Genomic DNA, 57,671 nt, shown 5'->3' on the forward strand with positions numbered 1-57,671 from the left:
GTCGTGATCAGATGAGTGAAGAAAGCTACAACACGCTTCTGGCTTCTGCTCGCATCGTGATGCATGCACAGAACGGTTCTCTTGCCGAACAGCTGCGCCGTAGCGAGGAAATCACGGTTGATCTTGCCGCGCGTAGCGACGCCAAAACACCGGCTACTGCTCAGCAGGGTTTGGGTGCCGCAGGGCTTGCACCTATTGCACTTGAGCGCGGCACGGAAGAGCGTCGTCTGATTGCAAAGCCAAAGCCAGTCACGCGTCCCGCACCAACGGGCGATGATCTCCAGTTCTGGAACGGCTATGGCGGTTTTGCCGAGGATGGCAGCTATGTGGTGCGGATCAATAATCGCACGACCACGCCGCATCCTTGGATCAATGTCATCGCCAATCCGGATTTCGGGTTCCATGTTTCGGCCGAAGGATCGGCCTTCACCTGGGCTGGCAACAGCCGCGATTATCAGCTCACCCCTTGGGCGAATGATCCGGTTACAAACCGTCCGGGCGAGGCTATCTATATCCTTGATCGTGAAACGGGCCGCAGCTTTGCACCGACGGCAAATGTCCTGCGCGATGAAGCTGTCACCTATGAAGCGCGCCATAGCCATGGCTATACGACCTTTGCGGCACAGCATGGTGAACTTGCGCTGGAACTCACCCATATTGTCGATGCCGAAAAGCCGGTTCGACTTTCGCGTCTGACGATTACCAATAAGGGCCGGTCGAAGCGCAAGCTGCGTGTCTATGGTTATGTCGAATGGGTTCTGGGCAATGCCCGCGCCAAGAATGTGCCTTTCATCGTGCCGTCGCAGGATGAAGAACTCGGTGCGCTCTTTGCAGGCAATCCATATCATCCCGACAAGTCCGGTCAGGTGGCATTCTTTGCCGCAACTGAAAAACCGCAATCGGTTACTGCCGACCGTGGCGAGTTCATCGGTTCGACAGGATCGGTCGACAAGCCGGAAGTTGTGCTAGCTGGCAAGGCGCTTTCAGGCACAGTTGAAGCAGGACGCGATCCATGTGCGGCGCTGGCGCTTGATATTGAGGTTGGTCCGGGCGAAAGCCGCGAACTGGTCTTCCTGCTCGGCAATGCTGCCGATCAGGAACAGGCAAAAGCGCTCGTCGCAGAAAGCCGCAAGGTATCTTTCGATGACAAACTCAATGCTGCTCGCAAGCATTGGGAGGGGCTGTTCAGTCGCGTTCAGGTCAAGACACCGGATCCCGCATTCGATCTGCTGATCAATGGCTGGCTGCCATATCAGGCGATCGCCTGCCGTATATGGGCACGTGCTGCCTTCTATCAGGCAAGTGGCGCCTTCGGCTTCCGCGACCAGTTGCAGGATACGCTATCGCTTCTGCTCATTGATCCGTCATTGGCTCGTGCGCAGATCCTCAATGCGGCCTCGCGTCAGTTCCCGGAAGGCGACGTACAGCATTGGTGGTTGCCGGCGACGGGTGCTGGCGTGCGAACACTGATCTCCGACGATGTGGTCTGGCTTGGCTATGGCACATCGCTCTACGTGGAAACGACCGGTGATCGTGCAATTCTTGACGAGAAGCTGCCATTCCTTGAGGGCCGCAAGCTGGAAGAAGGCGAGCATGATGCGTTCTACGAGCCGCAAATCTCGAAGAACACGGAAAGTCTCTATGAGCATTGTGCACTGGCGCTCGATCTTGCGATTGAACGTACTGGCAAACACGGTCTGCCGCTGATCCTGGGTGGCGACTGGAACGATGGTATGAATCTGGTCGGCGTTAAGGGCGAAGGCGAAAGTGTGTGGCTCGGCTGGTTCCTTGCCTACACGCTGCGTCAGTTCATCCCGATAGCGGAATCACGCAAGGATGCGAAACGCGCAAAAGCATGGGAGAAGCATCTCGATAGCCTGACCAAAGCGCTTGATCGCGATGGCTGGGACGGCGAATGGTATCGTCGTGGCTTCTTCGATAACGGTGCGCCGCTCGGCTCGAAAGACAGCGACGAATGTCAGATCGATGCTATCGCGCAGTCATGGAGCGTATTGTCTGGCGTTGCCGATCCAAAGCGTTCGGAGCAGGCAATGGCTTCGCTTGAGAAATATCTGCTCGACGATCAGGGCGAATTGCTGCGTCTGTTCACACCGCCTTTTGACAAGACGGTGCAGGAGCCTGGCTACATCAAGGGCTATCCGCCCGGCGTTCGTGAGAATGGTGGTCAGTACACGCATGGTGCGACATGGGCCATTCTGGCACTGGCTCGCATGGGCAAGGCCGCAGAAGCGTGGCGTCTGTTCTCGCTCATCAGCCCGGTCAACCATGGACGCAATCCGGATGTCTACCGCGTTGAGCCCTATGTGATTGCAGCCGACATCTATTCGGTCGAACCGCGTCGCGGACAAGGTGGCTGGACCTGGTACACAGGTTCTGCTGGCTGGTTCTACCGCGTGGCAACGGAAGGCATTCTGGGGGTCACCAAGCGTGGCGACCGTCTGCATTTTGATCCCGCACTGCCACCTGAATGGGACGGTTATGAAGCTGATCTGCGCTTCGGAGATGCGACCTATCACGTCAAGGTGGTGACAGGGGCCAAGACGAAAGCGATCAAGCTCAATGGGCGTAAAATCACCAAGCCCGATGAAGGGGTTGCGATCAAACCCGATGGTGAACATGAGATCATTGTAGAGCTTCCCAAATCTGAATGAAGCATTTAAAAAGGCGGGTGAAAACCCGCCTTTTTCTTTGCTGTAATTCACCAGGGGTGATTGCAGCATATGCTCATGCAATGGAGGCCGTCATGGCCAAAACCGATATCGCACGGCGCGTCTATAACCACACATGGAAGCTCGATCCGATTGTCCGCAGCCTGCTGGATACGGATTTTTACAAACTTCTGATGTTGCAGATGATCTGGGGTCTCTATCCCAAAGTGGATGCGACCTTCGCCCTTATCAATCGAACAACCTCGGTGCGTCTTGCTGATGAGATCGATGAGGGTGAGCTGCGCGCGCAACTTGATCACGCGCGCACACTGCGTTTCAGCAAAAAGGAAATGATCTGGCTGGCGGGTAACAGCTTTTATGGCCGCAAGCAGATTTTCCAGCCGGAGTTTCTCAACTGGCTGCATGATTTCCAGCTTCCCGAATATGATTTGCGCCGCAAAGACGGTCAGTATGAGCTGCACTTTCATGGGCCATGGTCGCACACGACCATGTGGGAAATTCCAGCGCTTGCGATCATCAACGAGATGCGCTCACGTGCTGCAATGAAGAACCTTGGGCCTTTTTCACTCGATGTTCTTTATGCGCGCGCCAAAGCCAAGATGTGGAGCAAGGTCGAGCGGCTTCGTGAGTTGCCGGACCTCAAGATTTCGGATTTTGGCACCCGCCGCCGTCACTCATTCCTGTGGCAGCGCTGGTGTGTGGAAGCCCTGAAGGAAGGTATCGGCGGAGCATTCACCGGCACCAGCAATGTACTTCTGGCGATGGATAACGATCTTGAAGCGCTCGGCACCAATGCGCATGAATTGCCAATGGTGCTGGCAGCGCTTGCCAATACGGATGATGAGTTGCGCAGCGCCCCTTATCGGGTGCTTCAGGATTGGAACCGCTATTATGGTGGTAATCTTCTGATTGTTCTGCCCGATGCTTTCGGCACGGCAGCGTTTTTGCGCAGTGCACCGGATTGGGTCGCCGACTGGACCGGCTTCCGTCCTGACAGCGCCCCGCCAATCGAAGGCGGCGAACGCATCATCGAATGGTGGAAGTCTCGCGGCAAAGACCCGCGCGAAAAACTGCTGATTTTCTCGGATGCTCTCGACGTTGACACAATCGAGCAAACCTATCGTCACTTCGAGGGTAGGGTCCGCATGAGTTTTGGTTGGGGCACGAACCTTACCAATGATTTTGCCGGTTGCGCGCCAACCACCATTCATGGCCTCAAAGCCATATCACTGGTTTGTAAGGTGATTGATGCCAACGGACGCCCGGCGGTCAAGCTTTCCGACAATCCGCAGAAGGCGACAGGCGATCCCAAGGAAGTTGAACGTTATCTCAATTTCTTTGGCAATGAAGAGCGTGTGGAGCAGCTCGTTCGCGTGTAATGAGCTGCGCGCGCAGAGCATATCCAGCAAAGTTGCGTAGCGGTTTTGCGTTGGATGATGCCATAAACCAAACAGATAAAGCGTTTCCCTTCGGTGCAATTAAAAAAGGGAAACGCTTTGGCTTTACTCCATCAGACGGGCAGTGCCGGACAGGCGAATGGATTCGCCACGCACAAGGCCGATTTCCGCCCGGAGATGTGACGGAACGCCCATATCTTCGCCCTGAAACACTTCAATAGACCCGTCATGGGGCCAGCCTAAATCACGCAGATAGGCAGCAAAGGCCGCTGTGGATGCGCCCGTGGCCGGGTCTTCATAAACCCCGCCTGAGGCAAAGGGATTGCGGCTGTGAAAGCGCTGTGGCGTTTCAGAGTGCACCAGAAGGATCGTGGTCCAGCCCTGCCGTTTCATCAGAACCCGTCCGCGCGGCAGATCATAATGCATGGCCGCCAGTTTCTCGCGGGAGCGCAACGCTAATACGATATGATCTGCACCGGCATGGATCAGTGCAGGCGGAATGCCCGGTGCCAGATCATCTTTCTCATAGTTGAACAGCGCAAGCGCTTGCTCGATCTCGATTTCAGATGCAGCACGATTGCGCGTTCCGGGCGATTGAAGGCTGGCTGAAAACAGATCGCCTTCCTTGCGGCCCTCTACGCTGATGTCGGAATGATTGAGCTTTAATGCAAAACGCCCGTCACCCTCGCGCATGGCAAGTGCCGCACCCAGTGCAATCGTGGCGTGGCCGCAGAACGGCACTTCCATTTCGGGCGCAAAATAGCGCACGCGCCAGCTGTCTCCTTCCGGCATGGCAAAAGCCGTTTCCGAAAAGCCAACATCCTTGGCGATTTTCTGCATTTCCTCGGCTGAGGGGAGTTTTTCAGAAATCAGTACACCGGCGGGATTGCCGCCCTGATTGCCTTGCGAGAAGGCTGCTATGCGCAAGACGTCCAATGATTTGTCCTTCGCCAATTTTCGATTCTCTCCCGCCCGTCCCCTATAGAAAGCGCGAAATGCGTCGGGTCAAGGGCAATACAGGTCGATGTCGTTTTGTGCCCGTCTATCGGCTTGCTGATACGATCAGAAGCATTGGACGCTCCACCTCGTCGCGCAATGCGGGCATGGCTTCGATTTGAGCGGGTGTCGGGCGCCATTCTTCAAGATTTTTGACGGCGAAGCCTGCTTCGATCAATGCATTGACAGTCGTGCTCAGGCGGCGGTGATATTTAATGACACCTTCGGCAAGCCAGTCAGTGCGTCTTTCGCCTTCGACAGAATAATGATCGACAGGCCAGTGTTTGCTCTGGTCTTCATCCACAATCCAACCGGGCTTTAGCGGTGCCATGAAAATCGGATGTTCGATTGTGAAGATAAAATGAGAACCGGGACGAAGCGCCTGATGGATCGTGTTGAGCAATCGGGGAAAGTCACGGATATAGTGAAAGGCCAGCGAGCTATAGACCAGATCGAAACGTGCTTCTGGCAGTTCCAATGTCTCCATATCTGCTTGCACATAGTGGATCGCATGGTCCTGCGTGTCATGCCGCGCGCGTTCGAGCATATTTTCCGACAGATCGTAACCGGTGACGGAGGCTGCACCCTGTTCGCGGGCAAAACGAGAAAACCACCCAAAACCGCAGCCCAGATCAGCAATGTCTTTGCCAGATAGATCAGGTAGCAGCGAGCGGATACAGGGCCACTCCGGTGCACCATCCAATCCGTATACTGAGCGTGGTAACTGGCTATAGGCCGAGAAAAAGTCCGTGCGGTCGTAAATATTCTGGGCCATGTTTATGCTTTCCTGCTTTGGATGACAGCATTGGCCCGGAGGATTGAGAAATCAATCCCGCATTTCTGTCGCCCACGGCGGATTAGCGCTAGCGCGGGAAACAGTGACAGCTGCAGCGCGAACACCCAATGCCACAGCTGCGTGAATCTGATCTTCGTCGAGATTGGCCACCGCATCCTTCGTCAGCAGTCCCTGATTATGCAGGCTTGCGAGAATACCTGCATTGACAGTGTCGCCAGCCCCCACCGTATCCACGACATCCACCTTCACGCCGGGCACGCGAACGGTTGCATTCGCTGTGTAGGCATCGGCACCGTGCGCGCCCTTGGTGATAACGATCAGCTTGGGGCCCAGCTTGAGCCATTCGGCTGCAATCTCGTCGTGACTGCCTTTTTCACCGAACCAGTCGAGGTCCTCGTCTGAAAGCTTCACGATATCCGCAAGCGCGATCATGCGCTTCATGCGGGCGAGATGTTTTTCGCGGTCGGTGATGAAACTCGCGCGAATGTTCGGGTCGAGGAACATCACGCGCTTTGATGCCTCACGCGTCATCAGTGTTTCGTAGACGCTGCCGCATGGCTCGGAAATCAGGCTGATGCAGCCAAAAAGCAGTGCGTTGATTGCATCGTCTATCAGCGGTATGTCGCCTTCGGAAAGCATACGCAGCGCCGTGTTCTCATCATAGAAGGCATAGCGTGCCTGTCCGTCTACGAGGCGCACAAAGGCCAGCGTCGTCGGACGGTCGGAGATCGCTGAATAGGAATAATCGACATTCGAGCGAGCAAGCGTGTCCCTTAGTACCTCACCGAAGAAATCCGATGACAGGCCCGAGAAAAATCCAGTCGGAACACTCAGCCTTCCGAGCGCGATGGCAGTATTGAAAACCGAGCCACCGGCAAAAGGCACAAAGGCTGTTTCGCCTTCGGCTGTCTCGCGTGGCAGCATATCAATCAGGGCTTCACCGCAGCATAGGATCATAGGGACAACTCGGCTGTTAGAGCATTTCCAGCAAAAGCGCGAAGCGACTTTGCGCAGGAGAATGCGTAAAAACAATTTTTAGAGCAGTTTCAATCTTACGTGGAACGGCTCTAAATCGATTGAAGGTGCGAGCATAAACACAAAAGCACGGTGTTGTTCAACACCGTGCTTCTGAAAATAGGTTAGACGTGCTGACCACCATTGATATGGATTTCCGAGCCGGTCACATAGGACGAGGCTTCGGAGCAAAGATAGTAGATGGTTTCAGCGACTTCGGAGGTCTTGCCAAGGCGTCGCATCGGCAATTGTTCCACCAGCTTTTCCGTACCAGGTGACAGGATTGCGGTGTCGATTTCGCCCGGCGCGATTGCATTTACTCGGATGCCATGCGGGCCAAAATCGGAAGCCATTTCGCGGGTAAGGGCCGCCAGTGCTGCCTTGGACGTTGCATAAGCCGTGCCTGCGAAGGGATGAACACGGCTGCCTGCAATGGAAGTTACATTGACCACCGAACCCTGTGCCACTTCCAGTTCCCTGAACAATCCGCGCGCCAGCATAATTGGTGCCATGAAGTTTACCTGAAACACATCGCGCCACACAGCCATAGGCGTTTCAATGGAGTTCAGACGACGACCGCCTTCTGCTTTCGGAGAAATGCCGGCATTATTGACGAGCGCATGCAGTTTGCTGCCATTGGCTTCCAACCTGCGCCGGATTTCAGCAATGGCTTTGCCGATATCTTCCTGATCGGCCAGATCAACCTTGATATGGTCTTCCGGTCCTGCTGGCCACGGGCAGTTTTCGGCGAAGTCCTGACGCGAGCAGGTGATGACGCGCCAGCCAGCACGCGAGAAGCGCTTGACTGTGGCATGACCAATGCCGCGACTTGCCCCTGTCAGCACAAGGGTCTTACGTTCCGCATCCGCGTTGGGAGCATCAGATCGGGACGTATCAGTGTGGGAAACTGTAGACATGAAAACCTCACTCTCAATCCTTGAATAGACTAAGCCGCTCAGGATTTCGAGGAGAATTAGCAGCCGGCAATGCGGGGTGCTTCACTTGATCGCGAGGGCAGGCCGGTCAATGACCGGCCTGGCTCTCTTACTGCGTATTGCCCATGATGATATCGAGCAATGTTGTTGAATCACGCTGCTGTGGCGGCGGTCCGCCCACATTGCCGGGAGGCATGGGCGCACCATTGTCATTTACCGGATAATTGGCTGGTGTTCCGTTCGACTGAGCTGGCTGTTGTCCTGATTGCTGAAGGGTATTGCGGGCAGGAGAATCTGGTGCCGGTGGCCAATAGCCGTCATCCCCATTGCCTGCAATGGGCTGATCTCCATAGCCCCCCTGAGGCATCATGCTCGGATCATATGGAACATTCGGATCGATACCGTCGCTGCCGCCGGGCACAACGTTCTGAATATCGTAATGGCCGGGCAGTTCTGCGACTGGCACACCCTTATGGGCTTCCTTCATGAACGCCTTCCACGCGGCAACAGGAAGTGTGGAGCCGAAGACACGCTTCATGCCCTTTCCATCGTCATTGCCGAACCAAACGCCTGTGGTGAGGTTGGCAGTATAGCCGACAAACCACGCATCGCGGAAATTCTGGCTGGTGCCGGTTTTACCGGCTGCAGGCCAGCCAAAGGCCGCACGCTTTGCTGTTCCGTCTTCAACGGTACGGCGAAGCATGGCATTCATCATGCCGACATTGCGTTCGTCGATCACGCGCGGGCCGACGCCATCTTCTCTCTGGTACAGAACCTTGCCTTCGGAATCCGTGATCTTCGTGATGAAATAGACCGGCGCACGATAACCACCATTGGCAAACGGCACATAGGCGTCTGTCAATTCGAGCAGGGAGACTTCCGAGGTACCAAGCGCCAGCGAGGCATTGGGTTCGAGCTTCGACTGAACGCCAAGGCGGTGGGCGGTGTCGATCACGGTTTGCGGGCCAACTTCCATAACAAGCTGTGCCGAAACGGAATTGAGTGAGTGAGACAGCGCTGTCGCCAGTGTCACCTCTCCCATATATTTGCCGTTGTCGTTGCTCGGCGTCCATTTGCCGATCCGCACAGGCGCGTCGTTGCGCACTGAGTCTGGCGTGCGACCCTGTTCAAGCGCCGTGAGATAGACAAAAGGTTTGAAGGACGAGGCTGGTTGACGGCGTGCGTCGGTTACGCGGTCGAACTGGCTGGCGGCATAATCATAGCCGCCGACCAATGCGCGCACAGCACCCGTACCGTCGATGGAAACCAGAGCCGCCTGACTGACATTCAACTTTTTGCCGTTTGCGGAAATCTGATCCTTGATCGCTTCTTCACCAGCACGCTGCAAATTCAGATCGACAGTGGTTTCAACAGTGATGTCGGTCTTTGTCTCTCCAATCAGCGTTGGGATTTCTGCTACCACCCGGTCAGCAAAATAGTTTTCAGAGCCTTGCCAATACGAGGCCGCGCGTGTCGGCGGCTCACTTTCGGCGATAGCAACCTGACGGTCATCAATCATGCCTTCCTCGCGCATGGCACCGAGCACCAGCTTGGCGCGGGCACTGGCCGCTTCCGGATCACGCGCAGGCGAAAGACGGGATGGAGCTTTCAGAAGACCGGCAAGAGTTGCCGCTTCCATGAGGTTCACGTCTTTGGCGGATTTTCCAAAGTAGCGTCGCGATGCAGCGTCGACGCCATAGGCACCCGAACCGAGATAGACGCGGTTCAGATACATCTCCAATATCTGATCTTTGGTATATTTGTGCTCAAGCCAGAGGGCGAGCATCACTTCCTGTACCTTACGCTCAAGCGTACGGTCGGGCGATAGGAAGAGGTTCTTGGCAAGCTGCTGCGTGAGCGTCGAGCCACCCTGAACAGCACGGCCCGAGGTCACATTTGTTACGATCGCACGGGCAAGACCGATCGGATCGATACCGAAATGCGTTCTGAAGCGGCGGTCTTCAATCGCCATAACAGCTTGCGGAATGAAGGGTGACATTTCATGCAACCCGACTGCTTCACCGCCCGTTGTGCCGCGATTGGCAATGAGGTTGCCCTGCACGTCAACAATACGAACATTCGGCGGACGATCTGGAATGGTCCAATCTGTTGTCGGAGGCATTTTGGCTGCGAAGTAGACGAGCATACCGGCGAAAGCGATCCCGCCCCAAAGACCCAGCACGAGACACCAGTAGAATGCACGGCGAACAAACCCGAAAAAGCCGCCACGCTTTTTAGATGTGCGACGCGAACCGCGAGGCTCGCGATCTTTCGGCTGTTTGCTTTTACGTTCGGGACGGGCCATGCGCTCCTCCTCATCGACGCGAAACACGTCCTCTTCCTTTTCCTGCGGTTTGCCGAAGGAAGGTTCGATACGTCCGTTTCTGCCGTCTCGCGATGCCATGTCGTTTCAGATCCGCCCAGCTGCTCGTTGGTTACTCGTTTGTAACCCGCTTAATTCATCAACCCGTATATATCGAGCGCGTTTATCGCCTGAAGGGTAAATGCGGCAGTTTAAAGGGGGGTAAATTTGACACTAACAAAAAAGAACAGGATTGAGCCCAAAAAAGAAGGCCCCGCATAGCGGGGCCTTTAAAATAGTCCATCTGATCAGCTCAGATTAGAACTTGTATGCAACGCCGAGACGAACTTCGTTGGTCTTGAACTTGTTGCGAACCGAACCGTCGCCAAAGCCAAAGTCGTAATCCTTGTTGCCGTAATCGGTATAACGGTATTCAAGGCGAACGATGACGTTGTCAGTTGCTGCGTAGTCAATACCTGCGCCAGCGGTCCAGCCGGTGAGGGTCTTGCTCTGCGAGGCTTCGAACGAACCATCAGCACCAGTCGACGACAATGTGTTCTTTACGCTTCCGAAAGCAACACCACCAGCGATGTATGGAAGGAAGCGATCAACTGCGTAACCTGCACGGGCACGAACGGCACCCGACCAACGCAGCTTGCTTTCAACGCTGTCTGTTCCGTCAAGGAAAGTTTCAGAGTAGCTGTCCTTGAGGTTGTTGTAGGTTACGTCACCGTCAATACCCAGAACAACGCTGTTGCCGAGATCGAAGTTGTAACCTGCATAAAGACCGCCGAGGAAGCCATCTGGCTTGACGTTGACGCCACCGTCGAAACGCGACTTGCCCCAGCCGTAACCAATCTGGCCACCGAGGTAAGCACCGTTCCAGGTGAAGGTCGGAGCCATAACAACTGGAGCTGGTTCTTCGTAAACAACTGCGTCGGCTGCCTTTGCGCCAGTTGCAGCGAGAAGAGCAACTGTGGATGCGAGAAGAAGAGACTTGAGCTTCATAATAAAATCTCCTTTTGGGGAATGTGGAGTTCTAAACCTGTTGCATCCAATATAAGCGATTGACGAAAAGAGTCTGTAGCAAGAAGGCCACAGTCGCGTAATTGTCGCAAAAGTTGCGCACAGAAACGTGATTAGCTTGATTAGCTGCTGTTCTTGGTTACCAAACAGTTAAAATCCAGGGTTGTATTCCGTAAGGATGTTTTTGCTATCCGGATTGGGGTATAGGGTGCGGGTCTTAGGCACGGAGAAAATAAAATGGGTGGGGCAACTGGCGCTGTGCAGCGTGTCGACTGGGTCGATATTGCCAAGGGTATCTGCATAATCTTTGTTGTCATGATGCATTCCACGTTGGGCGTGGAAAAGGCGGCTGGCTCCGAAGGTTGGATGCATCATGTCGTGGCTTTCGCCAAGCCCTTCCGTATGCCAGACTTTTTCCTGATCTCCGGTCTCTTTCTCAGCCTTGTCATTGATAGACCATGGCGGCGCTATCTTGATCGCAAGGTCATTCACTTTCTGTATTTCTACATCTTATGGCTGACGATCCAGTTTGCATTCAAGGCACCAGCTATTGCAAGCGAGGCCGGTGTTACCGGCATTGCCCAAGCCTACCTTATGGCTTTCATCGAGCCGTTCGGAACACTCTGGTTCATTTACATACTGCCGGTCTTTTTCGTTGCGACGCGCCTGTTGAAGCGCGTACCCGTCGGGCTGACTTTCGCATTGCTGGCCATTCTGGAAATTCTGCCTATCCATACGGGTTGGACAATGATCGACGAGTTCTGCTCGCGCTTTGTCTATTTCTTTGCAGGCTATGCTTTTGCGCCTCTGATTTTCCGCATCGCCGATTGGCTGCGTCAGCGTCCGGTCCTGGGAATAGTTGGGCTGCTTGTCTGGGGGCTCATCGAATATATGCTGGTCTTCATGCCAGTGCCGGAAAGCCTTGCTTCGCTGATAGCGCCTGCGGGTGATCTTTTAAACGGACGAGGGGCTGTAAGCGATCTCCCGATTATTTCGCTTTTGCTGGGGCTTGTCGGTGCATTAGCGATAATTTCGATTTCATCGCTGTTGAGCTTGCTGCCGCATAAAAATGTGCTGCATCGAGGGTTAAGCTGGCTCGGAGCGCATTCGATTGTCGTCTATCTCGCCTTTTTTCTGCCTATGGCAATTGCGCGGACAATTCTTCTCAAGGTTGGTTTTCTCGATGTCGGAACGGTTTCGCTGCTGACAACCGCAAGCGGTGTCATTGGCCCGGTCGTTCTTTATGGGCTCATTCAACTGACGGGTTATGGGCAGTTTTTGTTCCGCCGTCCGGCATGGGCTTATATTGATCGCTCGCCGCAAAAGAAAACGGCGGCTACTGCCGCCGTTTAAAATTGCCATGGCCATTTCAAACATTATGAATGAGCGAATATATCCTGCTCAGGCCAACCCATCAGATCAAGTTCCGCGCGGGTTGGCAGGAATTTGAAGCAGGCGTCGGCCTGTTTTGCCCGGCCATCGCGCTCAAGACGCTTCTCGAATACTGCTTTCAGGCGATGCAGGTAAAGCACGTCTGAGGCGGCATAATCGAGTTGAGCTTGCGAAAGGACTTCCGCTGCCCAATCGGATGATTGCTGCTGTTTGGAAATTGAAACATCGAGAAGCTCGTTGCAGATTTCCTTCAAACCATGACGATCCGTATAGGTGCGGGTCAGCTTGGATGCAATTTTCGTACAGAAGACTGGTTGTGGCATGGTGCCGAAAGCATGTGCCAGTACCGCCAGATCAAAACGGCCGAAGTGAAAGATCTTGGTGATCGAACGATCTTTCAGAAGCTTGACCAGATTAGGCGCCTTCTTCTGCCCTGCTTCGATCTGGATGACGTCGGCCGAACCGTCGCCGGGCGAGATCTGAACGACGCATAGCCTGTCGCGATGCGGGTTCAGGCCCAGCGTTTCGGTGTCGATAGCGACCGCATCAACCTGATAGTGGTCCAGATTGGGCAGATCGTGCTTGTGAAAACGGATACTCATCTGGTCTTCCTTATTTGGCTGCGATAGCAGCCATAATGCGGGCCCAAGAGCGCTGGCCCTTATGGAAGGAGTTCAGCTCGTATTTTTCATTGGGTGAATGGATGCGATCGTCTTCAAGGCCGAAGCCGACCAGCAGGGATTCCATGCCGAGGAACTTGTCGAAATCGCCGACAATCGGAATCGATCCGCCCATAGCGATCAATACGGCAGGTTTCGGCCATTCATCAGAAAGCGCATTCTTTGCTTTGGAAACGAGCGGGGAATCATAAGGCAACTGGATCGCGGGCGATCCGCCATGTGGATGGAACTCGACTGAGCAATCGGCTGGCAGGCGCTCCTGCACAAAGGTGCGGAAAGCTTCGCGAATTTTCACCGGGTCCTGTTTGTGCACGAGGCGGAACGAAACCTTTGCGGAAGCCTGTGCAGCAATGACGGTCTTGAAGCCTTCACCCGTATAGCCGCCGATAATACCGTTCACTTCAGCCGTTGGGCGCGCCCAGGTTAGTTCCAGCACACTGCGGTCTTTTTCACCTGATGGGATAGAGAGGCCTATCGGACCGAGGAAATTTTCTGCGGTGCGACCAAGGTTTTCCCATGACTGCAAAATCTGCGACGGCGTTTCTTCGACACCTTCGTAGAAATCCGGAACGGTGACGCGGCCGGTTTCATCATGCAGGTCGGCGAGAATCTTGCTGAGTACATGAATCGGATTGGCCGCTGCCCCACCGAAGAAACCGGAATGCAGATCACGGTCAGCAGCCTTGATGACGATTTCTTCGCCGACCAGTCCGCGCAGGCCAACACTTATAGCTGGCGTTTCAGCGTCCCACATGGCGGTGTCGCAAACAAGCGCTACATCGGCTTTCAGTTCGTCCTTATGCGCATCAAGGAAAGGCTTGAGTGAAGGGGATCCTGATTCTTCCTCACCTTCAAACAGCAATGTCACTTTGACGGGCAGATTGCCGTTGATCGCCTTATAGGCGCGACAGGCTTCAACAAAGGTCATCAGCTGTCCCTTGTCGTCGGATGTACCACGACCGGTCAGGATCTTGCGACCATTTCCCATGTCCTTGATTGCTGGCTCGAACGGATCGTTCTCCCACAGGTTGAGCGGGTCGACCGGCTGCACATCGTAGTGACCATAGAACAGCACATGCGGAGCATCGGCTGTAGCGCCTTCGTGATGGGCAACGACCATTGGATGGCCGGGTGTGTCACGCACACTTGCATCGAAACCAATTGACTTGAGGTCCTCGACGAGCCATTCGGCCGCCTTACGGCAATCGGCCTTGTAAGCCGGATCGGTCGAAATCGACTTGATACGCAGAAGATCGAACAGATGATCGATGCTCGTATTGAGATTTGTGTCGAGATAATTGAGGACTTTATCGAGTGATTGCGCGGACATGGATACTTCCTGACGAGTCGTAAAACTGCTGCACAGTACAACCGGCCAGTCCAAGAAGAAACCCAATTTGAATGCAAAACTGAGATCAGAAAGTGAATTGGCCGTTGCGGTGAGGGGGTTACCACAACGGCCATATCACTACACTCACAAACGACAGCCCGGAGAGGGGAATGAGGCTGTCGCAACAACCGGTATCCAACGGGGGACGGGTCAGAAAACCGGCGACCGACGTACTGTCGATGGGTGTAATCTGGCCCTCCAAAAGTGGCTATTCAAGGGCACGGAAGATTACAAATTCGTAACATAATCGTTACCTTACCGGGCGTAATCATTCGCTGATAATATTCTGAAAACGAAGGCGGAAGGAGTATTCATGAACAAGGTCACAATGCTCAGTCGGGAAGACTGGGAGAAGAAGCCGGATATGTGGCATGGCAGTTTTGAGGGGAAGCTTTTCGGAACGGGTGCGTCAGTCATTTTTTATGCGACCGAGGAGGTTGGTCGCGGCCCCGGATTACATCGCCACCCCTATGATGAAATCTTCATCGTGCGTAGCGGGCGAGCCTTGTTCACGGTCGGTGATGAGCAATTCGAAGCCGAACAGGGCAGTGTCGTATTTGGTGCAGCCAACATTGCGCACAAATATGTCAATGTCGGTCCTGGTCTTCTCGAGATGATCGATATCCATGTCTCCGGCGAGTTTATACAGGAGGATTTGGAGTAACCCCGTTCACAGAAGACGCTCCTGTGCGATCCAACGGTGGACACATGTTTCTCCTGACATATGGCCGGTTTTCTTTGTGCTTGGTTTCCTCTAATTCTAAGGCATGAAAAAAGGCGATCATCTCTTTCTCGTTGACGGCTCGGGCTATATTTTCCGTGCCTATCATGCCCTGCCACCTTTGACCCGCAAGACAGATGGCTTGCCGGTGGGAGCAGTTTCGGGTTTCTGCAACATGTTGTGGAAGCTGTTGAAAGACGCACGAAACACTGATGTCGGTGTCGTGCCTACGCATTTCGCAGTCATTTTCGATTATTCGTCGCAGACTTTCCGTAAAGAGATTTATCCCGAATATAAGGCGAACCGTACAGCGCCGCCGGAAGACCTCATTCCGCAGTTCGGCCTGATCCGTCAGGCGACGCGCGCGTTCAATCTGCCCTGCATCGAGAAAGAGGGTTTTGAAGCCGACGATCTGATTGCCACATATGCCCGGCTGGCTGAAGCTGCAGGCGGCGATGTAACCATCGTTTCCTCAGACAAGGATCTCATGCAGCTCGTCACATCACAGGTGTCGATGTATGACGGCATGAAAGACAAGCAGATTTCGATCCCGGAAGTGATCGAAAAGTGGGGCGTTCCACCGGAAAAGATGATTGATCTGCAATCACTGACCGGTGACAGCACAGACAATGTGCCAGGCATTCCAGGCATCGGCCCGAAGACGGCGGCACAATTGCTGGAAGAGTTTGGCGATCTCGATACGCTGCTCGCACGTGCGTCCGAGATCAAGCAGAACAAGCGCCGCGAAAACATCATCGCCTTTGCAGATCAGACCAAGATCGCTCGTGAACTGGTGACGCTTAAGACTGATGTGCCGCTGGATGTTGATCTGGGAGGTCTCGTTCTGGAGCCGCAAAATGGCCCCAAGCTGATTGGTTTTCTGAAGGCACTGGATTTCACATCGCTCACGCGTCGTGTGGCGGAAGCGACTGACACAGATGCGTCGGCAATTGAACCTTCGCACATCGAGACGGAATGGGGTGCGGATGCGCATGGCCCGGACGTCGATGTTCCGGTTAAGTCAACAGACACAAATGCATCAGATACTGCCGCAAAATCTTCTGTTGCAGCAGCATCACAAGCGGACGGCTACACACCGAAAGCACTCGCAGCAAAGCGTGCATCCGATGCTTTGGCTCAAAAGATTGATACCAGCGCTTATACCTGCATCCGCGATATCGAAACGCTGAACAAATGGTTGGCCGAAGCCATCGAAACAGGCGTTGTTGCCTTTGATACTGAAACCAATTCGCTTGATCCGATGCAGGCCGAACTTATCGGTTTCTCGCTGGCACTTGCGCCGGGCAAGGCGGCTTATATTCCGCTCCAGCATAAATCTGGCATGGGTGATCTTCTCGGCGGCGGTATGGTTGAGGGGCAGATCCCGCTCGATCAGGCGATTGCTGCTTTGAAAACTGTCCTTGAGAACACATCTGTTCTCAAGATTGCACAGAACATGAAATATGACTGGCTGGTCATGCGCCGTCATGGCGTCAACACAGTGTCTTTCGATGATACGATGCTGATCTCCTATGTGCTCGATGCGGGCACCGGAAGTCATGGTATGGACCCGTTGTCCGAGCGCTGGCTGGGACATACGCCAATCGCCTATAAGGACGTGGCAGGCAGCGGCAAGAATGCCGTTACCTTCGATATGGTCGAGATCGACCGGGCCACGGCCTATGCTGCAGAAGATGCAGATGTGACGCTGCGCCTTTGGCATGTGCTAAAGCCCCGTCTGGCGGCAGAAGGCCTGATGTCGGTGTACGAACGGCTGGAACGTCCGCTGGTGGACGTGCTGGCGCGGATGGAAGAGCGCGGTATTTCTGTCGACAGGCAGGTTCTGTCGCGGCTTTCGGGTGATCTGGCGCAGGCTGCGGCAGGCTTTGAGGACGAGATTTACGAACTGGCAGGCGAGAAGTTCAATATCGGATCGCCAAAGCAGCTTGGTGATATCCTGTTTGGTAAGATGGGCTTGCCGGGCGCGTCAAAGACAAAGACCGGACAATGGTCCACTTCCGCGCAGGTGCTGGAAGACCTGGCTGCCGAGGGCCTCCCACTGCCGCGCAAGATCGTTGACTGGCGTCAGCTGACCAAGCTCAAATCCACCTATACCGATGCGCTGCCCGGCTTCATTCACCCGCAGACCAAGCGCGTGCATACGTCTTACGCGATGGCTTCCACTTCGACGGGGCGTCTGTCTTCGTCTGATCCAAACTTGCAGAATATCCCGGTACGTACCGCCGAAGGACGCAAGATCAGAACGGCCTTTATTGCAGAGCCAGGCAACAAGCTGGTTTCTGCCGATTACAGCCAGATTGAGTTGCGTGTGCTGGCTCATGTTGCGGATATTCCACAACTCAAACAGGCTTTTGCGGATGGTATCGACATTCATGCCATGACTGCATCGGAAATGTTCGGTGTGCCGGTGGAAGGCATGCCGTCTGAAGTGCGGCGCCGTGCCAAGGCGATCAATTTCGGTATCATTTATGGCATTTCAGCGTTTGGTCTTGCCAATCAGCTTTCCATTCCGCGTGAAGAAGCCGGACAATATATCCGCACTTATTTCGAGCGGTTCCCTGGCATCAAGGAATATATGGAAGCGACAAAGGCTTTTGCCCGCGAACATGGCTATGTTGAAACCATCTTCGGTCGTCGCGCGCATTATCCGGATATCAAAGCTTCAAACCCTCAGGTTCGTGCATTTAACGAGCGCGCGGCTATCAATGCCCCGATTCAGGGGGCAGCAGCAGATATTATCCGTCGTGCCATGATCCGCATGGAAGACGCCCTTCAAAAAGACAAGCTCAACGGGCGTATGCTGTTGCAGGTGCACGACGAACTGATCTTCGAAGTACCTGAAAACGAAGTAGAAAATACGATTTCTCTGGTACGCCATGTCATGGAAAATGCGGCCATGCCAGCAGTGTCACTTTCGGTGCCTTTACATGTCGATGCGCGTGCAGCGCATAACTGGGATGAGGCCCATTAGGGTCTCAGCCGGTTGACCTGAGAGGTTTGACGCTATAGGTAAGCGGCAATTCTGTTGCTTCGGTAGTCGCCAGTGGGTTTGTGACCAATGGGTTTGCGGCTTGTGAAGCTTTTTTGAAAGTCATTCATGTCTCTGCCCGAATCCATCGCTCCGGCTCTTTCCGGAGCATTAGCCGCTCGCGGTTACAATACTCTCACCGCTGTTCAGAACGCTGTTCTGGCGCCGGAAACTCTCCACGCTGATCTGCTCGTCTCTGCACAGACAGGCTCCGGTAAAACCGTCGCCTTTGGTCTTGCTATGGCTTCGACCATTCTTGGCGATGAACTGCGTTTCGGTAATCCGGGAGCGCCTCTTGCTATGATCATCGCGCCAACGCGCGAACTGGCTTTGCAGGTTCAGCGCGAACTGGAATGGCTCTATGCCGATACCGGTGCACGCATTGCGTCCTGTGTTGGTGGTATGGATATCCGTTCTGAGCGTCGTGTGCTGGAACGCGGTTCGCATATCGTTGTTGGCACGCCGGGCCGTCTGCGCGATCACATTACACGTAATGCGTTGGATATGTCCGAACTGCGCGTCGTAGTGCTCGATGAAGCCGACGAAATGCTCGATATGGGCTTCCGTGAAGATCTCGAATTCATTCTCGGCGAAGCACCGGCTGATCGCCGTACGCTGATGTTCTCGGCAACCGTACCAAAGCCAATTGCACAGCTTGCCAAGCGCTTCCAGAAAGATGCGCTGCGTATCTCTGCTGCAGGCGAAGCGGGTCAGCATGCCGATATTGATTATTTCGCCATGCCGGTTCCGCCACAGGAACGCGATCATGCGATCATCAATACGCTTCTTTATTATGATGCGCAGAACTCGATTATCTTCTGTTCAACCCGTGAAGCTGTGAAACACATGGCGAGCCGCCTGTCCAATCGCGGTTTCGCAGTTGTGGCGCTGTCGGGTGAATTGAGCCAGGCCGAGCGCAACAATGCGCTACAGTCGATGCGTGATGGCCGTGCCCGCGTTTGCGTGGCAACTGACGTTGCCGCTCGCGGTATCGATTTGCCAAATCTCGATCTGGTTATTCATGCCGATCTGCCGAACAATCCGGATACTATGCTGCACCGTTCGGGACGTACCGGTCGTGCGGGCCGCAAGGGCACTTGTGTTCTGGTGGTTCCATTCTCACGTCGCCGCATTGCCGAGCGTCTTCTGCACATGGCAAAGCTTGATGCGCAGACTGTTCCTGCACCCGGCATCGCTGCTGTTCAGGCCAAGAACAACGAACGTATTCTCAATGGCGAGGCTTTCAATCAGCCCGTTGAAGAAGAACATCAGGAACTCCTGAAGGCACTGACCGAGCGTTATACGCCGGAACAGATCGCAGCTGCATTCCTCAATCGTGAACTTGCAGCATTGCCTGCCGCCGAAGATATTTCTGACGCACCGGTTCATCCGATTGCCAGCAAAAAGCCGCGCGAGCGTACAGAGCGTGGTGATCGCCCAGAACGTGGCGAGCGCTTTGATCGCGGTGATCGTGCAGAGCAAGGCGAACGTTTCGACCGCAATGCGCGTTTTGATGGCGTCTGGTTCTCGGTTTCGGCTGGTCGCAAGCACCGCGCTGATCCAAAGTGGCTGCTGCCGCTTATCTGCAAGGCCGGTGACGTTTCCAAGCGCGAAGTCGGTTCGATCAAGATTTTCGACAACGAAACCCGCTTTGAAATCGTCGCATCCAAGGCTGATGAATTCCGCCGTTCGGTTGAAGAGCGTGGCACGGGCGAAAAGGGTCTCGTGATCCGCCCGGCTGTTGCTGGTGCCGGTGGCGATGCAGCTCCTCGTGAAGCCAAGCGTGATTTCAAGCCACGCAGCGACAAGCCAAGAAGCGATTTCCGTGACGGTCCGCGCGACAATAACCGTGATAACGCGAAGGGTAGCTGGGCCAAGCCTAAGGGCGACTTCAAGAAAGATGGTTTCAAGAAGGACGGCAAAAGCGGCTATCCGAAGAAGAACCGCGGAGAGTAATTTCCGATCATAAAAAAGCCCGCCAATCGGCGGGCTTTTTCTTGTCCATAAATCAGAAGCCCCCCGAAAGCTTGCATGTCTTCGGGGGGCTGTTTTTTTACACGTCGAGATTGGCAACGCTTAGCGCATTTTCCTGAATGAACTCGCGGCGCGGCTCGACTTCGTCGCCCATCAGGCGAGAGAAGAGCGAGTCTGCATCGGTTGCATCGTTGACCCTGACCTGCAACAGCGAACGTACATTCGGATCGAGCGTGGTTTCCCACAGCTGATCGGCGTTCATTTCGCCCAAGCCTTTGTAACGCTGTAGCGTCAGACCTTTGCGTCCTGTTGCGAAAATCGCATCGAGGAGAGACATTGGACCAGACAGCACTTCTGTTTTGTCCTTGCGTCGCAGCAAAGGTGGCTCGGCAAAGACTTCTGACAGGCGTGAAGCCACACGGTCTATCTGGCGTGCATCGGCGGAACCGAGCAGCGCCATATCGAGAATGGCGACGTCCTTGACGCCACGGACCATACGCTCGAAGCGATAGCCGCCATCTTCCGTGACATGTGCAGTCCAGCCACGCTCGGTTTCTTCCGAGATCATGTCGAGGCGCTGTGCGACAATGCCTGCAGAGGTTAGTGCGGCGGCATCGTTCGCTGATGAATTCGGGTTGAGAAGCCCGGCAATTGCAGCCTGTTCAACGACACTGCGATCATAGCGAGTGTGCAGACCGGCGAGCAGCTGGCGCAGTGTGCGTGCATCGTCAACGACAGACCGCAGGTCGGGCCCGGCCCGGACTTCACCGCTTGCCATTTCGAGAGCGGCTTCTTCAAGACCTGTTTCGATGAGGAAGTCTTCGAACGCAGCTTCGTTTTTGATGTATTGCGAGGACTTGCCGCGCGACACCTTATAGAGCGGTGGCTGCGCGATATAGATATGTCCGCGCTCAATCAGTTCCGGCATCTGGCGGAAGAAGAAGGTCAACAGCAACGTACGAATATGCGCACCGTCGACGTCAGCATCCGTCATGATGATGATCTTGTGATAGCGCAGCTTATCCGGGTTGAAGCCGTAGTTTTCATCTTTGCCGATGGAGGTGCCGAGCGCTGTGATCAGCGTGCCAACCTGATCAGATGAGATCATCCGGTCGAAACGCACACGTTCCACATTGAGGATCTTGCCGCGCAGCGGCAGGATTGCCTGGTTCTGACGCGAGCGACCGCTTTTGGCGGAGCCACCGGCGGAGTCACCCTCGACGATGAATATTTCTGATTTCGCAGGATCACGTTCCTGACAATCAGCAAGCTTGCCAGGCAGGGACGTCACACTCAGATTGCTCTTGCGGGTGATGTCACGTGCCTTGCGGGCCGCTTCACGGGCTGCTGCTGCCTGAATGACCTTTTCAACAATGGTCTTTCCGCCAGAAGGATGTTCTTCAAGCCATGTCGAAAGCGCTTCGTTGACGAGGCTTTCAACGACCTGACGTACTTCGGAGGAAACAAGCTTGTCTTTGGTCTGCGACGAGAATTTAGGGTCTGGAACCTTGACGGAAAGAACTGCGGTGAGGCCTTCGCGACAATCATCGCCAGTGAGCTGCACTTTTTCCTTCTTGGTCAAGCCGGAAGAATCCGCATAGCCCGTTACCTGACGCGTCAACGCACCACGGAAACCGGCCAGATGCGTACCGCCATCGCGCTGTGGAATGTTGTTGGTGAAGCAAAGCACCTTCTCGTGGTAGGAATCATTCCACCACATTGCAACTTCAACGGTCATGCCGTCTTTTTCGCTGCGGATGTAGATCGGTTCTTCCAGAAGAGCCTTCTTGCCCTTGTCGATATATTTTACGAATTCGACAACACCGCCGTCATAGTGCAGTACCTGCTCACGAATATCAGCGTGCCGGCGATCGGCCAGGTTGATACGGACGCCTGAATTCAGGAACGCCAGTTCGCGCAGACGGCGTTCCAGCGTGTCGTAATCGAATTCAACCATGGTGAACGTATCGGTTGAAGGAAGAAAGCTCACCTCCGTACCGGTATCGCTGCCAGCTTCACCCGTCACAACCAGCGGAGAGTCCGCAACGCCATGCGTGAAGCTCATTTCGTGAATTTTGCCTGCGCGGCGAATTTTCAGCTTCAGCCAGACCGAAAGCGCGTTCACAACCGAAACACCCACACCGTGCAGACCGCCGGAAACCTTATAGGAGTTCTGGTCGAACTTACCGCCAGCATGAAGCTGGGTCATGATGACTTCAGCGGCCGAAACACCTTCTTCCTTATGGATATCGGTGGGGATGCCACGGCCATTATCGGTCACAGTACAGGAGCCATCAGCGTTCAGCGTTACAGTCACCAATGTGGCATGTCCGGCAAGCGCTTCATCAATGGCGTTGTCCACCACTTCGTAGACCATATGATGCAGGCCGGAGCCATCATCCGTGTCGCCGATATACATGCCCGGACGCTTACGAACAGCATCCAGACCTTTCAGCACACGAATGGAATCCGCGCCATATTCGGCGGGGGCTTCGGAATTCATCTCTGGAGTCTCGCTCATGAAAATCTTTCGAAAATGCGCCGCGAATGCGGCCCTAAAGCCTGCTGCAATTGCAGCAACAAATACACTGTCGAATCACACGACAAACATGGTTTTAATATAGGCGTTAAAGGCGATTTTTCCAAATTTTGGGGCCAAATTTGACGGGGATTCAGCTCTTTTGGCAAGCTATACAGGGCCGGGCTGGCATACCGCGTCTGGAACCGCCACAATTGATGCTTATATCCTATCCAACGGGGGCGTTCTTGACCTGAAATTTATAAGCAAGGAACGCTTGATGGAAGTTGCAGCCAAGATGACCGAAACCGCCAATCCTTTTGTTCCGCCAGCACCGCGCCCGCGCGACAAGCCAGTCGGGCGTTTTGAGATGATGCGGGTGGTTTATAAAAACCCGCTCGAATTATGGGGTGAACCCTCCTACAACGAGCCGTGGGTATCAGTCAGCTGGCTTGGGATCAAAACCGTCATTGCCAATGATCCGGGTCTGATACGGCATGTGCTGGTGGATAACGCCGCTAATTATCCCATGTCCGCTATTCGTCAGCGTGTGCTGCGCCCCATCCTGCGTGATGGTCTTCTGACCGCTGAGGGGCAAACCTGGAAGCGTTCGCGAAAGGCCATGGCGCCGGTCTTCACCCCACGCCATATCGGCGGCTTCGCTGATGCTATGCTTGCGCGCTCAAAGCATTTTGTCGAGCGCTACAAGACAAGTGGCACGATTACTGATGTCGCTCATGACATGACACTTCTCACCTATGACATTCTGGCCGAAACTCTGTTTTCCGGCGAGATTGCCGGTGACCCGAATGATTTCGCCCGTCAGATAGATAAGCTTTTTGAAACAATGGGCCGGGTTGATCCCTTCGATCTGCTTGGCCTGCCAGACTGGTTGCCACGTTTTACGCGTTTGCGCGGACAGCAATCGCTTGGCTTCTTCCGTGAACTGGTTTCCGAAACCATTTCTATGCGCAAGGCACGCATGGACAATGGCGAGGATGTTCCAAACGATTTCCTCACCTTGCTTTTGCGCGCTGAAGGACCGGAGGGACTGACCCGCTCCGAGATTGAAGATAACATCATCACCTTTATCGGTGCGGGCCACGAGACGACCGCGCGCGCACTCGGCTGGACGCTTTATCTGCTTGCAAAAGCACAACATGAGCGTGTCCATGTGGAGGCGGAAATCGATGCATTCTTTGCAGAGGGTGGTGATGAGCTGCCGCCACAGGAGTGGCTGGCAAAATTGCCTTTAACACGCGCAGCTTTTGAGGAGGCCATGCGACTTTACCCACCTGCGCCTTCGATCAATCGTGAGGCGGCAGTCGATGATACCTATGGAGATTTGAAAATTGCCAAAGGTACAGCTGTTCTCGTCATGCCGTGGGTGATCCATCGTCACAGGCTCTATTGGGATGAGCCAGACGCCTTCAAACCCTCGCGTTTCTGGCCGGAAAATCGTGATCAGATAGATCGGTTCCAATATCTGCCGTTCGGTGCAGGCCCGCGCGTCTGTATAGGTGCGAGCTTTGCCTTGCAGGAAGCGGTTATCGCTCTTGCGATATTGCTGCGTGATCATCGATTTGACGTGCTTGAAACGACAAAGCCATGGCCAGTGCAGAAGCTGACCACACAACCACAGGGTGGTCTGCCGATGAAGGTGGTGAAGCGCTAGAGCGGTTCACACGTTCGCTGGAAATTATGCAAGAAAAAAGCCCGGCTTTGGCCGGGCTTTTCTCATTTTGAAAGGCGCTCAGCGTGCCATTTAAGATGGTCATCCATGAAGGTCGAGATAAAGAAATAGGAATGGTCATACCCCTCGCGCATGTTGAGCGTGAGCGGCATGCCTGCCTTCTTGCAAGCCTCTTCCAGTAGCCAGGGACGCAGGCCTTCATCAAGGAAGCCATCAGCTGTGCCTTGGTCGATCAGTAACTCCGGAAAACGATAACCGTCCTCAATCAGAAGAGTTGTGTCATAGGCACGCCATGCGCGTTCCTCAGCCCCAAGATACTTCTCGAGCGCAGGCTTTGACCATCCGGCAGTTGAAGGCTGGACGATAGGCGCAAAAGCAGATGCCGACTTGAAGCGATCCGGGTTTTTGAGCGCAATCGTTAGTGCGCCATGTCCGCCCATTGAATGGCCGGTGATTGCCTGTCGCGACATATCGAGCGGAAACTCGCTTGCCACCAGATCGGTCAGTTCTTTCGTGATGTAGCTATACATCTGATAGTTTTCAGCAAATGGCGCTTGTGTTGCATCGACATAAAAGCCTGCGCCTTTGCCGAACTGCCAGTTATCCGGTTCATCTGGAACATCATCACCACGCGGGCTGGTATCCGGGCAAATGACGGCAATTCCAAGTTCTGAAGCCAGTTGCCGATATTCGCCCTTGTCCATCACGTTCTGATGTGTGCAAGTGAGGCCCGAAAGATACCACAGCACCGGCACAGGGCCGTCGACGGCTTGCGGGGGCAAGAAAACAGCAAAGGTCATATCGCATTGATTTGTCTCACTCTTATGGCGATAGACGCCTTGCGTTCCACCAAAGCATTTGGCCGTTGAGATCGTTTCCATGAGATTTCCTGCTGTTTATCCGTTTCCGAATGCGACGGCGACATTGACTGTCGCGGCGACAAGGACCGTATTGAAGAAGAATGACACGATGCTGTGCAGAAGCGTCACTTTTCGCATCGCAGTGGTCGTGACATTGGTGTCCGAAGTCTGTGCTGTCATACCAATGATGAAGGCATAATAGGCAAAGTCCCAGCCCGATGGCTGGGGCGTTTCCGGAAAATTGAAGCCGCCACGATACCTGCTGGCACGGGCCGCATCGTCGCCCGCTGGCTCACGCGGTTGCCAATACATGTGTGCGTAGTGGATCGCTGTCATCATGTGGATCGTGCACCATCCAAGCGGCACGGACGCCAGCGTCATCATCAGCGAAAACAGATCGGCTTTGGGTTGCTGATTGATCAGGATGAACAGCGAAACCACCGCAACCACAACAGTGGCAAAAGTCACCAGAAAGATGATCCAGATCGGTTCGTCTGCTTTTGCCGCATGTTTTTTGAGGTAGGGAACTGTGAGTTTGGGCAGAACCACAAGTGCCAGAATAAGGTAGAGAACGAAGAAACAGTTTGCCCCTATGACCGGGGCGAGCGGGCTTTTGAGAAGCCAGGCGATAATAAAGGTTGCGACGCCGCCAATGGCTGCGAGATAGAATGACATATGGCGGCGCAGCAGAAACATCAGGCGGTCACTTCCTTCGGGTCTAGTCGCATATCCACATGCGGAATGCCGTCTTCTAAGTATTCTTCCGAAATCGCAACAAAGCCAAACGAGCCGTAGAATTTCTGCAGATGGCTCTGTCCGCCAAGCTCGATAGCGATGCCGGGAAACCGTTGCTGCGTAAACTCTATGGCCTCTTTCATCAGGCGCTGGCCGAGCTTGTACCCGCGATAATCCGGCGCCACGACAACGCGCCCAATCCTGGCCGGTTTGCCTGCAGTTTCCGGTGGAAGAACACGCAAACTGGCCGCAAGTTCCTCTCCATCGAGAACACGCAGATGAAACGCGTCATAGTCGTTGCCGTCGATTTCGGGGTAGGGGCATTTTTGCTCCACCACGAAAACATCTACGCGCAGCTTCAGCATCGCATAAAGCGCGCGTGGCGTCAGGCCGTCGATTTCATCCCAATGGGAGATAAAAAGCTTTTCACTCATCAGTAGACAATCACCGAACGGATGGATTTGCCGTCATGCATAAGATCGAAGGCGGTGTTGATTTCCTCAAGCGGCATCGTGTGGGTGATGAGGCTGTCGATGTCGATCTTGCCTTCCATGTACCAGTCGACAATCTTCGGTACGTCTGTACGACCGCGTGCACCGCCAAATGCCGTTCCCTTCCACACGCGTCCAGTGACGAGCTGGAATGGACGTGTGGCGATTTCCTTGCCTGCTTCGGCCACGCCGATGATGATTGATTCACCCCATCCGCGATGGCAGCACTCCAGCGCCTGACGCATGACATCGGTGTTGCCAGTGGCGTCAAACGAATAGTCTGCACCACCATCTGTGAGGTCCTGAATGGCCTGCACAACCTTGTCATTGCCGATCTCACGCGGGTTGATGAAGTCGGTCATTCCGAACTTCTTCGCCATTTCAACCTTGGATGGGTTGATATCGACGCCGATGATTTTATCGGCTCCGACCATGCGGGCGCCCTGAATGACATTGAGACCGATGCCGCCAAGACCGAACACCACGACATTGGAACCTGGACGAACTTTTGCCGTGTAAATTACCGCGCCAATACCGGTGGTGACGCCGCAGCCGATGTAACAAATCTTGTCGAAAGGCGCGTCTTCGCGAACCTTTGCAACCGCAATTTCCGGCAGAACGGTGAAGTTGGAGAAGGTCGAGCAGCCCATATAATGGAACACGTCGCCACCATCACAGGAGAAGCGGGTGGTACGGTCGGGCATCAGGCCCTGACCCTGTGTGGCGCGGATCGAGGTGCAGAGGTTCGAGCGCTGCGAAAGGCATGTTTTGCACTGGCGGCATTCGGGCGTGTAAAGCGGGATCACATGATCGCCGGGCTTGACCGAGGTAACGCCTGCGCCCACTTCGCGCACGATGCCTGCACCTTCATGGCCGAGAATAGCCGGGAATTTTCCTTCTGAATCAAGGCCGGACAGCGTATAGGCGTCGGTATGACAAACGCCGGTCGCCATGATCTCGACCAGCACTTCGCCTGCGCGTGGACCGCCGATTTCGACGGTTTCGATGGTGAGCGGCTTCTTTGCCTCCCAGGCAACGGCTGCACGTGATTTCATGGCGATATTCCTTCTATAACTATTCGATAAGCGTTTCGCGTTCACTTCAGATAAGTGCGCAAAATCCGCATGATTTCATCAATCTGTATATCGGTTTCTTGCGCTGTGGCGCTTGCCGTCTTTTCCTGCGACTGCCCGAATGTCTCGCGAAAATGGCTTTCAAGCACCTCCGCCATCAAGCCGTTTGTCGCGCCACGCAGAGCCGCAATCTGCTGCAACAGAGCTGCACATTCCGTACCTGCTTCCACCGCGCGTTCCAGCGCTTCGGCCTGCCCCTTAATACGGCGCAGGCGCGTCAGGGCGCGCTTTTTGTCTTCCGGTGAATGCGGCATGAAATCTCCCGATTATCACAAAATCTATATACTATAGGGGAGTATGTCAATTGCTCCAGAAGCCGCCGGGGGCGGTATGATTTTGCGCGCAATGCGATGATATCAGATTTTATGCCTCAAGCCGCATATGCAACAGCGGATATGGGCGCCCCTGATCGTCAGTTTCCGAGCGGCCCGTTTCGACGAAACCCATATGACGATAGAAGCCGGTGCCTTGCACATTCTGTTCATTCACATCGACAGTCAGCGTGCCGACAAGCGCTTTCACGTGCGCGATCATGTGCTTGCCAATGCCTTTTCCGCGCTGGTCTGGCGAAATAAACAGGCTATCAATATTGCTCTCGCTCATACCCATAAAACCGACTGGCTTGCCATCATCCTCAATGACCCACACCTCGACAATAGGCAGATATTGTTCGCCAACCAGTGTCTCAATCTCGTTGAAATCCTCGCGGCTTAAAAAATCATGTGTTGCCAGCACGCTTTCCCGCCAGATAGCGGTGAGGGCGGGGGCATCCACCGGAATAGATTTTCGGATATGGATCATCTTGGTTCCTTGTGTGATAAGCACGAAAGCAACGCACTACCTAATGGGAATTCTTTTGACGAGCCTGCCCGACCTTCCCGTTATCCGCATTTTGCCGCAGCTCGACGCGGCGTTTGCCGCTCACTCTAGCGCCGTCCTCGTCGCTCCTCCCGGTGCGGGCAAGACGACGCTGGTGCCGCTGCATTTCCTGAAGGCAGGCTGGCGCGGCGATGGGGTGGTTGTGCTGCTCGAACCCCGCCGTTTGGCGGCACGTGCAGCGGCACGGCGCATGGCATCGCTCCTCGGTGAAGAACCGGGCGAAACGGTGGGCTATCGCATGCGTCTTGAAAGCAAGGTTTCGGCGAAGACCAAAATCCTTGTTGTAACTGAGGGTGTGTTCGCACGCATGATCCTCGATGATCCGGACCTCAAGGGCGTCGCTGCGGTTCTGTTTGATGAGTTTCATGAACGCAGCCTTGATGCCGATTTTGGTCTGGCGCTTGCGCTTGACGTGCAGGCCGCCTTGCGCGACGATCTTAAAATCCTTGTCATGTCGGCAACGCTGGACGGTGCCCGCGTGGCGCAGCTCTTGGGCGATGCTCCTGTTATTGAGAGCGAAGGTCGCGCCTATCCTGTTGATATTCGATATTGTGACCGCAAGCCCGATGAGCGGATTGAAGACGCGGTCGCGCGTGCCGTGCGCGAGGCGCTGGTCGATGAAACCGGCAGTGTTCTTGCCTTTTTGCCCGGTCAGGGCGAAATCGAACGCACGGCTGGCATTCTCGAAAAATCTCTGCCTGCCAATATTATTCTGGCACCACTTTATGGCGCGATGGAAGGTCGAGATCAGGATGCTGCCATCAAGCCGGCACCCGCTGGCCAACGCAAAGTGGTGCTGGCCACATCGATCGCCGAAACCTCCATTACCATCGATGGGGTGCGCGTGGTGATCGATTCCGGCCTTGCACGCCTGCCAAAATATGAGCCGGCCACCGGCCTGACCCGGCTGGAAACCGTGCGCACTTCGCGCGCATCCGCCGATCAGCGCGCTGGTCGTGCCGGGCGTACTGAGCCGGGTATTGCGATCCGCCTTTGGCATCAGGGGCAGACGGCATCGCTCCCCGCGTTCTCTCCGCCCGAAATTCTCGAAGCAGATTTGTCGGGTCTTGTGCTTGATGCAGCTGCATGGGGCGTTACCGATCCGGCAACGCTTTCTCTGCTTGATAAGCCGCCGCTGCCTGCCTTGAAGGAAGCGAAAGCTCTGCTTATGCGGCTTGGTGCACTGGATGAAACAGGGCGTCTGACTGTGGACGGCGAGGCCATGCGCTCGCTGGCACTACCCGCGCGTCTTGCACATATGGTGGCCGAAGCGGGCAAACGTGGCGAAGCTTTACGGGCCGCAGAACTAGCCATGCTTCTGACCGAGCGTGGTCTCGGCGGCAATGAAACCGATCTCGACACCCGCATGTCGCGTTTTCGCAATGATCGATCGGACCGCGCACAGCGTGCCAAAGGTCTGGCGAAGCGCCTTGCTGCGAATGTGCCTAATAAGGGTGAAGCGGCAGGCTCAGGCGTGGGCCGTATGTTGATTGACGCCTATCCTGATCGTGTTGCCAGGGCACGCGGACAAACCGGGCAATTTCTGCTCGCCAATGGGCGCGGTGGTGAAGTTGACCCCGCGATCAGTCTCAGCCGCGCATCATGGCTGGTGGTGGCCGATATGTCGGGTAAAGCCGGACGTGCTCGCATTCTTTCTGCAGCGGAAACATCGGAAGCGGAAATCCGCGCGGCCCTTGGCAGCAGGATCGAAAGCGGACGACAGGTCGTCTATGATACCGAGAAAAATACCCTTCGTGCCCGCGAGGCCGTGCGCATCGGTGCCATTGCGCTGTCAGAAAAGCCGCTGGCCACGCCTTCAGGTGCAAGCGCTGACGAGGGGGTGATTGCCGCGGTGCGCGAGCATGGGCTGGACATTCTGCCATGGGGCAAAGAGGCTGACATCCTGCGCCGCCGTTTGGGATGGCTCTATCGCGGTCTTGGTGATCCATGGCCGTCAATGGATGACGACAATCTGATCGCCCATCTCGACGATTGGCTGTTACCCTTCCTGACCGGTGAGGCACAACTCGACCGCATCCCTGCGCATGTACTGAAAAACGGTTTGATGAGCCTTGTGCCATTCGACCTCCAGCGGAGTGTCGATCAACTGGCACCAACGCATTTTGCAGTGCCGACTGGCTCTAATATTCCGATCCGCTATGACACTGAGGAGCCGGTTCTCGCCGTCCGCGTGCAGGAGCTTTTCGGCCTTGGCATCCACCCAGCTATTGCCAACGGCAAAGTGCCGCTGCTGCTGGAATTGCTTTCTCCAGCCCATCGCCCGATCCAGATCACGCGGGATTTGCCTAATTTCTGGAAGGGTTCCTGGGCCGATGTACGCTCTGATATGCGCGGCCGCTATCCGCGCCATGTCTGGCCGGAAGATCCAGCCAATGCAGAAGCCACCCGCAGGGCCAAGCCGCGCGGGACTTGATGCGTCTTAGGAATGCAGAACGATGCGAACTTCGTCCTGATCCCGGATGTCAAGATTGTCACGTATGCGCTTATCTGAGATCAGCTCAAGACAGTCGTGCATATGCGATCCGACGCGCCGGAAAACCCAGACATGCATGGAACGGGAATGGGAGTGAAGCGTCGCACGCCAAGCCTGACCGGTGCCGCGGCGTGGTTTGAAAAGCTTGCGACGCAGACTGTTGTTCAGAATTTCATTCTGCGGGATCACCATGGTGGGTGGAACGAGGCCACGATCCAGTGCGGTGAGTTGCTTGCGCCGGCTTTGCAGGACGATTGGATATTCCGTGATCTGCACATTTAGTGAGCCGGATGCAAATCTGTCTGGCCAGTCGGTCGGCGAGTTTTTCAGATCGCGTTTCCCGGGAATTACAAGCTCTGAATGCTTCCCCAGTCCCGACGATATCTTCCCCCTGAAGACAATCATGCGTTCCCCCTACACGTGGCAGTAGAACTGTTATAATTGATTCACAAAAATGACACAATTTCATCGGGCAATAAGTTGGGATGCAGCGAAAGCATGATACTCCCCAAGGGGCTGGTGTTCCGAGCCACTCTGGTTTTAGCCTGCGACTGGATGACACAGTTCTGCTTGCGTGAATATGCGCGTTGCCGCATAAGGGGCCGTCAGAGCGGTTTCGCTTTCTTATGTCTGAGAAACCGCTCTGTTTCTTTGTCTACGCATTTCCAAACACAAGGAAATTCTACACTTTTGCTGGAAATGCTCTGGGGTGGCCATGCACGCAGAATTCGATAACCGAGCTTCTAATCTTTCGCGAAAACCGCGCCTCACTACATTGGTGCGTCTGCGTTGGCTGGCTATTGCCGGGCAGACCGCAGCGGTTATGTTTGTGGCACTCTATCTGCAATTCAATTTTGCGGTGGGTATTTGCTTCGCGCTGATAGCTTGCTCTGCATGGCTCAATCTCTATCTCGCATTTCGCTTTCCGACCAACCATCGTCTGAGCCCGACAGCTGCCAGCATTGTGCTGGCTTTCGATATTTTGCAGCTGGCAGGACTGCTCTATCTGACGGGTGGGGTACAAAACCCCTTCGTTATCCTGATGATAGCTCCGGTCATCATATCTGCCACATCGCTTTCGGTGCGCCATACGCTGGCTCTCGCACTCCTCGTTGTGCTGAGTACCTCCGTGCTGACGCTGCGCTATGAGCCTCTGCCCTGGTATCCCGGCGAAACGCTCAATCTGCCATTTCTTTTTGTGGCCGGCATTTGGTGCGCGATCATTGCCGCACTGGGTTTTACCGGCGTTTATGCCTATCGTATTGCCGAAGAAACACGCCAGCTTGGCGATGCTTTGGCCGCAACAGAACTCATTTTGCAGCGCGAGCAACATCTGACCGCACTGGATGGGCTGGCAGCAGCAGCAGCCCATGAGCTGGGTACGCCACTTGCCACCATCACTCTGGTGGTCAAGGAAATGCAGCGCGCTTATGCCAACAAGCCCGATAGCGATCCGGGACTTGCAGAAGACATTGCACTTTTGCAATCGCAGGCTGCGCGATGCCGCGAAATTCTTCAGCGGTTGACCAGTCTGTCCTCGGAAAATGAGGAACACATGTCGCGTCTGCCTTTCTCATCATTGATCGAGGAAGTGATTGAGCCGCATCGCGATTTTGGGATTCTGCTCGAAGTGACAAAACAGGAAGGCCCCAAGCCGGAGCCGGTTGTGCGTCGTAATCCGGGTCTGCTTTATGGTCTTGGCAATCTGGTGGAGAATGCGGTCGATTTTGCACGCGATGAAGTCAGCGTTACATGGGGTTGGACCGACACGAACGTCACCGTTACCATTCAGGACGATGGCGAGGGGTTCAAACCGGAAATTCTCGACCGAATCGGTGAACCCTATATGACCAGCCGCGATGGGGCTCATAATGGTGGTGGCGGTCTTGGGTTGGGGCTTTTTATCGCAAAAACTCTGCTGGAACGTTCAGGAGCGCAGATTAGCTTTAAAAATCGCAAGAATCCCGGACAAGGTGCCGAAGTAAAAGTAATATGGCCACGCTCGGCTTTCATTGTAAGCTGATGAATATATTGCGGAATTAATCTTGGGTTGAATTGCAGGCACCTTTGCGCGCAGCACTTCGGCAGCATCGATTTTTTGTGCCATCGATTAGAAATCGCATTTAAACACAATGCTTTACGCTTTGTAGCAATTATAATTTTGCTGAGATTGCTTCAATAATTCAATGGCTATTTGACTTTTTGACGCAGGGATATCAATAAGGAAATAAAAATACAGGCAGGAAGCACCCCATGGAAGACTTGAAGCAGGAAGACACCGAAGCCATTGGCAACGATCCCACCCTCCTTCTGGTTGATGATGACAAGCCTTTCTTGCAGCGTCTTGCCCGCGCCATGGAAGGCCGGGGCTTTCAGGTAACGACTGCGGAATCGGTTGAAGAAGGCATCGCCGCTGCAAAGGCTGCTGCACCCGCTTATGCGGTGGTGGATATGCGGCTGGGAGATGGTAACGGGCTTGATGTTATTGAGGCCATTCGTTCACGTCGCACAGACACGCGCGCTATCGTGCTCACCGGTTATGGTAATATCGCGACTGCAGTGAATGCTGTGAAGCTCGGCGCGATTGACTATCTCTCCAAGCCTGCCGATGCGGATGAAGTTTTTGCTGCTCTGACCCGTCGTCCGGGTGAAAAAGTTGCACCACCGGAAAATCCGATGTCGGCTGATCGTGTGCGTTGGGAGCATATCCAGCGCGTTTACGAAATGTGCGAGCGCAATGTTTCCGAGACGGCACGCCGCCTCAATATGCATCGCCGTACTTTGCAGCGGATTCTGGCCAAGCGCGCACCACGTTAGAGCGTGTTTCGATTTGTTCTACCCGTTTCGGAAAGCGCGTTAATCCACATTGGTCTCGGGTACATCGAGACCGGCAAGTTCTGCAATGGTCAGCCTTGCAGCACCTGCTCGAGCAAAGCGCAGCATGAGCGCTTTGCGGGTCGCACCAGGAAGCTTGTGCTCTGGCGCGTCACGAAGAATTTCAGCCCCATAACCATCTGATAATATGAAGCCGCAATCTTCCGGAAAGATTTCGCGTGGCACAGCTGGGTGTGTCGCAAAGAAAAGCCGGTCGCAATAGGCGCGGTATTCAGGCCATTTACGGTCTGCTTTCCAGTCCTCGATTGAGGATTTAATCTCAACGATCCAGATTTCACTTTTGCGGCTGACAGCAATCAGGTCAGCGCGCCTTCCCGATGCCAGTGGCAGTTCGGGTAATGACGCCAATCCCATCTCCAGAAAAAGACGCTGTACGCCCCGCCGCACAAGCAATGCGTTTTCGGACTGTCGTCCATCTGAAAGAGGGTGGGATTTATTGGGAATCACAATTGGCATGGCCAGATTTTGCGCCTGACCGGTGCGCGAAACAACAGCAAAATGGCAGCAGGCGCGGTGATATGAAAGCGCAATCGCGGCAAAAATGGCAAGAAAGTGGCCGAAGTAGGATTTTTCAATTTACGGTTAACGGCTGGTTAACAATACTACCGCATGTTTTCACATGAATGGGCGATTCGCTCCTGTTGACGGTATGAATCAATTGAGGGGAAATTCATGAAATCTCGCGTCTTGCAGCTGAGCGCAGCTCTTCTTCTTGGTGGTGTACTTGCTGGTTGCTCCACGGTTGGTGGCACCTTTTACACCGCGTCTTATTCTGCGGTCAGCGACGCTGGTTACACGATCCCGGCAATTCCCAATGAAAAGATTCCGCAGCAATATCGCCGACAGATCGTGAAATATCAGACCGACGAAGCGCCGGGCACCATCATTGTTGAGACGCGCGAGAAGTTTCTCTATTACGTCATGCCGGACGGCAAGGCGATGCGCTATGGCATCGGCGTGGGCCGTGAGGGTTTTGGCTGGTCAGGAACAGCACGCGTCGCCATGAAGCGCGAATGGCCAACATGGACGCCACCGGCTCCTATGATCAAGCGCCAGCCGGAACTGGCAAAATATCGCAATGGCATGGGTCCAGGCCTGAAAAACCCGCTCGGAGCGCGCGCTCTCTATCTCTATAACAAGGGCGGAGACACAGGTTATCGCATCCACGGCACGCCGGAATGGTGGTCGATTGGTAAAGCCATGTCGTCAGGCTGTGTGCGCATGATGAACCAGGATATCATCGATCTCCATGAACGCGCAGGGCAAGGTTCCAAGGTTATCGTGAGGCAGTAAACCTTACACCAAAATCAAAAAGGCCGCTGAGAAGCGGCCTTTTTTCTGGAAATGCGTACAAACAAATAGCTGGAGCGGTTACACCGATTCAATCTTAACTGGAACCGCTCTCAGAGTGGCTATCAGATCTGTTCGACCTGCTGCACTTCCGGCACAAAGTGACGCAGAAGATTCTGGATGCCATGCTTGAGTGTCGCCGTCGATGACGGGCAGCCAGAGCAGGCGCCCTTCATGTGCAGGAACACTGTGCCATTCTCAAAGCCTCGGAATGTGATGTCGCCGCCGTCCTGTGCAACAGCTGGACGCACGCGGGTTTCGATCAATTCCTTAATGGTTTCGACGATTTCGGTATCGGCTTCATCGAAGAATTCTTCATCTTCATGAGCAGCGGCTGCATCCGCATTGGCATTACCAGCCATTGCGGGCAGGCCCGACATGAAATGTTCCATGATCGTGCCAAGGATGGCAGGCTTCAGATGCTGCCATTCGCCGTCTTCTTTGGTGACTGTGATGAAATCATAGCCAAAGAAAACACCGGTTACGCCGGGTACCGCAAAAAGCTTTGCTGCGAGCTGCGAGGTGTTGCCTGCGCTTGACGCATCACGGAAATCTGCTGTTCCCTCAGGCATGACAACCTTGCCTGGCAGAAACTTCAGGGTCGCCGGGTTTGGCGTCGTTTCAGTCTGGATGAACATGCCCGTTCTCCGCTTTCAACTCTGGATGGGTTCTAGTAAGCGCCAATGAGCGAGGAAGCAAGGCTTGCTTCGGTCAGCTGCATATCTGTTACGATCAATATAGGGTGATTATGTCACCGCATCAATGTCATCATTGGAAAGTCCTGCGGGGACCACGGTAACGGGGATCTGAAACAGTGCTCGTCCTGCAAGCGACTGGACCAGAGGGCCGGGACCTTCCTTGCCAGAACCAGCCGCCAGAACCAGAATGGCTATGTCCTGATCTTCTTCAATCAGGCTTGGCAACTGATCATTGGTGTTGCCTTCGCGGATGATCAGTTCCGGCTCGATACCCTGTTCTTCGCGCACAGTGGCAGCGAATTTTTCCAGCGTTGAACGTGCACGTTCTTCTGCTTCCTGCCGCATGATTTCGCCAACGCCCAGGATTTGCTGGAAATCCGAATTGTCGATGACAAACAGCATGACAAGCGCGCCGCTTGTATTCTTGGCACGGCGCGCGGCATAGGCGACAGCACGCTCGCATTCGGGCGTGTCATCAATAACAGCAAGAAACTTGCGTCGGTGGCCGGCTTCCCGGCTAAGTCGTTTGGATACCATGGCGATAATGTGGCATTGCAAAGAGCCGCCCGCAAGCGGGCAGCTCTTGATTATTTATTAGTTCTGCAACCAGCCGATAATATCGCGGACGTGGCGCATGTTTGCCTCTGCAATCACGCTGGCGCGTTCGCCACCATCTTTCAGAACGTTGTCGATATAGGCAGGATCGGCCACCAGACGACGCATTTCATGGGTGATTGGCGACAGCTTTGCCACTGCCAGATCAGCCAGTGCGGCTTTGAATTCGGAGAACTGACGCCCACCAAATTCGCTCAGGATTTCTTGCTTGGACTTCGACGACAGGGCTGCATAGATGCCAACCAGGTTGTCGGCTTCCGGACGCCCGGTGAGGCCATCGATTTCCGTAGGCAAGCCGTCCGAATCGGTCTTGGCCTTGCGGATTTTCTTGTTGATGGTCTCTTCGTCATCGATCAGGTTGATGCGCGAGAGGTCCGAAGGGTCGGATTTCGACATCTTCTTGGTGCCGTCACGCAGCGACATGATACGCATGGCCGGACCCGAAATCATCGGCTCGGTCAGCGGGAAAAAGCCGGAAACCTGTTCGTCGCCAACCTGCATGTCCACACCAGTGCCCAGCGAGGCAATACGGTCTGAGTAGTCGTTGTTGAACTTCTGGGCGATGTCACGGGTCAGTTCGAGGTGCTGCTTCTGATCTTCGCCGACCGGAACATGGGTCGCGCGATAGAGCAGAATGTCTGCAGCCATGAGGCTTGGATAGGCGAAGAGGCCGAGCGAGGCGTTCTCGCGGTCTTTGCCTGCCTTATCCTTGAACTGCGTCATGCGGCTCATCCAGCCAATACGTGCGATGCAGTTAAAGACCCATGCGAGTTCCGCATGCTGCATAACGCGACTCTGGTTGAAGACGATGCTCCGCTTGGGATCAATGCCTGCGGCGAGAAATGCCGCCGTGACTTCGCGGGTCGACTGAATGAGTTCAGCCGGATCGGGCGACACGGTCAGCGCGTGCATATCGACGACGCAGTAGATGCATTCCTGCGTCTCCTGAACCTCTACCCACCGCTTGATCGCACCCAGATAATTGCCGAGGTGAAGATTTCCGGTCGGTTGGACGCCGGAGAAGACAAGCGGTTTAAACGTGCTCATGACTTTATCCTGATGTTGGCCTCCGCCGGTGGAGAGCGAAGGATTTTTGAATGCTGTTGCATAGTCCTACCCAAGATTGAAATCAACTTAGAGCTTAATCCGACCGGAGTGAAAAGAGGATCGATAAGATTATGCTTGAAGTAGAAGACGTTAGAGCGCCGATCTGATTTTATCAGATCGAAACGCGCTCTAAGGTAAGATTGTGCAACAAATCTAAATTGTTAGAGTGGCCTTTGTACGCTCAATGGGGCGTAGGGCGCTCTAATCTTTTTCGCAGAGCCACAACAGCCTTTCAAGAGCAATTATATTTCGCTCTCCGGCTCCTTCTTGACAGCCCCACGCTTGATGCCGCGGCGGATCATGCCGGTATTGGCACCGCCAAGTCCAAAGGCCAATGCAAAATAAACGACCATCGCTGCGACAACTATAGTCGTAACGGTGCCAGCTCTGACCGCGAACGGTGCAGCAGATGAGAGCTCAAAAGCGAAATGCCCGACGGCAAAATAGATGCCCGTTGCCATCACGCCCGCAGCAATCAGCAGACGCGGAATGCGGGTGAGCAAAGGTATATCGCTCCCCCAATGGCCGCGCTTGACCAATGTTGCAAACAAGAGCGCTGCATTGACCCAACCGGCAGTGATTTCGGCAATCGCTATGCCGCTTGGTCCCATGCGTTGAAACAGCGTAATGGCCAGCGACACGTTCACCGCCACGGAAACCGCCGCGAAGATCATGGGTGTGCGGGTATCTTCACGCGCAAAGAAACCCGGAATGAAGGCCTTGATCAGAACGAAGGCCGGAAGGCCTAAACCATAAATCGCGAGAATGTTGGAAACAACGAGTGTCGATTCAGCACTGAACTGACCGCGTTCAAACAGAAGCCGCACAATCGGCTCTGACATGACAAGCAAAGCAGCAGCAGCGGGAAGGGTAAGAAACAGCGTGAACTCGACCGAACGGTTCTGCAGGTTGGAGGCTTCTTTCATATGACCACCGCGCAATGCACGCGACAGTTCCGGCAAAAGCACGGTCGCAACCGCAATACCAACCACGCCGAGCGGCAACTGATAGATACGATCGGCATAGACGAGCGAGGACACAGCGCCTTGCATGCCCGATGCGATATTGGTGTTGATCAGCAGATTGATCTGCGTAATGCCGCCGGTAATCGCAGCGGGCAGCGCCAGCACCAGAAGTCTTTTGACATTTGTGGTGAGGCGCGGGCGACGGAAACCGATTTTGATACCCGCATTGCGCACGGCAAGCCAGACGATTGCGAGCTGCACCACACCGGCCGCCATGACACCCCATGAAAGCCCATAGCCGACGGCAAGCGCGTCGTAGCCCTTCCACCAGGCGAAGGCCAGAACGCCGATGAGAATGATGTTGAGGAAAACCGGCGCGATGGCTGCCGCAAAATATCGATGCAGCGAATTGAGCATCCCGCCCATCATTGCTGAAAGCGACATACAGGCGAGATAGGGGAACATGATCACTGCAAGCCGCACGGTATTGTCGAACTTTACCGGATCGTCGGTGAAGCCGGGCGCAATGATCGTACGCACGATAAACGGCATCGAGAGCTCCATCACGATTGTGATGAAAAGCAGCACCGTGAAAAGAACGCCAAACACTTCTTCAGAAAAGCGGCGAGCGCCTTCCATGCCGTTCTTTTCGATTTCCTTGGCAAAGAGTGGCACGAAGGCCGCATTGAACGCGCCTTCAGCAAAGAGCCTGCGGAACGTGTTCGGGAAACGAAAGGCAGCATTGAACGCATCCGCCACAGGACCGGTGCCGAGTGCCGCCGCCATGAACATTTCGCGCGTGAAGCCGAAAATGCGGCTCATCAGCGTGCCGGACGCGACCGTTGCGAACTTTTTGACCAAACTCATTTAATCTAAAAACCTATGCTGCTGCGCGACCGTTGGTCTTCGCGCTGTTTTCCCCGCCAAGAACGGCAAGGAGCTTGCGCCTGATATTGCCCTGTCGGGTTGCGTTTGAAATCTTGTGCCCGACGAGATCGGTTACATAGAAACTGTCGATCACCTTTTCGCCGAAAGTGGTGATGTGCGCCGAAGCAATATCCAGCGAAAGGTCAGAAATAAGGCCGGTCAGTTCCGAAAGAAGGCCGGGGCGATCAAGCCCTTCCACTTCGATGACGGTGAACTTGTCGGAGAGCGTGTTGTTGATCTCGACATGCGGCTCTACCTTGAATGCTTTCGCGCCTCTCTTGGGCTTGGTGCGCTTGGCAAGAACATCCGGTAAATGGGATTTGCCGGAAAGCACATCTTCGATCACCTTACCGACGCGTTCTGCACGTCTGCGCTCATCGTCGTCAGTGTCGAACTCGCGGCTGATCAGGATTGTGTCGAGCGCGCGCCCATCACCTGTGGTGAAGATCTGCGCATCGACAATGTTGCCGCCAGCCGCAGCACAAGCGCCGGTAATGATCGACAGCAGACGTGGATGATCGGGTGCAAGCACGGTAATTTCCGTGACGGCCTCAAAAGTATGTGGCTTTGCCATTGTGGCAAGCGCACGACCATTACGGTCCGTTTCTCGTATGAAATGGGCGTGGCGCACCTGATCATCGAGACTGACGGTCAGGAAATAGTTGGTGTAATGCAGGCCAAGATAGGCATCGCGTTCTGCTGCTGGCCACTCGGACAATTTGTCTGCCAATGCTGCGCGCGCCTGCCGGTCACGGTCGGCACGGGGCAATTCAGAGAAGCCACCCGTCAGAACCAGTTCTGTTTCATAGAAGAGAGTGCGCAGAAGCTGGCCCTTCCAGCCATTCCAGACGCCCGGGCCAACGCCTTTGATGTCACAAACGGTCAGGATGAGCAGAAGCTTCAGCCGCTCCATCGTCTGAACCGTATCAGCAAAGTCGACAATCGTTTTACGATCGTTGAGATCGCGAGACTGCGCAACCATGCTCATGGTCAGATGCTCGCGCACCAGCCATTCCACGGTTTCTGTTTCCGACGCAGACAGGCCGAAGCGCGGGCAGAGCCTGCGGGCAATGCGGGCCCCGGCGATGGAATGGTCTTCGGGTCGCCCCTTGGCGATGTCATGCAGGAGAATAGCCACATACAGTAAAACACGGTCACGCTTCATGGTGGTGACGAGATGGTTGGCCAGTGGGTGCTCGTTTTCGAGCTCACCGTGCTCGATTTCAGACATGACCTGAATGCAGCGCAGCAGATGTTCGTCCACCGTATAGTGGTGGTACATGTTGAACTGCATCATCGCGACGATTTTGCCAAAATCCGGGATGAATTTGCCCAGCACGCCCGATTCATTCATACGGCGCAGGATCAATTCCGGATTGCGCGGCGATGTCAGCACGTCAAGAAACAGGCGATTGGCTTCTGCGTTCTCGCGTAGTTCACCATTGATGAGCTTTAACGAACGGGTGAGCTGTTGCATTGCATCGGGATGAAATTCCAGCCCATGCTTGTCTGCAAGATGGAAGATGCGGATGATGTTGACCGGGTCTCGTTTGAAAACGTCAGGATCAGCGATGTTGATGCGGTGATTTTCGGAGACAAAATCTCCACTGGCTGAAAGCTTGCGCTTGCGGCGTGAGAAGGTGAGGAAGATGCGGTTGAAACCCGGCACATGCTTGGCTTGCTCTTCTTCGAGCGCCGCACAAAGAATGCGCGTCAGATCACCAACATCCTTAGCTACCAGGAAGTAGTGCTTCATGAAGCGTTCGACATAGTTCTGGCCCGGATGCGCGGTGTAACCAAGACGCTGTGCAATTTCCGGCTGGATATCGAAGGACAGGCGTTCTTCTGCTTTCAGCGTTGCAAAATGCATGTGGCAACGCACAGCCCAAAGGAAATCTTCGGCCTTGTTGAAAAGGCGCAATTCACTGCGTGACAATACGCCGAGCTTGATTAGCTCTTCCTTGCTTTTCACGCGGTAGAAGTATTTTGAAATCCAGAACAGCGTATGCAGATCGCGCTGACCGCCTTTGCCTTCCTTCACATTAGGCTCGACCAGATAGCGCGTCTCGCCTGCCTTGCGATGGCGGGCATCGCGCTCGGCAAGCTTGGCCTGAATGAATTCAGGCCCGGTATTTTTGACCACTTCCTCGTCAAAGCGGGTGATGAGTGCGGTGAAAAGGTCTTTGTTTCCGATGATGAACCGTGCATCCAGAATGGCTGTGCGGATCGTCATGTCTTCGCGCGAAAGACGAATGCACTCGTCGATATTGCGCGTCGAATGGCCGACTTTCAGCCCCATGTCCCAAAGCATGTAGAGCATATATTCGGCGACCTGTTCGCCCCAAGGGGTTTGCTTGTAGGGCAACAGGAACAAAAGATCGATATCGGAACCCGGAGCAAGCCCGCCGCGTCCATAGCCGCCAACGGCGACGACGGCCATGCTTTCAGCCTTTGATGGGTTCATCATCGGGTAGACTTTGGTGCTGGCAAATTCGAACAACGCGCTGATAAGCGTGTCCATGAGATAAGACAGGCGTCGCACACAAAGTGTGCCTCCGCCATCTTTCATCAGCATGCTTTCCGCATTGGTACGACCGCGTATCAGGGCATCTTTAAGCGCGTGCAGCACGACTTTGCGCACGGACGGGCTTGTGTAGCTCTCGTCTGTGGAGTCAGCCAGTTCGTTCAGCTTGCGACGAATTGTTTCGGGATTGACGATTTCTTCAAGCTTCAGGTCGTGTGCGCTCATGCGGCTTTGATGTCCGGCTTGCAGGGAAGGGCTTGCGGTCATCATCCTATAGCCGGTTTTAGATATGGTGAACATACTTTCGCTTGTCGCGGAAAAGTGTGCCGATGGCTCAAACGAAAAGGCCGGGCATTTGCCCGGCCTCTGTCATGCGTTATTCGTCTTTTCAGTTGGTCGCGTTATAGGCTGCAATGGCTGCCATATTCACGATGTCTGTATCTTTTGCGCCGATATTGACGATCTGCGCGGGTTTGTCGAGACCGACGAGCAGCGGGCCGATGATTGTCGCGCCGCCCAGCTCCTGCAACATATTTGCTGCAATCGAAGCCGAATGATTGTCGGGCGTGACGATAACATTGGCGGGACCCGACAGGCGGATGAACGGATAGCGGTCCATCAGTTTCGGGTTGAGGGCAACGTCTGCACTCATTTCGCCGTCGAATTCAAAATCGACATGACGCGTGTTGAGAATGCGGACTGCTTCCTGAATGCGTGCCGAGCTTTCGCCGACCATATGGCCGAAGGTCGAAAATGCAGTCAGTGCTACGCGCGGCACATAGCCCATGCGGCGTGCCATACCTGCGGCTTCAACAGCGATATCCGCAAGTTCTTCGGCCGTTGGTTGCTCGTGCACGGCAGTGTCTGCGATGAAGACTGTGCGGCCACGGCAAAGCGCAATGGACACCCCCACCAGACGATGGCCGGGCTTTGAATCGATCACACGGCGTACATCTTCAAGTCCGGTTGCGTAGTTACGGGTGATGCCCGTTACCATACCATCGGCATCGCCGAGCGCCACCATGCAGGCCGCAAAATGATTGCGGTCATTGTTGATCAGGCGGTGGCAGTCACGCGTCAGATAGCCTTTGCGCTGCAGTTTCTCATAAAGATAGTCGGCATAGACTGTGTTGCGGCTCGAAAGACGCGCATTGATAATTTCAATGCCCGGACGATCAAGATCAAGACCAGCAGCTTTTGCGGTTTCGGCAACACGCTCTTCACGGCCTACAAGAATGGCAGTGCCAAGGCCTTGATTAACGTAGGAAACAGCGGCGCGCATCACCTGTTCTTCTTCGCCTTCGGCAAAGACGATGCGTTTTGGCTGACGGCGCACGCGCTCATAAATGCCGCGCAATGTTGAAGCAATCGGATCGCGGCGCGCCAGCAATTCACGCTTGTAGCCTTCAAGATCTTCAATCGCGCGACCGGCAACACCGGTTTCCATTGCAGCCTTGGCGACAGCTGCTGAAACGGTTGCGAGCAAGCGAGGATCGAACGGCACCGGGATGATATAACTCGGACCAAAGCGAGGGCGGCTGCCCTGATAAGCGGCTACCACATCGTCCGGTACGTCTTCGCGGGCGAGTTCGGCAATTGCATAGACCGCTGCGATTTTCATCTCGTCATTGATCGTGGTGGCGCGAACATCCAGCGCACCACGGAAAATATACGGGAAGCCCAGAACGTTGTTGACCTGGTTCGGGTAGTCCGAACGCCCCGTTGCAACAATCGCGTCATCCCGCACTTCCGCAACATCTTCAGGCGTGACTTCCGGGTCCGGGTTGGCCATCGCAAAGATAATCGGATTTGGTGCCATTGAACGCACCATCTCCTTGGTCAGTGCGCCCTTGGCGGAAACACCGAAAAAGATGTCAGCGTCCTGCATCGCTTCTTCGAGCGTGCGCTTTGACGTCTTGATGGCGTGGGCCGACTTCCACTGGTTCATGCCTTCTTCGCGGCCCTGATAAACTACACCCTTGGTGTCGCAGAGGGTGACGTTTTCAGCCGGGAAACCGATGGCCTTGATAAGCTCGATACAGGCAATGCCCGCAGAGCCTGCGCCATTGCAGACAAGCTTGGTGTTCCTGATATCGCGGCCTGTCAGATGCAGTGCGTTGATCATGCCGGCTGCAGCAATGATTGCTGTTCCGTGCTGATCGTCGTGAAAGACCGGAATGTCCATCAGCTCGCGCAGGCGGCTTTCAATGATGAAGCAGTCTGGTGCCTTGATGTCTTCGAGATTGATGCCGCCAAAGGAGGGTCCGAGATAACGCACCGCATTGATGAAGGCGTCGATATCGGTCGTGTCGATTTCAAGATCAATGGAATCCACGTCGGCAAAGCGCTTGAACAGCACAGCCTTGCCTTCCATGACGGGCTTGGATGCAAGCGCACCCAGATTGCCGAGGCCGAGGATTGCAGTACCGTTGGAAATGACAGCGACGAGGTTGCCTTTGGCGGTATAATCATAGGCCAGGGCAGGATTTTCCGCGATGGCCTTGACCGGCACGGCAACACCGGGCGAATAGGCAAGCGACAGGTCGCGTTGCGTCATCATGGGCTTGGTCGGATTGATTTCCAGCTTGCCCGGGCGGCCCTGAGCGTGAAAGTCGAGCGCTTCCTTCTCACTGGCTGTGGGTGTGCGTTCTGGCGTGTTGCCCTTCGGCGTCGAGGCTGGCATGTTCCCTCCGGGTTCATCTGCGGGACAAATTCGATAACGCCAGTGATGCACGGTGTAAACAGTGCATATTGGAACAGATGTTGATCCAAAAGTGATGAGTTGCGAAACTTTATGACTTTAAACGATTTAAATGAGCAATAAACGAAGGCTTCAGTATGGAATCGAAAGCAGGCGACAATAACCCACAGGCAGATGAAAGCGCTGTGCAGGAAACCGCTGTTCGCCTCACGCCCATGATGGAGCAATATATCGAGATCAAAGCTGCGAATGTTGATTCGCTGCTCTTTTATCGTATGGGCGATTTCTACGAGCTGTTCTTCGATGATGCGGTTGAGGCATCTCGCGCACTCGGCATCACGCTCACCAAACGTGGCAAGCATCTGGGCGAAGACATCCCGATGTGTGGCGTGCCGTTCCATGCGTCTGACGATTATCTTCAGAGACTGATTGCCAAGGGCTATCGGGTTGCGGTTTGCGAGCAGATTGAAGATCCGGCTGAAGCAAAAAAGCGCGGCTCCAAGTCGGTTGTTCGCCGCGATGTAATCCGTCTTGTAACCCCCGGCACGATCACCGAAGAAAAGCTGCTTGATCCATCCGAGGCAAATTTCCTCATGACGCTCGGCCGCACCAAAGGTGATGGCGCGCTGGCACTCGCCTGGATCGATATTTCAACCGGCACTTTCCGCGTGGCTGAAACTGCCGAAGATCGGCTTTTTGCCGATATCATGCGCGTTGACCCGCGCGAGCTGATCGTGGCCGACACTGCATTTCATGACGCGGAGCTGCGCCCTGTTTTCGATCTGATCGGGAAGGCAGTGTCTCCACAGCCTGCAACACTGTTTGACAGTGGCGCAGCGGAGACGCGCATTCAGCGTTATTTCAATGTCGCAACGCTCGATGGCTTTGGCCAGTTCAGCCGTTCTGAGCTTTCGGCCATTTCCGGTGCAATTGCCTATATCGAAAAGACGCAGATTTCAGAGCGCCCGCCATTGATGCGACCTGAACGCGAGCAGGAAGGCGGCACGATTTTCATCGATCCTGCCACCCGTGCCAGTCTGGAACTCGCTCGCACAATGTCCGGCAATCGCGAAGGCAGTCTGCTGAAAGCGATTGATCGAACTGTGACGGGCGGCGGTGCTCGCCTCCTGGCCGAACGGTTAACCGCGCCACTCACAAACCCTGTCGAAATAGCACTGCGCCATGATTCTGTTTCTTGGTTCCTGCGCGAACAATCGCTCTGCGACGCTATGCGGCTTGAACTTAAAGGCGTGCCGGACATGCCGCGTGCGCTTTCGCGTCTGGCGGTCGGTCGCGGCGGTCCGCGCGATCTCGGCGCTTTGCAGCGGGGTTTTGAAGCAGCTGGCGGCATTGCCTCCTTGCTTGAAGGAGCGCTTCTGCCTGACGAGCTTCGTTTTGCCTGTGATGCGATTGAGAAAATACCGGCAAGCTTTGCAGCCCATCTCGACCGGGCCCTGGCCGATGAGATGCCGCTGTTGAAGCGCGACGGTGGTTTCGTGCGTCAGGATTACAACACTGAACTCGACGAGATGCGTGCGCTGCGCGATCAGTCGCGTCGCGTCATTGCGGGGCTTCAGGCTGATTATATTGAGGAAACCGGCATCAGGTCGCTGAAGATCAAGCACAACAATGTGCTTGGTTATTTCATTGAGGTGACAGCGAATAATTCTGGTGCGATGACCGACACAGATGCGGCCAAAGGTCGTTTCATCCATCGTCAGACAATGGCGAATGCCATGCGCTTCACCACGACTGAACTGGCTGCGCTTGAAAGCAAGATTGCGAATGCTGCTGACCGGGCTTTGTCGATTGAGCTGGCGATTTTCGAGGAACTCACTGCGGAAGCAGTCAGCCACGCGGATAGCATTCGTGCTGCCGCAGCAGCACTGAGCGTGTTCGATGTTTCCGCGTCTCTTGCTGTTCTGGCCGATGAGCAGGGTTATTGTCGTCCGCTGGTCGATGACAGCCTGTCGTTCAATATCGTTGCCGGGCGCCATCCGGTGGTTGAACAGGCGTTGCGCCGTCAGGCAGCCAATCCATTTGTCGCTAATGATTGCGATCTTTCTCCGCAAACGGTGGGTGGAAATGGTGCGATCTGGCTGCTTACCGGTCCCAATATGGGCGGTAAATCGACCTTTCTGCGCCAGAATGCACTGATCGCGATCATGGCGCAGATGGGGTCGTTCGTTCCAGCAGGGTCGGCTCAGATCGGCGTCGTGGATCGGTTGTTTAGCCGGGTCGGGGCATCAGATGATCTGGCGCGCGGGCGTTCGACTTTCATGGTGGAAATGGTTGAAACCGCCGCGATTCTCAATCAGGCCGGCGAACGTTCATTGGTCATCCTTGATGAGATCGGTCGTGGAACGGCAACCTTTGACGGACTTTCCATCGCATGGGCTGCGGTTGAATATCTGCATGAGAAAAACCGCTGCCGCGCACTTTTTGCCACGCATTTCCATGAAATGACGGCGCTGTCGGAAAAGCTCGACCGACTTTCGAATGTCACCATGCGGGTCAAGGAATGGGACAATGACGTTGTCTTCCTGCATGAAGTGGCAAAGGGAGCCGCTGATCGTTCTTATGGCGTGCAGGTCGCGCGTCTCGCCGGTCTGCCGGAAGCGGTGGTCAATCGCGCGCGCGATGTGCTTCATCAGCTTGAGGCGGGTGAAACATCCGGCAAAGCCGATAAGCTGATTGATGATCTGCCGCTGTTTTCCGTTGTACTGCAACAAGAGAAGCCAAAAGCCCAAGCTGCCGCAAAGGACAGCGAGCTGGCCAGGGCTGTTGCAGCCATCAGCCCGGATGAACTGACCCCGCGCGAGGCGCTTGATCTGGTTTACAAACTGAAGGAACTGGCGGGCAGGGCATAAAACTAAAAAGGCGAAGCAGATGCTTCGCCTTTTTGCTTATACAAAGCGGTTCGCTTCTGCACCGTAATAGGTGATGTAGCGGCTGGAAATACGCTCAATCGGCAGAATGATGAATACATCCGTTGTGCCAAAGGCTTCATCAATCACAGCGCCATCGCCAATCATTGCACCAAGGCGCAAGTAACCCTTCACCAATGGCGGCATTGAGAACAGGGCAACCTTGTTGTTGATTGCTTCCTTCGGCATCAGATCCATCGGCTGATAGCGATGTGGCAGCGCACGAACATCCCAGTCTGGTGTTGCGCGGCAGTTCTGATGCAGGAAGGACAGACCCAGCGCATGTGCGGCAGGCACTGCACCGTGGAATGATGCGCAGCCAAACATCACGTCAATGGAATGACGGCGGCAATAGGCCCATGCCCCCTGCCACAAGAGCTCAACCGTTCGCTTGGAGCGATATTCTGCCTTAACGCAGGAGCGACCAAGTTCCAGAAGCTTGAGGTTCGGACGTGAAAGTGTCAGACGCTGAACGTCATATTCATCCGCCGAATAGAAACCGAGCGCCTTTTCGGCCTGATCACTACGCATCAGGCGATAGGTACCAACGATTTGCTGATGTTCGGTAACCGGCAATGAGGTATCATAAACCAGCAGATGATCGCAGATCGCGTCGAAGCGATCGGAATCGCGCAGTTCTACTTCTTCGATGGTTTCCTTGCGTGCGCCCAGTTCTTCAAAGAAGACGCGGAACCGCAATTCCTGCGCCGCATCAATCGCGTCGCGAGAATTTGCAAGTCGTACTTCCAGTGACCCGATACGACCCAGAACAATGGGGTCGCTTTCGGATGTGAAGAGCGTTGGTTGTGCTTCTATGCCCGACATGACCGTATCATCAATGATTTGCTGGCCCATTCCAAGCAGTACTGACATGATGATTCGCTCCTGATCCTGTTGTTCACGCATTCCTGAATGGTTTTCCGACTGATAATTCAGCTGGAGATAACCAATTCCGAATTTCTTACGGTCTGGTTGCGTGGACATGACGTCCAATCTGACCGCAGCAATACAGATTCAGTGCTACGCGAGGATGACAGAAGCGTGTCACCAATGTGTCATTTGGGGTGGGTGAAGCTTATCCCCTTCAAAAATCAGTTAAATTTCATAGGCAAAATAGGGGAAAGCTTGAGTGTGATCAAGCGTTTCGCATTGGGGGCAAAAAAGGGCCCGTAAAACGGCTGCAGCATCGTCCTTTGTGCGCCCAAAATGGCGCACGGCGCTTTAGCATAATCCGACCGGAGTGAAACGAGGATCGATAAGATTATGCCTGAAGCAGACGAAGTCAGAGCGCCGATCTGATTTCGTCAGATCAAAACGCGCTCTAACGCGCCGCCCGTTCGCGTCGCCAACCGAGAAACTCTTCCAGAATAATAAGTGCTGCACCAATGGTGATAAAAGTGTCGGCCAGATTGAAAACGGCGAATGACCATGTCGGCAGATGGAACAGAATGTAATCGACTACATAGCCATGCATGACGCGATCAATGAGGTTGCCAATTGCTCCGCCGACCACAAGCGCAAATCCATAGCGCGCAAAAATACGTTCAGACGGATTTGTCCACCAGAGATAGAGCACAAAAAGGATGACGGCGGCGGTTATAGCGACCAGGCCCCAGTCATGCAGCCATGCCAGCATTGAGAAGGCGATGCCTTCATTATGCGTGCGGAACAGCGCGAGAAATGGCAGCAGATCGATCTGTTGCCCATAGCCCATGCGGGTTTCGACCAGAAACTTGATGCCCTGATCAATCAGGACTGCGATGATGACAACGAGAAACGAGGACAAAACCGCATGACGCTTCATCCGCTGGACCTTTCATCGAGAGTGAGTGCCTCACGGCGGATTTCATAAAGCATGACACCGGTTGCGATCGCCAGATTAAGCGAGTCTGCGCGGCCAGCTTGCGGGATGCGTGCAAGCTTGTCGCAAGTTTCCGCCAGATTATCCGGCAAGCCCTGCTGCTCATTGCCCATCATCAATATGACTGGCTTTTTGGCATAGGGGATCGTGCGATAATCGACAGCACCTTTGAGGTGTGTACCGACGACCAAGCCCGAAAAGCCTTTGCGCCAGTTGAGAAATTCGGTTTCCGTCACCTTATAGAGCGGAACGGAGAAGACCGATCCCATGGTGGCGCGTACCGTTTCCAGCGAATAGGGGTCGGTGGTGTCGCCAATCAGGATCACGCCTTTGGCGCCGACGGCATCAGCCGTGCGGATTACTGTGCCGAGATTACCGGGGTCACGCACGCGGTCGAGTGCGATATAGACATCGTTGCTCTTCGGCTTAAGGCTTGCAAGCGACTGATATTGCTGCTCGAAAACGCCAACCACGACTTGCGGATTGTCACGGCGGGTAATCGCGGAAATAACCTTTTCAGTAACTTCCAGTACCAGGCCACCCTTGGCAAAAGTACGGGCAGCAACCTGCTCGACCATCTTGTTGCCTTTGCCAGACTTGGCAAACACCAGTGTCTTGATGCGCCAGTCCTGCTCAAACGCGTCAATGACGAGCTTGAGCCCTTCGGCCAGAAACACACCCTGCTGATCGCGAAACTTTTTCAGCGCAAGCGAGCGGAGATCTTTAACGATGGGGTTGGTGAGGCTGGTGACTTCCTTCACCTGACCCACGCGCGGGCTCGAATGCTGCTGATTGCCGCTTTTGGAAAATTCGTCGTTTCGGCTCATTTTGCTACCCAGCGGCTGAACATGGATGTGGAAAGCGCACGCTTGGCTGAGCGTTCGCGCAGAATAAGTTCACCTGATTCGACCGTGCCGCCAAGACCAGTAAAACGGTCACGCATCAACTCATGGATGGCGAAGAAAGACGCACGGATCGAATAAGCGGTCAGAATGACAGCCAGTGGTTTGGATGTCAGAATTGAGCGGCAAGTATCAACCATTGCAGGCAGGTGTTCAAACAATTGCCAGATTTCACCACTCGGACCACGGCCATAGGCTGGCGGGTCGAGCAGGATAATGTCGTAAAAACTGCCGCGGCGTTCTTCGCGCTGTACGAATTTCATTGCGTCTTCGCAAATCCAGCGGATGGGTTTATCGGAAAGGCCAGCCATTTCCTGATTTTCACGCGCCCAGTTGATAGCTTTTTTGGAAGCGTCGACATGGGTTACTTCGGCTCCCGCACGTGCTGCAACCAGTGACGCAACACCCGTATAACCAAACAGATTTAGCACCTTGACGGTGCGGCCAGATTTCGCTGCTTCGCGGATCAGGCTATCCATATAGGACCAGTGTGCGGCCTGTTCGGGAAAGACACCAACATGGCGGAACGAAGTGAAACGGCCATGAAACGAGATGCCGTCATGCTGCATCGGCCATGTTTCGCCAAGCGGCATATGTGGGAACGCCCAGCGTCCCATACCCTCTTCATCGGTATTACCGGTAAAGACCGCATCCGCCTTATCCCATTCGCTTTTCGGCAGGCTTGGAAGCCAGATCGCCTGACCTTCCGGGCGTACGATGCGATAGGGGCCATATTGCTCAAGCTTGAGACCGTCACCGCTGTCCAACAGCGCGTAATCGTTTGATGGCTCTGTTTCGAGGATGACAGGCAAGCGTTCGCCGGGACGTGCGCCTTCATAAGGCCTGATCTCGCGAAGCGCCGTTGCCGTCTTTTCTTCCGCAGGCTTGGGTGCTGCTTTGGCGAATTGTGGACGCGGTTTCTTGAAAAACGCACTCTTGTCGTCAGGCTTGTTTCCATGCTTGGCAGCCGAGCGCGGCTCATCATGCTTCGCGCGACCGAAGCCACGTTGCTCTTTACTGCCTGTCGGCTTTTTGCCTTTTCCTTTTGCCGCCTTCACCCGAAACTCCGCTTATTATTTGGCCTGTAGGTAGGCCAAATAATGCCGGAACGAAAGTGAAAAAGAAAAAGCGCCGCTATCAGGCTTTGGAAACTGTATTCGGCACATGGCGTTTTTCAGCCGATTCAGCACGTTCCAGAAGTTGGGACGCTTCTTTTTTATAGCGGCGTTCCCGACGGCGATGTTTGCCCTGCGTCAGCCAGGTGACCGCAGCACCGATCAAAGCGCCAAGGACAAGCGTACCAAACAGCCAGATAAACAACGGTGCCTGATAGGTCAGCGCAGGATTGCCGGGATTGAATGGATCAATTGTCAGACTGACTGTTTCGCGATTGGCGACCGAAAGTGCGATCAGAATGACCGCCAACGGAACCAGAATGACAATTGTTATGACGCGCTTTGCCACCATGACGATCGATCAGATGGCGCCGTTGAGACGGTCGCGGAGTTCTTTACCGGTCTTGAAGAACGGCACCCACTTTTCTTCGACGTCCACCGTATCGCCGGTGCGTGGATTGCGGCCGCTGCGCGCTGGACGGTTTTTCACAGAGAAAGCGCCGAAGCCGCGTAATTCTACGCGATTGCCGTCAGCAAGGGCATTGGTGATCTCTTCAAACACTGCGCCGACGATATTTTCGACATCGCGCTGGAAAAGATGCGGATTACGGCTGGCGATAACCTGAACGAGTTCCGATTTAATCACGGCTTTAAACCCCTGTGTTTATGTCTGTCCGGTGAAAGACTCATTTATTTGCCGGAGTGATGCCCGGCGTTCCGTCAACGTGCCAAACCGAAAGAAGTCCGTCAAGGAAGATACGATCCTTGGCGATTTCCTTCAACATAGCATCGGCCTCTTGTGGCACGCCAATAAGGCGCGCACCGGCATGAATAATCAGATCACGCAGAGAAAAACCGGTATCGCTGCCGACAGGCTTCCATTCGAGCTTTGGCAAATCCTTGGAAACGCCTTTGCTGGCAAGCCATGTAATAGCTTCTTCCTCGCCGCCAAGGCCATCGATTAATTTCTTTTCGAGTGCCTGACGCCCGGTAAAGACCGCACCATTGGCCAAAGCCAAGGCTTCTTCATGGGTGAAGGAGCGGCGTTCTTCGACGATTCCGACGAACCAGTCATAGGAATCCATGATCATGTTGCGGATCATGGCTTTGGCTTCGTCGCTTGCCGGGCTGAAATAGTTCGGCTCTGCCTTTAACGGCGACGACTTGATGGTTTCAACCTTCACGCCAATCGTGTCGAGCAGCTTGGACAGATCAGGATATTGGAACAATACGCCAATCGAGCCTACAATCGATGTCTGACGCGCCAAAATATGATCGGACGCGCTGGCAATCATATAACCAGCTGATGCTGCAAGTGTCCCAACCTGCGTGACGACTGGCTTCTTTTTAGCGATTTTACGCACGGCTTCGTAAATTGATTCGCCCCCGACGGTGGTTCCGCCGGGTGAATCGAGAACCAGAATGACGCCTTTGACCGCATCATCGTCAGCAATTTTGTTAAGGCGCTTCAACAGCTCTTCGTTTTCGAAGATCGTGCCTTCAATGCGCACTTTCGCAACATGGGGCGTCGCATAATTGGCGCCTCGCATGGAGTAGGATGCAATTCCAGCAATCAGGGCCGCCAGCAAAAGCAGAAAAGCGATGCGCCAAACTGTGAGTTTTCTGCGCAGCTTGCGTCTTTCGATCAGTGCTTCGGCGTCCTGAGCCATCCTCATCCATCCATTTCTTCAAAACGAAGTGCAGTCGATGTTCTTTAATCTATGACCCGCGATAGGGGAAGGCTGCAAGCTTCCCCGATAATTTTGCCAGCTAGTGCCGAGACTATAATCAAATTCAGTTGTATGTTAACAATGAAGTGATCGGTCTTTTGTCGCTGTAAGAGGCCGAATAAAAGCCAGTTTTTCGAGCTTCCGCAATGTTCATGTCATTTTTGCATGGCAGGTGCGGTGTTTTGTGACGTGTATTGGACTTGAGTGTCAGGGTATTGCACCCCAAATAAACCGCATTGAACAAAGATAGCATCGCCTGAAAAAAAATTCTGCTGGATGTTTCTGTAAACAGTTGAGCAATAAAGCAGCATTAAAAGATGCTTTATTAGTTGAGTAATTGAAAGACACTATGAGCGCTGACACACCACATATCCATGCTTCGCAGGGATCCGCTTCCGCGGCACCCAATGGCGGTGGCATGCATTTTGGAGCGTCTGAGAAAGCAGCTTCGCTTTTTCGAGCTGCACAGCGTCATTCGATCCGCGTGCGGGTGCTGAAAACGGCTTTGCCTGTTGCAGCAGTTGCGCTTGCAGCGGTCTTTTCCTGGTACACGTTTCTGGCCACGCCATCTGCGCCTGTGAAGGTCGAAGTCAATGATGGCGGCGAGAGTGGAAAGCTCGTGATGAGCAATCCGCAGCTTAACGGTTATACCAAAGACAATCGTCCATATTCGATGATTGCGGCAAAGGCCGTGCAGGACGCCAAAAACAGCGGTGCAATTGCGCTTGAAGGTATTTCTGCCGAGCTGCCGGTTGGTGACAATGGTAGCGCCAAGGTAGAGGCCGCTTCAGGCATTTACGATAATGCGAACGGCCGTTTGCAACTTGATAAGGATTTTACTGTTACGACGAATGAAGGATTGCACGCCGTCATGCACTCTGCAGATGTTAATCTGAAGAGCGGTCAGGTGACGACGGACAAGCCTGTCGATATTCGTAATGGCAGCACGCAGATCAGCGCTGACAGCATGCAGATCAAAGAGAGCGGAAAGATCGTGATCTTTGAAAACAAGGTGCGTGTTGTCATTGACGGTGGCGCGGTTTCGGGCAACAACACGCCTTAATATTTGAGATGTAAAGCACACCTGCTTTAACGAATATCGTATGGCGCAGATTGCTGCGGGCTTTGTTTTCTTTTCTGCGCAGTCAGATATTTCTATCTGGCTGCGTTAAGTTTAAGATCGGGGCCGAATGATTGTGGCTTGAGGTGTAGGTCTGAAAGGTTGATAGACTTTTTGGACATGTTTATGCGTCGGGCAAGAATTTGATGTGCTCGGCCTGATTCCTGAAACAGGACGTGTAGGGGAGCTGGAGAGTAATGGAACGCGAGACGGGCAAGATGAACAAGAGCATGAAGACCCGCACTTTGCGGATGGGATTTGCAGCTTTGGCGCTTGGCCTCGTTGTTGCGCCAGTCTCCGCTCTGGCTCAGGACAGCCAGCAGGTGCCATTTGGCAGCCTCAAGCTCTCCGGTGGCAAGGATCCGATCAAGATCGACGCTGACAAGCTCGAAATGCTCGACAAGGAAGGCAAGGCCATTTTCACTGGTAATGTCTCCGTGGTGCAGGGCGACGCGCTTTTGAAGTCCGGCAAGATGATCGTCTTTTATAACAAAGATTCGCAAGGCGAAGGCGGTCAGGCCGCTGGCGGTACCGCTGGCCTGAGCGGCTCCGGCATCGATCGTCTCGAAATTAGCGGCAAGGTTTACCTCAAGTCCGGCACACAGGTCGCAACCGGCGACACTGGAAATTATGATGGCAAGAGCCAGATCATGGTCTTGCAGGGCCAGAAGGTTGTGCTGACAGACGGCGACAATGTTGCGACCGGTTGCAAGCTCACGGCCAATATGAGCACTGGCAAGGCTTTCCTCGAAAGCTGCAAGGGCCAGAGCAAGGGCCGTGTATCCATCATCATGGCGCCGCAGGATCAACAGAAGCAGGGCGGTGCCGCGCCCAAATCGAATTAACCGGAGCGCGCGTGGGATTGTTCTGGAACAAGAAAGCCGACGAGCATCAGGGCATGTCTGAAAATGCAGCCACTATTGAGGGTGCAGATGGCATGATGCCGTCACAGCCCGGTAAAACGACCCGTCTCAAAGGGACGCTGGTTGCCCGGGGCCTGTGCAAAAGCTATCGCGGACGGCAGGTCGTTAACGGCGTGTCGTTTGGCGTTCGCGCAGGTGAAGCCGTGGGCATTCTTGGTCCAAATGGTGCTGGTAAGACAACTTGCTTCTATATGGTGACAGGACTTGTTCCAGCGGATGCAGGTACCATTGAAATCGATGGTTACGATGTAACGTCGATGCCGATGTACCGTCGTTCGCGTCTTGGTATCGGGTATCTCCCGCAGGAAGCATCGATCTTCCGCGGCCTTTCCGTTGAAAACAACATCAAGGCAGTGCTGGAAGTTGTCGAAAAAGACCGCAAGAAGCGTGCAACCGAGCTCGATGCCTTGCTTGAAGAGTTTCACATCGCGCATCTGCGCAAGGCACCAGCCATCTCCCTTTCGGGCGGTGAACGTCGCCGTCTGGAAATTGCCCGTGCGCTGGCATCACGCCCGAATTTCATGCTGCTCGACGAACCGTTCGCCGGTGTGGACCCGATTGCGGTGTCTGACATTCAGCAGCTCGTGCGTCATCTGACCAGCCGTGGCATTGGCGTGCTTATTACCGACCACAATGTGCGTGAAACGCTCGGGCTGATTGACCGTGCCTATATCATTCATGCTGGTCAGGTTCTGACCCATGGTCGTCCTGCTGAAATCGTCGCTAATCCAGACGTTCGCAGACTTTATCTCGGCGACCAGTTTACGCTCTGATCACAATCATCGCAAAAATTTAGAGTGCCTCCCGAAAACTGTGAAACGGTTTTCGGGTAAGTGCGCGCTGAAAAATGTGGGATCGTAATCTGTGCGCTCAGTGGCGATCTGTGCCTCTATGCGGGTGTTTGATATTCTCGCAATTCCCCAAAGCGCGTCATTTCTGCGACTATTTTCCTCTTTTGTCAGAAAAACGCACATTCTGAATTGACAAGCAAGGTTCATACCAGTTTTCATAAACAGAACATAGCGGCTGGAACGATAGCCGCAAAAAGGCATTTTCTGGCTCACACACAAAGTAAGCCGGTTAAAAGCCATCATAAGCGGGAACGTCGCCAAAATTAGACTGAGGGCACGGTTTATGTGCGCCTTGGCTGTTGGCAGGGGGTAAATCGGGGGAATTACGCAACGCATGGCCCTTTCGCCGAAGCTTGATTTTCGCCAGTCGCAATCGCTGGTGATGACGCCTCAACTGATGCAGTCGATCAAACTGCTACAGATGACGCACATCGAGCTGGACCAATTCATCGATCTTGAAATTGAAAAGAATCCGCTGCTGGACAGAATAGAGGCAGCGAATGATGATTTTGCAGACGCTGAGCCCCAGCGCGAAGATGATGATGCGGGCGCGTCGGATGCATCTGCCGATGAAGACTGGTTCAAGACTGGCGCTGTCGATGATGCGCAAAACCTCTCTGCCACATTCGACAGCTCGCTTGAAAATATCTTTCCTGATGATCCCGGTCGCACTGATGATGCGCATGCCGACCTTGCTGCGCAATGGAGCACCTCCGCCGGCGAGACCTATAGCGCGGGCGGCAGCTACGACATAGATCAGGTAACGGCAAGCCGTGTATCGCTGAGCGAACATGTCACTGAGCAAATAGCGCTGACGTTTTCCACACCGGCTGATCGTTTTATTGCAACGGCTTTGGCGGATGCGCTGGATGAAAGCGGTTATCTGCGTGCCGATGTGTCATTGCTTGCGCAGAATCTTGGCGTCGAAACCGTACATGTCGAACGCGTTCTGCACGAAGTACAAAGCTTTGATCCGGCCGGACTTTTTGCGCGCGACCTGCGGGAATGCCTGGCGATTCAGCTTCGTCTCAAGGACCGGTTTGACCCTGCAATGGAAGCGCTGATAGATAATCTCGATCTGCTTGCGCGCCGTGATTTTGCGACACTTAAAAAACTTTGCGGTGTTGATCAATCGGACATTCTCGACATGCTGACCGAGATCAGGATGCTCGATCCCAAGCCTGGAACCCAGTTTGAAGTTTCTGTTGCAGATGTAATCATTCCAGATGTGCTGGTTGCAGCTACGCGCGATGGAACATGGGGAATTGAGCTTAATCCCGCAGCTCAGCCACGTC

General features: G+C 54.4%; 46 protein-coding genes (2 of these 46 running past the window's edge). 16 read left to right on the plus strand and 30 right to left on the minus strand.

Going from position 1 to position 57,671, the window contains the following annotated elements; all coding sequences use genetic code 11:
• A protein-coding gene (locus CEV32_RS19285) for a GH36-type glycosyl hydrolase domain-containing protein (protein ID WP_094578722.1) crosses the window boundary here: on the plus strand, positions 1-2,672 show its 3' end. 5,932 nt of this gene lie to the left of the window's left edge; only the last 2,672 of its 8,604 coding nucleotides appear in the window; its start codon lies off the left edge, out of view; its stop codon occupies positions 2,670-2,672.
• A 92-nt stretch (positions 2,673-2,764) separates the two neighbouring features.
• Positions 2,765-4,069: a nicotinate phosphoribosyltransferase gene (gene pncB / locus CEV32_RS19290; RefSeq protein WP_094579173.1), complete on the plus strand. Its 1,305-nt coding sequence runs from the start codon at positions 2,765-2,767 to the stop codon at positions 4,067-4,069.
• 123 nt (positions 4,070-4,192) lie between these two features.
• Here pncB and CEV32_RS19295 read toward each other — a convergent pair whose 3' ends face one another.
• The 6 genes from CEV32_RS19295 to CEV32_RS19320 form a co-directional block, all read right to left on the minus strand.
• Positions 4,193-5,023, minus strand: a complete 831-nt coding sequence (locus CEV32_RS19295) for a PhzF family phenazine biosynthesis protein (protein ID WP_094579174.1) — start codon at positions 5,021-5,023, stop codon at positions 4,193-4,195.
• 106 nt (positions 5,024-5,129) lie between these two features.
• Positions 5,130-5,858: a class I SAM-dependent methyltransferase gene (locus CEV32_RS19300; protein WP_094578723.1), complete on the minus strand. Its 729-nt coding sequence runs from the start codon at positions 5,856-5,858 to the stop codon at positions 5,130-5,132.
• Between the two features lie 51 nt (positions 5,859-5,909).
• The gene (locus CEV32_RS19305; RefSeq protein ID WP_094578724.1) at positions 5,910-6,836 is read right to left on the minus strand and encodes a carbohydrate kinase family protein; all 927 of its coding nucleotides are present in this window, start codon (positions 6,834-6,836) and stop codon (positions 5,910-5,912) included.
• A 182-nt stretch (positions 6,837-7,018) separates the two neighbouring features.
• Positions 7,019-7,810: an SDR family NAD(P)-dependent oxidoreductase gene (locus CEV32_RS19310; protein WP_094578725.1), complete on the minus strand. Its 792-nt coding sequence runs from the start codon at positions 7,808-7,810 to the stop codon at positions 7,019-7,021.
• A 127-nt stretch (positions 7,811-7,937) separates the two neighbouring features.
• Positions 7,938-10,232: a transglycosylase domain-containing protein gene (locus CEV32_RS19315; RefSeq protein ID WP_094578726.1), complete on the minus strand. Its 2,295-nt coding sequence runs from the start codon at positions 10,230-10,232 to the stop codon at positions 7,938-7,940.
• Between the two features lie 216 nt (positions 10,233-10,448).
• Entirely contained in the window at positions 10,449-11,138 is a 690-nt protein-coding gene (locus CEV32_RS19320; protein WP_094578727.1) for an outer membrane protein, read from the minus strand.
• A gap of 255 nt (positions 11,139-11,393) precedes the next feature.
• Between CEV32_RS19320 and CEV32_RS19325 the strand changes: the two genes are divergently transcribed.
• Positions 11,394-12,509, plus strand: a complete 1,116-nt coding sequence (locus tag CEV32_RS19325) for an acyltransferase family protein (RefSeq protein WP_094578728.1) — start codon at positions 11,394-11,396, stop codon at positions 12,507-12,509.
• Between the two features lie 23 nt (positions 12,510-12,532).
• Here the strand turns inward: CEV32_RS19325 and CEV32_RS19330 are convergent, their stop codons facing one another.
• Complete coding sequence (locus CEV32_RS19330) at positions 12,533-13,150, minus strand: ribonuclease D (protein ID WP_094578729.1); 618 nt, start codon at positions 13,148-13,150, stop codon at positions 12,533-12,535.
• A 10-nt stretch (positions 13,151-13,160) separates the two neighbouring features.
• A complete protein-coding gene (locus CEV32_RS19335; protein WP_094578730.1) occupies positions 13,161-14,558 on the minus strand; it encodes a dipeptidase in 1,398 nt (465 codons plus the stop codon).
• 373 nt (positions 14,559-14,931) lie between these two features.
• On the opposite strand from CEV32_RS19335, the gene CEV32_RS19345 reads away from it, so the two are divergent.
• The 3 genes from CEV32_RS19345 to CEV32_RS19355 all read left to right on the plus strand — a co-directional run bounded on the left by CEV32_RS19345 (position 14,932) and on the right by CEV32_RS19355 (position 20,344).
• Entirely contained in the window at positions 14,932-15,282 is a 351-nt protein-coding gene (locus CEV32_RS19345; RefSeq protein ID WP_094578731.1) for a cupin domain-containing protein, read from the plus strand.
• Between the two features lie 103 nt (positions 15,283-15,385).
• Positions 15,386-18,331, plus strand: a complete 2,946-nt coding sequence (gene polA / locus CEV32_RS19350) for a DNA polymerase I (protein WP_094578732.1) — start codon at positions 15,386-15,388, stop codon at positions 18,329-18,331.
• Positions 18,332-18,457: 126 nt separating this feature from the next.
• Positions 18,458-20,344, plus strand: coding sequence for a DEAD/DEAH box helicase (locus CEV32_RS19355; RefSeq protein ID WP_094578733.1), 1,887 nt, complete (start codon positions 18,458-18,460; stop codon positions 20,342-20,344).
• Positions 20,345-20,441: 97 nt separating this feature from the next.
• On the opposite strand, the gene gyrB is transcribed toward CEV32_RS19355, so the two are convergent.
• Complete coding sequence (gyrB, locus tag CEV32_RS19360; protein ID WP_094578734.1) at positions 20,442-22,883, minus strand: DNA topoisomerase (ATP-hydrolyzing) subunit B; 2,442 nt, start codon at positions 22,881-22,883, stop codon at positions 20,442-20,444.
• A gap of 277 nt (positions 22,884-23,160) precedes the next feature.
• Between gyrB and CEV32_RS19365 the strand changes: the two genes are divergently transcribed.
• A complete protein-coding gene (locus CEV32_RS19365) occupies positions 23,161-24,555 on the plus strand; it encodes a cytochrome P450 (RefSeq protein WP_094579175.1) in 1,395 nt (464 codons plus the stop codon).
• 62 nt (positions 24,556-24,617) lie between these two features.
• On the opposite strand, the gene fghA is transcribed toward CEV32_RS19365, so the two are convergent.
• From fghA to CEV32_RS19395, 6 genes are all read right to left on the minus strand, one after another.
• The gene (gene fghA, locus CEV32_RS19370; RefSeq protein WP_094578735.1) at positions 24,618-25,454 is read right to left on the minus strand and encodes an S-formylglutathione hydrolase; all 837 of its coding nucleotides are present in this window, start codon (positions 25,452-25,454) and stop codon (positions 24,618-24,620) included.
• A 15-nt stretch (positions 25,455-25,469) separates the two neighbouring features.
• On the minus strand, positions 25,470-26,129 hold the full coding sequence (locus tag CEV32_RS19375; RefSeq protein WP_094578736.1) for a DUF1345 domain-containing protein: 660 nt from the start codon (positions 26,127-26,129) through the stop codon (positions 25,470-25,472).
• Entirely contained in the window at positions 26,129-26,602 is a 474-nt protein-coding gene (locus tag CEV32_RS19380; RefSeq protein ID WP_094578737.1) for a GNAT family N-acetyltransferase, read from the minus strand. The genes CEV32_RS19375 and CEV32_RS19380 overlap by 1 nt, the downstream gene beginning before the upstream one ends.
• On the minus strand, positions 26,602-27,714 hold the full coding sequence (locus tag CEV32_RS19385) for an S-(hydroxymethyl)glutathione dehydrogenase/class III alcohol dehydrogenase (protein WP_094578738.1): 1,113 nt from the start codon (positions 27,712-27,714) through the stop codon (positions 26,602-26,604). The genes CEV32_RS19380 and CEV32_RS19385 overlap by 1 nt, the downstream gene beginning before the upstream one ends.
• A gap of 41 nt (positions 27,715-27,755) precedes the next feature.
• Entirely contained in the window at positions 27,756-28,046 is a 291-nt protein-coding gene (locus tag CEV32_RS19390; RefSeq protein ID WP_094578739.1) for a metal/formaldehyde-sensitive transcriptional repressor, read from the minus strand.
• Between the two features lie 109 nt (positions 28,047-28,155).
• Positions 28,156-28,593, minus strand: coding sequence for an acetyltransferase (locus CEV32_RS19395; protein WP_094578740.1), 438 nt, complete (start codon positions 28,591-28,593; stop codon positions 28,156-28,158).
• 55 nt (positions 28,594-28,648) lie between these two features.
• Here CEV32_RS19395 and hrpB point away from each other — a divergent pair, with 55 nt between their 5' ends.
• Positions 28,649-31,105: an ATP-dependent helicase HrpB gene (hrpB, locus tag CEV32_RS19400; protein ID WP_094579176.1), complete on the plus strand. Its 2,457-nt coding sequence runs from the start codon at positions 28,649-28,651 to the stop codon at positions 31,103-31,105.
• Between the two features lie 6 nt (positions 31,106-31,111).
• On the opposite strand, the gene CEV32_RS19405 is transcribed toward hrpB, so the two are convergent.
• Complete coding sequence (locus tag CEV32_RS19405) at positions 31,112-31,570, minus strand: hypothetical protein (RefSeq protein ID WP_094578741.1); 459 nt, start codon at positions 31,568-31,570, stop codon at positions 31,112-31,114.
• Between the two features lie 310 nt (positions 31,571-31,880).
• On the opposite strand from CEV32_RS19405, the gene CEV32_RS19410 reads away from it, so the two are divergent.
• A complete protein-coding gene (locus CEV32_RS19410; protein ID WP_094578742.1) occupies positions 31,881-33,188 on the plus strand; it encodes an ActS/PrrB/RegB family redox-sensitive histidine kinase in 1,308 nt (435 codons plus the stop codon).
• A gap of 230 nt (positions 33,189-33,418) precedes the next feature.
• Entirely contained in the window at positions 33,419-33,982 is a 564-nt protein-coding gene (regA, locus tag CEV32_RS19415; protein WP_024898183.1) for a global response regulator transcription factor RegA, read from the plus strand.
• A 39-nt stretch (positions 33,983-34,021) separates the two neighbouring features.
• Here regA and CEV32_RS19420 read toward each other — a convergent pair whose 3' ends face one another.
• On the minus strand, positions 34,022-34,516 hold the full coding sequence (locus CEV32_RS19420; RefSeq protein WP_094578743.1) for an MmcB family DNA repair protein: 495 nt from the start codon (positions 34,514-34,516) through the stop codon (positions 34,022-34,024).
• A gap of 216 nt (positions 34,517-34,732) precedes the next feature.
• Here CEV32_RS19420 and CEV32_RS19425 point away from each other — a divergent pair, with 216 nt between their 5' ends.
• Positions 34,733-35,353 (plus strand): L,D-transpeptidase, encoded by a 621-nt coding sequence (locus tag CEV32_RS19425; protein ID WP_094578744.1) that lies wholly within the window; start codon positions 34,733-34,735, stop codon positions 35,351-35,353.
• Positions 35,354-35,475: 122 nt separating this feature from the next.
• Here CEV32_RS19425 and CEV32_RS19430 read toward each other — a convergent pair whose 3' ends face one another.
• From CEV32_RS19430 to CEV32_RS19455, 6 genes are all read right to left on the minus strand, one after another.
• Entirely contained in the window at positions 35,476-36,048 is a 573-nt protein-coding gene (locus CEV32_RS19430; protein WP_094578745.1) for a NifU family protein, read from the minus strand.
• A gap of 108 nt (positions 36,049-36,156) precedes the next feature.
• Positions 36,157-36,696: a universal stress protein gene (locus tag CEV32_RS19435; RefSeq protein ID WP_208620884.1), complete on the minus strand. Its 540-nt coding sequence runs from the start codon at positions 36,694-36,696 to the stop codon at positions 36,157-36,159.
• A gap of 6 nt (positions 36,697-36,702) precedes the next feature.
• Positions 36,703-37,770, minus strand: coding sequence for a tryptophan--tRNA ligase (trpS, locus tag CEV32_RS19440; RefSeq protein ID WP_094578747.1), 1,068 nt, complete (start codon positions 37,768-37,770; stop codon positions 36,703-36,705).
• 302 nt (positions 37,771-38,072) lie between these two features.
• Positions 38,073-39,662 carry a murein biosynthesis integral membrane protein MurJ gene (gene murJ / locus CEV32_RS19445; protein ID WP_094578748.1) on the minus strand — a complete coding sequence of 530 codons (1,590 nt, stop codon included), beginning with the start codon at positions 39,660-39,662 and terminating at the stop codon, positions 38,073-38,075.
• 13 nt (positions 39,663-39,675) lie between these two features.
• A complete protein-coding gene (locus CEV32_RS19450; protein ID WP_094578749.1) occupies positions 39,676-42,471 on the minus strand; it encodes a [protein-PII] uridylyltransferase in 2,796 nt (931 codons plus the stop codon).
• Positions 42,472-42,634: 163 nt separating this feature from the next.
• The gene (locus CEV32_RS19455) at positions 42,635-44,929 is read right to left on the minus strand and encodes an NADP-dependent malic enzyme (protein WP_094578750.1); all 2,295 of its coding nucleotides are present in this window, start codon (positions 44,927-44,929) and stop codon (positions 42,635-42,637) included.
• Between the two features lie 155 nt (positions 44,930-45,084).
• Between CEV32_RS19455 and mutS the strand changes: the two genes are divergently transcribed.
• Positions 45,085-47,817, plus strand: a complete 2,733-nt coding sequence (mutS, locus tag CEV32_RS19460) for a DNA mismatch repair protein MutS (RefSeq protein ID WP_094578751.1) — start codon at positions 45,085-45,087, stop codon at positions 47,815-47,817.
• 36 nt (positions 47,818-47,853) lie between these two features.
• On the opposite strand, the gene CEV32_RS19465 is transcribed toward mutS, so the two are convergent.
• From CEV32_RS19465 to sppA, 7 genes are all read right to left on the minus strand, one after another.
• Entirely contained in the window at positions 47,854-48,747 is an 894-nt protein-coding gene (locus tag CEV32_RS19465; protein WP_208620885.1) for a GNAT family N-acetyltransferase, read from the minus strand.
• 448 nt (positions 48,748-49,195) lie between these two features.
• A complete protein-coding gene (gene lspA / locus CEV32_RS19470; protein ID WP_094578752.1) occupies positions 49,196-49,678 on the minus strand; it encodes a signal peptidase II in 483 nt (160 codons plus the stop codon).
• Complete coding sequence (locus CEV32_RS19475) at positions 49,675-50,562, minus strand: TrmH family RNA methyltransferase (RefSeq protein ID WP_094578753.1); 888 nt, start codon at positions 50,560-50,562, stop codon at positions 49,675-49,677. Before CEV32_RS19475 ends, lspA begins: the two co-directional genes overlap by 4 nt.
• Complete coding sequence (locus CEV32_RS19480; RefSeq protein ID WP_094578754.1) at positions 50,559-51,695, minus strand: class I SAM-dependent rRNA methyltransferase; 1,137 nt, start codon at positions 51,693-51,695, stop codon at positions 50,559-50,561. Before CEV32_RS19480 ends, CEV32_RS19475 begins: the two co-directional genes overlap by 4 nt.
• Positions 51,696-51,774: 79 nt before the next feature.
• Complete coding sequence (locus CEV32_RS19485; protein WP_094578755.1) at positions 51,775-52,104, minus strand: lipopolysaccharide assembly protein LapA domain-containing protein; 330 nt, start codon at positions 52,102-52,104, stop codon at positions 51,775-51,777.
• Positions 52,105-52,113: 9 nt separating this feature from the next.
• Positions 52,114-52,398 (minus strand): integration host factor subunit beta, encoded by a 285-nt coding sequence (locus CEV32_RS19490; RefSeq protein ID WP_007873253.1) that lies wholly within the window; start codon positions 52,396-52,398, stop codon positions 52,114-52,116.
• A gap of 40 nt (positions 52,399-52,438) precedes the next feature.
• Positions 52,439-53,422, minus strand: coding sequence for a signal peptide peptidase SppA (sppA, locus tag CEV32_RS19495; RefSeq protein WP_094578756.1), 984 nt, complete (start codon positions 53,420-53,422; stop codon positions 52,439-52,441).
• 409 nt (positions 53,423-53,831) lie between these two features.
• On the opposite strand from sppA, the gene lptC reads away from it, so the two are divergent.
• The 4 genes from lptC to rpoN form a co-directional block, all read left to right on the plus strand.
• Positions 53,832-54,545 carry an LPS export ABC transporter periplasmic protein LptC gene (gene lptC, locus CEV32_RS19500; RefSeq protein ID WP_094578757.1) on the plus strand — a complete coding sequence of 238 codons (714 nt, stop codon included), beginning with the start codon at positions 53,832-53,834 and terminating at the stop codon, positions 54,543-54,545.
• Between the two features lie 254 nt (positions 54,546-54,799).
• A complete protein-coding gene (locus tag CEV32_RS19505; RefSeq protein ID WP_094578758.1) occupies positions 54,800-55,447 on the plus strand; it encodes an LptA/OstA family protein in 648 nt (215 codons plus the stop codon).
• Positions 55,448-55,458: 11 nt separating this feature from the next.
• On the plus strand, positions 55,459-56,298 hold the full coding sequence (gene lptB / locus CEV32_RS19510) for an LPS export ABC transporter ATP-binding protein (RefSeq protein WP_094578759.1): 840 nt from the start codon (positions 55,459-55,461) through the stop codon (positions 56,296-56,298).
• 412 nt (positions 56,299-56,710) lie between these two features.
• Positions 56,711-57,671, plus strand: the 5' portion of a protein-coding gene (gene rpoN / locus CEV32_RS19520) for an RNA polymerase factor sigma-54 (protein ID WP_094578761.1). Its footprint extends 569 nt past the window's final position; 961 of the gene's 1,530 nt are visible here — the first part of the coding sequence; its start codon is at positions 56,711-56,713; the stop codon falls past the right edge of the window.

Source organism: Brucella rhizosphaerae (genome assembly GCF_002252475.1).
In the GTDB taxonomy this organism is placed as follows: Bacteria; Pseudomonadota; Alphaproteobacteria; order Rhizobiales; family Rhizobiaceae; genus Brucella; species Brucella rhizosphaerae.

What these genes read in the sequence shown, in the direction of transcription:
- pncB (WP_094579173.1), top strand. Translation starts at nt 2,765, where the DNA reads ATGGCCAAAACCGATATCGCACGGCGCGTCTATAACCACACATGGAAG.
- CEV32_RS19300 (WP_094578723.1), bottom strand. Translation starts at nt 5,858, where the DNA reads ATGGCCCAGAATATTTACGACCGCACGGACTTTTTCTCGGCCTATAGC.
- CEV32_RS19305 (WP_094578724.1), bottom strand. Translation starts at nt 6,836, where the DNA reads ATGATCCTATGCTGCGGTGAAGCCCTGATTGATATGCTGCCACGCGAG.
- CEV32_RS19310 (WP_094578725.1), bottom strand. Translation starts at nt 7,810, where the DNA reads ATGTCTACAGTTTCCCACACTGATACGTCCCGATCTGATGCTCCCAAC.
- CEV32_RS19315 (WP_094578726.1), bottom strand. Translation starts at nt 10,232, where the DNA reads ATGGCATCGCGAGACGGCAGAAACGGACGTATCGAACCTTCCTTCGGC.
- CEV32_RS19320 (WP_094578727.1), bottom strand. Translation starts at nt 11,138, where the DNA reads ATGAAGCTCAAGTCTCTTCTTCTCGCATCCACAGTTGCTCTTCTCGCT.
- CEV32_RS19325 (WP_094578728.1), top strand. Translation starts at nt 11,394, where the DNA reads ATGGGTGGGGCAACTGGCGCTGTGCAGCGTGTCGACTGGGTCGATATT.
- CEV32_RS19330 (WP_094578729.1), bottom strand. Translation starts at nt 13,150, where the DNA reads ATGAGTATCCGTTTTCACAAGCACGATCTGCCCAATCTGGACCACTAT.
- CEV32_RS19335 (WP_094578730.1), bottom strand. Translation starts at nt 14,558, where the DNA reads ATGTCCGCGCAATCACTCGATAAAGTCCTCAATTATCTCGACACAAAT.
- CEV32_RS19345 (WP_094578731.1), top strand. Translation starts at nt 14,932, where the DNA reads ATGAACAAGGTCACAATGCTCAGTCGGGAAGACTGGGAGAAGAAGCCG.
- polA (WP_094578732.1), top strand. Translation starts at nt 15,386, where the DNA reads ATGAAAAAAGGCGATCATCTCTTTCTCGTTGACGGCTCGGGCTATATT.
- CEV32_RS19355 (WP_094578733.1), top strand. Translation starts at nt 18,458, where the DNA reads ATGTCTCTGCCCGAATCCATCGCTCCGGCTCTTTCCGGAGCATTAGCC.
- gyrB (WP_094578734.1), bottom strand. Translation starts at nt 22,883, where the DNA reads ATGAGCGAGACTCCAGAGATGAATTCCGAAGCCCCCGCCGAATATGGC.
- CEV32_RS19365 (WP_094579175.1), top strand. Translation starts at nt 23,161, where the DNA reads ATGGAAGTTGCAGCCAAGATGACCGAAACCGCCAATCCTTTTGTTCCG.
- fghA (WP_094578735.1), bottom strand. Translation starts at nt 25,454, where the DNA reads ATGGAAACGATCTCAACGGCCAAATGCTTTGGTGGAACGCAAGGCGTC.
- CEV32_RS19375 (WP_094578736.1), bottom strand. Translation starts at nt 26,129, where the DNA reads ATGTTTCTGCTGCGCCGCCATATGTCATTCTATCTCGCAGCCATTGGC.
- CEV32_RS19380 (WP_094578737.1), bottom strand. Translation starts at nt 26,602, where the DNA reads ATGAGTGAAAAGCTTTTTATCTCCCATTGGGATGAAATCGACGGCCTG.
- CEV32_RS19385 (WP_094578738.1), bottom strand. Translation starts at nt 27,714, where the DNA reads ATGAAATCACGTGCAGCCGTTGCCTGGGAGGCAAAGAAGCCGCTCACC.
- CEV32_RS19390 (WP_094578739.1), bottom strand. Translation starts at nt 28,046, where the DNA reads ATGCCGCATTCACCGGAAGACAAAAAGCGCGCCCTGACGCGCCTGCGC.
- CEV32_RS19395 (WP_094578740.1), bottom strand. Translation starts at nt 28,593, where the DNA reads ATGATCCATATCCGAAAATCTATTCCGGTGGATGCCCCCGCCCTCACC.
- CEV32_RS19405 (WP_094578741.1), bottom strand. Translation starts at nt 31,570, where the DNA reads ATGATTGTCTTCAGGGGGAAGATATCGTCGGGACTGGGGAAGCATTCA.
- CEV32_RS19410 (WP_094578742.1), top strand. Translation starts at nt 31,881, where the DNA reads ATGCACGCAGAATTCGATAACCGAGCTTCTAATCTTTCGCGAAAACCG.
- regA (WP_024898183.1), top strand. Translation starts at nt 33,419, where the DNA reads ATGGAAGACTTGAAGCAGGAAGACACCGAAGCCATTGGCAACGATCCC.
- CEV32_RS19420 (WP_094578743.1), bottom strand. Translation starts at nt 34,516, where the DNA reads ATGCCAATTGTGATTCCCAATAAATCCCACCCTCTTTCAGATGGACGA.
- CEV32_RS19425 (WP_094578744.1), top strand. Translation starts at nt 34,733, where the DNA reads ATGAAATCTCGCGTCTTGCAGCTGAGCGCAGCTCTTCTTCTTGGTGGT.
- CEV32_RS19430 (WP_094578745.1), bottom strand. Translation starts at nt 36,048, where the DNA reads ATGTTCATCCAGACTGAAACGACGCCAAACCCGGCGACCCTGAAGTTT.
- trpS (WP_094578747.1), bottom strand. Translation starts at nt 37,770, where the DNA reads ATGAGCACGTTTAAACCGCTTGTCTTCTCCGGCGTCCAACCGACCGGA.
- murJ (WP_094578748.1), bottom strand. Translation starts at nt 39,662, where the DNA reads ATGAGTTTGGTCAAAAAGTTCGCAACGGTCGCGTCCGGCACGCTGATG.
- CEV32_RS19450 (WP_094578749.1), bottom strand. Translation starts at nt 42,471, where the DNA reads ATGAGCGCACACGACCTGAAGCTTGAAGAAATCGTCAATCCCGAAACA.
- CEV32_RS19455 (WP_094578750.1), bottom strand. Translation starts at nt 44,929, where the DNA reads ATGCCAGCCTCGACGCCGAAGGGCAACACGCCAGAACGCACACCCACA.
- mutS (WP_094578751.1), top strand. Translation starts at nt 45,085, where the DNA reads ATGGAATCGAAAGCAGGCGACAATAACCCACAGGCAGATGAAAGCGCT.
- CEV32_RS19465 (WP_208620885.1), bottom strand. Translation starts at nt 48,747, where the DNA reads ATGTCAGTACTGCTTGGAATGGGCCAGCAAATCATTGATGATACGGTC.
- lspA (WP_094578752.1), bottom strand. Translation starts at nt 49,678, where the DNA reads ATGAAGCGTCATGCGGTTTTGTCCTCGTTTCTCGTTGTCATCATCGCA.
- CEV32_RS19475 (WP_094578753.1), bottom strand. Translation starts at nt 50,562, where the DNA reads ATGAGCCGAAACGACGAATTTTCCAAAAGCGGCAATCAGCAGCATTCG.
- CEV32_RS19485 (WP_094578755.1), bottom strand. Translation starts at nt 52,104, where the DNA reads ATGGTGGCAAAGCGCGTCATAACAATTGTCATTCTGGTTCCGTTGGCG.
- sppA (WP_094578756.1), bottom strand. Translation starts at nt 53,422, where the DNA reads ATGGCTCAGGACGCCGAAGCACTGATCGAAAGACGCAAGCTGCGCAGA.
- lptC (WP_094578757.1), top strand. Translation starts at nt 53,832, where the DNA reads ATGAGCGCTGACACACCACATATCCATGCTTCGCAGGGATCCGCTTCC.
- CEV32_RS19505 (WP_094578758.1), top strand. Translation starts at nt 54,800, where the DNA reads ATGGAACGCGAGACGGGCAAGATGAACAAGAGCATGAAGACCCGCACT.